The sequence below is a fragment of the Enterobacter sp. BNK-29 genome (assembly GCF_048684785.1).
Taxonomy (GTDB): Bacteria; Pseudomonadota; Gammaproteobacteria; order Enterobacterales; family Enterobacteriaceae; genus Enterobacter; species Enterobacter cloacae_M.
The window spans coordinates 55770-112229 of the sequence record NZ_JBLQTU010000004.1 but is presented as its reverse complement, the minus strand read 5'-3'; the positions used below and the strand labels follow the sequence as shown (position 1 = coordinate 112229).

The window sequence follows — 56460 nt, the reverse complement described above, 5'->3', positions numbered from 1 at the left end:
ACCAGTGTTGCTGCCAGTAGCGTTATCGCTGCGTATTTCTTCACATTTATTACCGTACAGGGAGATTATTCCCAATCATATTAGCAAATACAGTTGTTTACACGAAGCCTGCTAAAATTAATCTCTACACAGAGAAAAGGAGCTACAGATGAAACGGTTACCCTGGATTACCGCCCTGCTGTTAATGAGTGCCTCAACGGCCGCGCTGGCGGCACCGGATTCCTGCGAGCGCGTGAAAAGCGACATTCAGCAGAAAATTATCAACAACGGTGTGCCTGAATCAGGTTTTACGCTGAGCATTGTGCCGAACGATCAGGCTGACCAGGCGGGCACGCAGGTGGTAGGCCACTGCGCCAACGACACCTTTAAAATTTTGTACACCCGCTCAGGCAACGGGGCTGCTGAAGCGCAGTAATTTACCCTCAATCCCCTTTGATTTGATGAGGATTAAGATCTAATACCCCCAAATCAGTAACACTCACCCCATCATTAGCCCGGTTATCATTTCGGGAAAAATAATATGTAATTATAATGATGGGGTGAGCCATGTCCGATACTGAACATCACGGCGGGATTAGCCGTCGAACTCTCGTGAAATCCACGGCAATAGGTTCTCTGGCGCTGGCCGCCGGCGGGATCTCGCTTCCTTTTGGTTTAAAAAGCGCCGCCGCGGCGGTGAAGAACGCCGTCCAGCCTGTTGAAGATAAAGTGGTGTGGGGCGCCTGCTCGGTCAACTGCGGCAGCCGCTGCGCGCTGCGTCTGCACGTCCGCGACGACGAAGTGTACTGGGTCGAAACGGATAACACTGGCGAGGATATTTACGGTAACCATCAGGTGCGCGCCTGCCTGCGCGGACGTTCTATTCGCCGTCGGATCAATCACCCTGACCGTCTCAACTACCCGATGAAACGCGTGGGCAAACGCGGTGAAGGCAAGTTCGAGCGCATCACATGGGATGAAGCGCTGGACGCCATCACCGCCAGCCTTAAAAACGTGGTCAGCAAATACGGCAACGAAGCGGTGTATATTAACTACTCCTCCGGGATTGTCGGCGGCAATATCACCCGCTCCTCCCCTTACGCTTCGCTGGTGGCGCGCCTGATGAACTGCTACGGCGGTTTCCTGAGCCACTACGGCACCTACAGCACGGCGCAAATCGCCTGCGCCATGCCCTACACCTACGGCAGCAACGACGGCAACAGCACCTCGGATATTGAAAACACCAGGCTGGTGGTGATGTTCGGCAATAACCCGGCGGAAACCCGCATGAGCGGCGGCGGGATTACCTATTATCTGGAGCAGGCCCGCGAGCGCTCTAACGCGCGAATGATCGTTATCGACCCGCGCTATACCGATACGGCAGCCGGACGCGAAGATGAATGGATCCCGATCCGTCCGGGTACCGATGCCGCGCTGGTGGCGGGCATCGCGTGGGTATTGATCGACGAAAACCTGGTCGACCAGACTTTTCTCGATAAATACTGCGTTGGCTACGACGAAAAAACGCTGCCGGAAGGCGCGCCCGCTAACGGCCACTACAAAGCGTACATTCTCGGCCAGGGCGATGACCGCACGGCGAAAACGCCGGAGTGGGCCTCACGCATCACCGGCATTCCCGCGGATCGCATCATCAAGCTGGCCCGGGAAATCGGCTCCGCGAAACCGGCCTATATCTGCCAGGGCTGGGGACCACAGCGCCAGGCGAACGGCGAGCTGACGTCTCGCGCCATCGCCATGCTGCCGATCCTTACCGGAAACGTGGGCATCAAAGGCGGTAACAGCGGCGCGCGAGAGTCGACCTACACCATCACCATTGAACGTATGCCGATACCGGATAATCCGATCAAAACGCAAATATCCTGCTTCAGCTGGACGGACGCCATCGCCCGCGGACCGGAGATGACCGCCCTTCGCGACGGCGTGCGTGGGAAAGATAAGCTGGACGTGCCGATTAAGTTCATCTGGAACTACGCGGGCAATACCATCATCAACCAGCACTCCGATATCAATAAAACCCACGATATTCTGCAGGATGAAAGCAAGTGCGAAATGATTGTCGTCATCGACAATTTCATGACCTCGTCAGCGAAGTATGCCGATATCGTGCTGCCGGACCTGATGACCGTCGAGCAGGAAGACATCATTCCTAACGATTATGCGGGCAACATGGGCTACCTGATTTTCCTCCAGCCCGTGACCGCGCCGAAGTTCGAGCGTAAGCCGATCTACTGGATCATGAGCGAAGTGGCGAAACGCCTCGGGCCGGATATCCATCAGAAATTCACCGAAGGACGCACGCAGGAACAGTGGCTGCAGTTCCTGTACGCCAAAATGCTCGCAAAAGATCCTCAGCTTCCGTCCTATGACGAGCTGAAAAAAATGGGCATTTATAAGCGTAAAGATCCGAACGGACACTTCGTGGCCTATAAAAAATTCCGCGAGAACCCGGAAGCCAATCCACTGAAAACGCCATCGGGCAAGATTGAAATTTACTCCAGCAAGCTGGCGGAGATTGCGGCCACCTGGGAGCTGGCAAAAGATGAGACCATCAGCCCTCTGCCCGTCTACGCGTCGACCTTTGACGGCTGGGACGCCCCCGAGCGCGCGCAGTTCCCGCTGCAGCTGTTTGGCTTCCACTTCAAAGCCCGTACCCACTCGAGCTACGGTAACGTCGACGTGCTGAAAGCGGCCTGTCGCCAGGAGGTGTGGCTTAATCCTGTCGATGCTGAAAAACGCGGCATCAAGAACGGCGATACGGTGCGTGTCTTTAATAGCCGCGGCGAGGTGCGAATTGAAGCGAAAGTGACTCCGCGCATCATGCCCGGCGTCAGCGCCATGGGCCAGGGAGCGTGGCACGATGCCAATATGAGTGGCGATCGTATCGACCACGGCTCCTGCATCAACACGCTGACGACCCATCGTCCTTCTCCGCTGGCAAAAGGCAACCCGCAGCACACCAATCTGGTGCAGATTGAGAAAGTGTAGAGGGTGAAACGCGAGACCCTGGTTTATTCTGTGGTCAGTATTATCGGTTAACACAGTCGCGCGGGCGTCATCCGCGCGAGCAAGGAAGGTTTAATGAAAGACGTCTCACATCGTGAATCGTTCGCGTTCAGCGCCCGGGTGCTGGGCGCGCTGTTTTATTTCGCTCCCGACAGCGAGCAGGCCGCGCCGCTGGTGAAAGCGCTCACCGCTGGCGAATGGGTTCAGGACTGGCCCCTGCCTGCGGAAACGCTGCAGCCCGTTGCCGATACGTTTGCCTCATCTTCCGATGAGCCGCTGGCGGACGCCTGGCAACGGCTGTTTATTGGTCCGTATGCCCTGCCCGCTCCGCCGTGGGGTTCCGTCTGGCTGGACCGTGAATCCGTATTGTTTGGCGACTCAACCCTCGCACTGCGCCAGTGGATGCGTGAGAACAATATCGCGTTTGAGATGCAGCAGAACGAGCCGGAAGATCATTTTGGTACTTTGCTGCTGCTGGCGGCGTGGCTGGCCGAAAATGGCCGCGAAGCGGAGTGCGATCAGCTTCTGGCGTGGCACCTGCTGCCGTGGAGCACCCGCTTCCTGTCGGTGTTTGTCGAAAACGCCGGGCATCCGTTTTATACCGCGCTGGGCAGGCTAGCGCAGCTGACGCTCGCGGACTGGCGAGCCGGGCTGCTTATTCCTGTTACGGAAAAGACGCTGTATCGCTAAGGGTGTGGCTTGCTCGCGGTTGTCGGGCAAGCCTTTAGCTTATACCTCTCCACCTGATTCACTCGCACTCTCCTTGCTTTGAATGAACCGAAGTGCCAGATAGAGGTCTGGCGCCAGAATCATGTCATCGTCATTCATTGTTGGCCGGCTATCTTTAAACCAGCGCGTTAATTCCGTTTTTCTGCCCGCAAGGATTAACGTAATCTGTCGACCTTTCAGATCGCGCTTTAACTCATTTATGGTTGCCAGAACGCTGATGTCTGAATAGGTGAAGCAAGCAACGGCATCAATGACCACCCATTTAGGCTGTACTGCTGCACCATCAACCAGGTTCAATACACGACGTTTAAAATAAGCCACGTTAAAATAGGTCAACGGTGAGTTAAATCGATACATCAGCACGCCCGGGACCATTTTAATATCGGTTGTATTACCTAATGAGTGAATCATGCCATCGTCGTCAGTTCCCAGTAAGTGCTCAGAGGGGCGAAACACCGTACGCAGGAACTGTAACAGGCCAAGCAACACCGCAAGGCCGATCCCCTGGATAACGCCGATAATTAACACACAGCCAAACGTGAAAAAGGCCAGGCGAAATGCCTGTTTATTTCTTCGCCTCAGATTCCACAACCCGCGCAGATCAATTAATGACCAGGATGCGTACATCAAAACAATACCTAATGCAGATACCGGAATAAATTGTAATGGCTGAGTGAAAAACACCACTACGATACCGATGAGCAAGGCTGCGACGATGGAAACAAACTGACTTTTCCCACCCACTGAATCATTAACCGCGGTCCGGGAATCGGCTCCACTGATAGCAAACCCCTGAGATAACCCTGACATAATGTTCGCAATACCCAGCGCCCGGAACTCTGCATCCGCATTGATTTCATAGCCATTTTTCGCGGCGAAACTTCGGGCGGTCAGCATCAGGCTGACAAAACTGACCAACGCCAGGTTCAGCGCCGGGATCACTAAATCACGCATCGGACCGGGCTGGAACGCGCCCCAGTTAACGACGGGTAAACCAGGCTGGAAGCCTTCCCCCCCAATAGTGGCAATACCATACTGTTGTGCAGATGTCGCCCATACCAGTAACGTTGTCATCACAATGGCAATCAACGGTGCTGGCCAGTGGCTGCGATACGTTTTGATCGCCATTAAAATAATTAACGTTAAAAGCGATATCCCAACGGTTAATAAATGGCTTTCTAAAAGACGGCCTGGCAAGGCCATTATTTTCTCAATAACCTGCGCTTCGTCGAGTTTTATCCCCAACACCTTGCCTAATTGCCCGACAATAATCGTCACGGCAACGCCATTAAGCAAACCCGTAAGGATGGGATGTGAAAGCAGATCGGCAAGTGCGCCCAGGCGGAATTTACTGGCAAGCAGACACCACCCGCCCATCATCAACGTCATGATAATGGTCAGCTGCCAGTGCAGTTCGGGATTACCTGCAGAAAGAGGAAACACGACGGCCGCAATCACCGCGCAGGTCGTGGCATCAGGGCCCACAATAAGCTGACGTGAAGAACCAAAGAGTGCATATGCTATCATCGGTAAAACGCAGGAATAGAGCCCCACTATTGCCCCAACACCCGCTAACTCAGCATAAGCAATAGCCACGGGTAGCGCGACAGCCGCAACGGATAACCCGGCTTTAACATCATTTTTTAGCCAGCTTTTATCGTAGGCTAACAAAGTTTGTAAACCTGGCATGTAGTTTAACAATTGTTTTCCGAACACGTTGTTCTCCGGATAGGAATATTAGCCACGTCATGCTGGCACACTTCTCAGTGAGGTTCTGGCTTTCAAATGCTCCGGATTAAGGCCGCCACTATTCAGAATCTAATAATAGTTCAACTATTTATTATTCTGACTGGTGTTAAACATAGTTCAAAAACGACCGCTTGTGACTATTCTTCGTCTGGGAACGTATCGGCATCAGGAGAATAATGCTGACAAACGCATGCCAGCTTATGCCCGTCAGGATCGCGCAGATAGGCAACATAAAAATCGGGGCCGTACGCGGTTCGTGTCCCTGGCATGCCTTCACTCTTTCCTCCCGCAAGAAGGCCTGCTGCATGGAAACGTCTGACAATCTCCGCGTTAGCTGCACGGAATGCGAACATGGTCCCGTTTCCCGCCGTTGCGGGTTGTCGGTCAAAGGGAGGACAAATACAGAAGCTAAACCCCTCATCTGGATTATTTTCATCTCCCCACATTGCCCAGTCCTTGGTCCAGGCAGGCAAGCGTGAATAGCCAAGCACTTTAAAAATCGCGTCATAAAACGCCGTGGCGCGCTGAAAATCATTTGTACCTATAGTGATATAAGTCAGCATCTTGTCACATCCTCTTTGCCTTATTCTGAACAGCGATTATACCTCAGAGGCTATGATTTTAGCGGCGGCAAAAAGGCTGATTTTCACTCTTGTAAGCTCGTGGGGTAAGAGTTCGCAGAACATGTTCTATCGTAATTTCAGCCCCCAACCCGTGACGTGAATATCTCTAGTTTTGGTATGTATGCTAAAATTTATCCAGCTGAAGACCGAAAACAGTCCTTATAATTTCAGTACGTTAGCCCAAGTGAGCGAATATGGATAATATTCCACATAAGCAGACAGTTCGGAAAAGATGGCCCACATGGCTGTGGTGCGGAGGTTTTTATCTTTTTACGTTGCATTGCTCTGCAGATGAAATAAATCTGTATTCAATAAATACCGGCTCATACGTTTATCATCTGACGCATAATCGAGGACAATACACGGAGAACTTTGAAAATAAGTTCATATCCGTGGAGAGGAAATTCTCGGATACGTCGAAATACAGTCTTGTGCTAGGGACAATGAAAAACAGCTTTAATGACAGATGCCTGGCAGCCGGCGTAAGAAGAGACTGGGCTGGATGGGATAACGGTTGGGTTTTTAAAGGAATCTATGGATATGTAGGTGAATTTTTCTTTGATACTTTCGATGATTGTGGTGACCATGGTTCATACCATGATTTTAAAAAAGCAACGGGTATAGGATTTTCGCCCTATATATATCATGGGTTCCAGTATAATTTTACGTCTTATTTTGGAATGGATGTGGGTATTATCATACCTTCCGTGTTTGTCATTACGGCACAATGGAGCTTTAAATAAATCCGTCAACCACGTGTGCAGTGCTGTAACTGTCTGCAAAGGGAACCGCCCCGCCATCTCAACCGGAGCGGCTTTAATTACCGCAAGTGCGTGCTCAAAACGTTAAGCCACCGCAGCCAACATCAAAAACTGTACGTCACCTTCAAACTCCCCGTGGGCGATGTTTTGCGTTGCACAATGGGACTATCACCCGCATCCCCCGTCAGCTGCGTAACGCCCGCTGAGGCAAGGACGCTCCAGCGCGAGGTGAGTCTGTGGGTCCAGTCCAGATTCATCGAGTAGCTATAAATCCCGGCCCCGGCGTCATGTCGGGCAAAGCCCGATGCGCTCGACTGGGCGGCGCTGACCCCGTAGTAGGTCTGCATATACTTGCCTGATCCCCAGCTGCCGGTCAGCGCCAGCGTCACCTCATTTTTTGGTGAGGTGTAGAACGGGCTGGAAATACCGAAATGAACCGCTTCACCGTTGTCTCTTTCTGAAACCGGTACCTCTGCCTGCATCTGCAGGTGAAGCCAGTCGGTCACCCTGTACTCCAGCCCGGGCACAACGATTGCCGAGCCTTTTATTTCGCCCATTCCTCGCAGCTCGTCGCTGCCGGAACTGATCGAATCGCTGCTCACGTCTTTATCTTTACGCCCAACTCGATAGCTCAGCGCGGCGCTGTAATCAAGATTGCCAAAGTTGTTGCCGTAACCGATCCCTCGCGTGGTGCCGATAAAGAAGCCGTTTGCCATGGCGTAATCCACCACCTGAGCCGCACTCACGCGGGTTTTATCGGAACCCGAGTAGCGCGGCGCGACGTCCACGCCGCCCCCCAGCGTTAAGACGTTACCCTGACTCTGTTCTGCCGCCAGTGCAGGCGTGGCCAGTAACGCCAGAACGAAGCCCGGCACGAGGTTTTTCAGGCTGCGGCCCGGAAGTAAATGAGGGAACGTATGACGAAGTTCGATGTTTCTCATTAAAGAAGCCCTTTTGGATTCAAATGACGACGATGCATGCGGTTAACCGCCAGAACGCCCATTTTGAATACCGACCCTAAGGTTCTTATGAGCCGAACATGAAGAAACACTGAAGCGCGAGCAGGCGCTGTAAACCGGGCAGGTTTCCTGATACCGTTTTTTTCTTAAGATGTTCTTCATTCACGGTTGATACAGTTGCCAGTGTGAAAATTTTACTAATCGAAGACGACCTGGATCTCGGCAACGGCGTACGTATCGCCCTCTCGGATCAAGGATTTGACGTCATATGGGTACGCCGCAAAGAGGATGCGCTGCATCAGCTGGACGTCTGCGTGCCGGAACTTATTTTGCTCGACCTGGGGCTTCCCGACGGCGATGGCATGAGCCTGATGGCGCGTTTGCGTCAGCAGCTCAAGGGGATCCCGGTCATCATCCTGACGGCGCGAGGCACGCTGCAGGACCGGCTTTGCGGGCTGGATGCCGGTGCAGACGACTATCTCGTCAAGCCTTTTATTCTCGCCGAGCTGCTGGCGCGAGTGAGAGCCCTGGCGCGGCGCAGCTACGGTTTCGAGAATGAAGCGATAGAAATTCGAGGCTTATCGCTTCATGTTCCGACGCGCCGCGTGACGGTGAGCGCGCGCCACGTAGACCTGACGGCGAGTGAATATGCGCTGCTGGAAACGCTGATGCTGCGCGCCGACCGCGTGATTACGCGACGGTTTCTGGAAGAACGGATATTCGGCAACAAAGAGAACCTCAGCAATGCGCTCGACGTGCATATGGGAAATTTGCGGCGAAAAATCGGCGACGGCTATGTGCGAACGGTGCGGGGCGTCGGGTATGTCATTGATACCGTTTCAGTCCAGAAGGTAACAGGGTAATGCAAAACGTCTGGTACCACCTGAGACGCCCAACGCTGGTACGGCGAATTATTATCGCCCAGTTGCTGCTGCTTACCCTGCTGTGGTGTCTATTTTTAACCTTTATTCTGTGGGAGGACCTGCGCAGTCCTCCCATCCTTACGGGCAGTAATACCTACGAAACCCTTTTTACCCTGGTCGAGCGGATGGACGAACACCCGCAGGATCGTACCGCGGTGTTGGAAGCCTTTAGCAAGGCGCTGCGTGAGGGCTATGGCGGCGGCGAAGATCCCGCGCTGTCAATCAACTTCATCGTGCGCAAAAATAACACGATTATTTTTTCATCGCCTGATGCACCAACGGGGGTAACCAACACCCGGTTTGGGGAAATGCAGCGTGTTCAGAGCGATGGTCGTACCTGGACCAGCCGAACCCTTAAATCCGCTCATTCCGACGTGGAGGTTACCCTTTTCACCCCGGCCGGCGGCTGGAACTTCTTTATCTACCTGAACTCGCGCGGCTACTACATCATGCCGCTGCTGGTCTGCTTCCCTTTTCTTCTTTTTCCCGCGTGGCTGTCAATCCGCATTGCGATGCGCCCCTGGAACAAGGTGGTCAATGAAATTACGCTACGCACGCCTGACGATCTCTCCCCTTTAAAAGCCGTTCCCGGACACAGGGAGCTTCGCCAGATGGTGGATGCGATCAATGACTTCCTTGCCAGGGTGCGTGAAAGCGCGGAAAGGGAACGGGTTTTCATTGCGGATGCCGCGCACGAGCTGCGTACGCCCCTCGCGGCGATGCGCATCAACGTGGAAGCGCTGCAGTCCTGGGTCATCAGCGAGAGCCAGCAGGAGCTGCTTGCGGGGGTGATTCGCAGCAACAGCCGGGCAGCGCGTCTCGTCAACCAGCTGCTTCTGATGATGCACAGCGAAGCGCGCATTGATACGGAAATGGAGACCGTGCCGCTGACGACGCTCATCCAGGAGCGAATGGCCGAGCTGGAACCGCTGGCGTCTGCGCGCAGAATTGAGCTGGAATTCTTCGCCGAGGATGACATCTGGATCCCCGGCGTCAGGGAACGCCTGGTGTCGCTTATTGATAACCTCATTGAGAACGCCGTGAAGTACAGTCCCGAGGGCGGGCGGATTCAGGTCGACGTCTGCACATCAGATGGCTTCGCGCGGCTTCGCGTTTCAGATGCAGGGCCCGGTATTCCGGTTGAACTGCGCGAGCGCGTGTTCGACCGGTTTTTCCGCGACCCCAATCAGGTCCAAAGCGGGAGCGGGCTGGGGCTTGCCATCGTCAAAGCGGTGGCGCAGCAACACAACAGCAGCGTAAACCTGAGTACTTCCGCTGAAGGTGGCCTGATGGTGACGGTTGACTTCCCGAACCGCACGTTTTGCTAAATCAGAACAGGGGGTTCGATCGCAAATGCCGCAGATTGCTTCAAAATAATTACCGTATTTGTTATATTGTTGTTTATTGCTTATTCACCTCTGCGGTGCCAAAAAGAACAAGATTCACCGCAACCCAGGACAGAGAAATGTTAGATTACCGCTTCCCGACAGCTTTGCAGATGGTTCTCAGCGTAGCGATGGCGGAGCAATTGGGTGAACGTTCCACGAGTGCGATTCTGGCCTACGGCCTGGAAGCGAACCCGAGCTTCATCCGCAAATTGATGGTTCCGCTGACGCGTGACGGCATTATCGTCTCAACGCTTGGCCGTAACGGCTCAATTCATCTTGGTCGCCCGCCGGAAGAGATCACCCTGCGCGACATCTACCTTTCGGTTATCGAAGATAAAAAGCTGTGGGCGTCGCGCCCTGACGTGCCGGCCCGCTGCGTGGTCAGCGCTAACGCCTGCTGGTACTTCAAATCGATATCCGAAGAAGCCGAGGAGGCTTCGTTAGCGGTACTGGCCCGCCATACCGTGGCAAGCGCCCTGGAAGCGGTCAAAAACGCCGACAGCAGCGGATGGGATCCGCTCCCCGACCTTATTGCCCAGTATCAAAAAACGTCGTAACGTTTTATCTGATGCGAAAAAAAACCGCCTTCACAGTGAAGGCGGTTTTTTTATTATTTGCAGCGTTCCTACGCGGGCAGAACGTCCCTTTCCTCTTTTTTCCCGCGCGTCACGAACTTACGCAGCGTCACGTAAAACACCGGCGTCAGGAACAGACCAAACAGCGTCACGCCCAGCATCCCGGAGAAGACCGTGATCCCGGTGACGCCGCGCACTTCTGCGCCCGCGCCGTGGCCGAGGATCAGCGGAATGGTCCCGGCAATAAAGGCGATGGAGGTCATCACAATCGGACGTAAACGCAGGCGGCACGCCTCCAGCGCGGCTTCCATAATGCCTTTGCCCTGAATTTCCAGCTCGCGGGCAAACTCCACGATAAGAATCGCGTTTTTACACGCTAGCCCCATCAGAACCACCAGCCCCACCTGCACGAAGACGTTGTTATCGCCACCGGTCAGCCAGACGCCAAACAGCGCGGAGAGCATGGTCATCGGCACGATGAGGATCACCGCCAGCGGCAGCGTCCAGCTTTCATACAGCGCCGCCAGGACCAGGAACGCCAGCAGCACCGCGACCGGGAAGACGATCAGCGCCGTGTTGCCCTGCGTCGCCTGCTGGAAGCTCAGGTCCGTCCATTCAATGTTCATCCCGTTTGGCAGGATCTGCTTAGACATGGCGTCCAGCTGCGTCATCGCCTGCGCAGACGAAAGCACGCGCGGGTCGGCATCGCCAATTAGATCCGCCGCCGGGTAGCCGTTGTAGCGGATCACCGGATCCGGCCCGTAGGTGGTCGTGATTTTCACCATACTGCCAATCGGCACCATTTCGCCCTGGCTATTACGGGTGCGTAAATTGGCTATGTCTTCCACGCTGTCGCGGAACTGCCCGTCGGCCTGCGCCATCACGCGCCAGGTACGACCGAACTGGTTGAAGTCGTTCACGTACGACGAGCCCAGATAGGTTTGCAGCGTACCGAAAAGATCGGTCAGCAATACGCCCTGCGCTTTCGCCTTGTCACGGTCGACCTGCACGTCCAGCTGCGGAACGTTAGCCTGGTAGGTTGAGATCGGGAAGTGCATTCCCGGCGTCTGCATAATCGCGCCGGACATGGTGTTCACCGCGTTTTGCAGCGCGCCATACCCCAGACCGCCGCGATCCTGAATGTACAGGGAATAGCCCGACCCCTGACCCAGCCCTAAAATCGGCGGCGGCAGAATGGAGAAGCCAAAGCCTTCCTGAATTTGCGCGATTTTCGCGTTGATCTCCGCGTTAATTTCCGCCGCAGTATGTTTGCGCTGGTCGAACGGCTTCAGGCCAAAGAAGACCGTCCCGGTATTCGGCGTATTGGTGAACTGCAGCGCGTTCAGCCCCGGGAACGCGACCGCGTAGTCCACACCTTCGGTATTCATCCCGATTTCGCTCATTTTGCGGATAACCGCGTCGGTGCGCGCCAGCGACGAACCTTCCGGCATCTTCACGCCGCCAATCAGGTACAGCTTATCCTGCGTTGGGATAAACCCGCCGGGAACCGCTTTAAACATGACGCCAGCGGCACAGAGCAGCAGCAGATACACCACAAATACCGAGCCGCGTCGTCCCAGCGTTTTACCCACCAGCCCCTGATAGCCGTTCGAGCTACGGTGGAAAAAGCGGTTAAACGGACGGAAAATCCAGCCGAACAGACGATCGATAAGCCGGGTCGGGAAATCTTTCGGCGCACCGTGCGGTTTTAACAGCAGTGCCGCCAGCGCCGGAGAGAGCGTCAGCGAGTTAATGGCGGAGATGACCGTGGAAATCGCGATCGTCACCGCAAACTGCTTGTAGAACTGACCGGTAACGCCCGAGAGAAACGCCATCGGCACAAATACCGCGCACAGCACCAGCGCAATCGCGATAATCGGCCCGGACACTTCGCGCATCGCCTGATGCGCCGCCGCAAGCGGAGCAAGCCCCTCTTCTATGTTTCGCTCGACGTTTTCCACCACCACGATGGCGTCGTCCACCACGATGCCGATGGCCAGCACCAGCCCGAACAAGCTCAGGGTATTCAGCGAGAAGCCGAGCAGGTAGAGAATGCTGAAGGTACCCACCACCGAAACCGGCACCGCGATCAGCGGAATGATCGACGCGCGCCAGGTTTGCAGGAACAGGATCACCACCAGCACTACCAGCACCACCGCTTCCAGCAGCGTTTGCACCACCGCACGGATGGAGTCGCGCACGAAAACGGTCGGATCGTAAGGCGCAGCCCACTTCATATCTGCCGGGAAGCGCGTGGACAGTTCGTCCATTTTCGCGCGCACCGCGTTAGACAAATCAATGGCGTTCGCCCCTGGCGACTGGAAGATACCAATCCCGACCGCGTCTTTATTGTTCAGCTGGGAACGCAGCGCATAGCTGCCGGACCCCATTTCGATACGCGCCACGTCGCGCAGGCGGACGACCGTACCGTCCTGCGTCGTTTTCAGGACAATATTGCCAAACTCTTCTTCGGTATGCAGACGGCCCTGGGCGTTAATGGAGATCAGGAAATCGCTCTCTTTCGGCAGCGGCTCGGCGCCAAGCTGTCCGGCGGATACCTGAACGTTCTGCTCCTGCATCGCCGTCACCACGTCCGACGCGGTCAGCCCGCGGGCCGCCACCTTGTTGGGATCCAGCCAGACGCGCATCGCGTACTCGCCCGAGCCGAAAATCTGGATCTGGCCGACGCCCGGCAGGCGCGCCAGCTCGTCCTTCACCTTCAGCGTGGCGTAGTTACGCATATAAAGGGAGTCGTACTTACCGTTGGGCGAAAACAGATGCACCACCAGCGTCAGCGTCGGGGACTGTTTCTGGGTGGTAATCCCCAAACGCCGCACGTCTTCCGGCAGACGCGCTTCGGCCTGCGCGACGCGGTTTTGCACCTGCACCTGCGCCTGATCCGGGTCGGTTCCCGGACGGAAGGTGACGGTGGTCACCAGCACGCCGTCAGAGCCCGCGACGGACTTCATGTACATCATGTTCTCAACGCCGTTGATCGCCTCTTCCAGCGGCGTCGCCACCGTCTCGGCAATCACTTTCGGGTTGGCGCCCGGGTACTCCGCGCGCACCTGCACGCTTGGCGGCACGACGTCAGGATATTCGCTCACCGGCAGCAGCGGGATGGCGATTAACCCTGTGATAAAAATCAGAATCGACAGCACCGCGGCAAAAATCGGCCTGTCGATGAAAAAGCGGGAAAAGTCCATGGATGGATTCTCAGGTCAAGGGATCAGTTGAGGGCGCTGGTGGCGGTCATGGCAACGGTTTTCGCGTTAACCGGCATCCCCGGCATAAACACTTTTTGTAAACCCTCGACGATGACTTTATCGCCAGGGTTCAGCCCCTGCCGCACGATGCGTAAACCGTCTGCCAGACGGCCCGGCGTGATGTCGCGGCGCTGCGCTTTCCCCTCTTTATCGACGATATAAACGTACTTACGATCCTGATCGGTCAGCACCGCTTTGTCGTCGATAAGCGTGGCTTTGAACTCCGCGCTGCCCGGCAGGCGTACGCGGGCAAAAAGTCCCGGCGTGAACTGACGCTGCGCGTTATCCAGCAGCGCGCGCATACGGATGGTGCCGGTACTCGGCGTCAGCTGGTTATCCAGGAAATCCACTTTGCCCTGGTGGGGATATCCCTCCTCGCCCGTCAGGCCAATCTCAACCGGAAGCGCCGTATGATTGCTGGACGCCCCCTGCCCGCTGCGGGCAAGATTCTGGTAGTGAAGATAGGTCGACTCATCCACGTCAAAGTAGACGTAAACCGTTTTCTGCGAGACCAGCGTCGTAAGAACGCTGGCGGTGTCGCCCGCGGTCACCAGGTTGCCGCTGGTGATCAGCGCCCGGCTGGCGCGACCGTCGATAGGCGCGGTGACTTTGGTGAAGTCCAGGTTGAGCTGCGCCGCGTCCACTGCCGCCTGCGCGGCGCGAATATCGGCCTGGGCCTGAGTGGCGGCCGAACGACGCTGCTCCCACTCTTCCCGGGAGACAACGTTGGTATTGACCAGCTTATCGGTACGGTTAGCCTCGCTTTGCGCCAGGCTGGCCTGGGTTTTAGCTCTCGCCAGGTTCGCCTGCGCCTGTTCCAGCGCCGCGCGATAGGTTCGATCATCAATCGTGAACAGCACCTCGCCCTTCTTCACTTCCTGGCCGTCGGTGTAATTCACTTTATCAATGTAGCCGGAAACGCGCGGACGTAGCTGAACGCTCTCTACCGCCTCAATCCGACCGTTAAAGCTATCCCACTGGCTAATGGATTTCACCACCACGTCAGCAGCGCTGACGGCGGGCGCAGGCGGCGCGGCGTTTTGCGCGACGCTGTTGTCGCATCCGACGAGCAGCACGGAGAGCAACATGACCCCCAGCGCGTTCAGATGAAAGTTACCCCAGGTTTTTTGCAGGCTCATTATTTTTATTCCGGTAATTGTCGCCGCCGGGCAAGACGCAGCAGGAGGCACTGCGCCACTTCCTTTGTCCGGTGGCTGTCTCAAGGCCATTTGTGTCGTTCATCGCCACAAAACTGTAACAGTTGCGAATACACTATCGCGGCGATTGTAGGAAGGCGCTTAACTAAGTGCAAGAATAATTGTTGCACTTTATGTGCTATTTGAGCGGATGTGAAAAGACCCGTTTCGGTCAGGGATTTAAATGCAACAATAAAACTTGCAATTAATACAAAAACGCGCCACCTTTTAATGCAACAGACAAAGATACTTTTTGACAGGCAGCTTGGGAGTAACCAGATGAACACTGGCGCATTTATGCATGATTTACTCGACTGGATCGACAACAACCTGGATAGCCGTCTGGACATTGAGTCCGTCGCCAGGCGGTCCGGTTACTCAAAATGGCACCTCCAGCGGCTGTTCAAAGAGCATACCGGCTATCCCCTCGCCGGGTATATTCGCGCGCAAAAGCTGCAAAAATCGGTTGAGCGCTTAACCCGCAGCGATGAGCCTATTCTGAACGTGGCGATCGCGCTGGGCTTCGACTCCCAGCAGTCCTTCAACCGCAGCTTTAAGCGCCAGTATGGTCAGGCGCCTGGGGCGTGGCGGCGGAGTATGGCTGGCCCGGAAACTCAGCAGCTACGCTAGCAATGAAATTGTCACGGATGACATCCTCCCTGCTTGCGTCCCAGGCGATTCCCACCTTCCAGCTGATTGATTCGCCCGTGAGCGGAATAATCGCCAGCTCAGGCGGCGCGATATGCGTCACGCTGGTGGGCAAAATAGCCACACCGATACCCGCAACCACCATCGCGACGATAGTTTGGATATCATCAGTCAGCTGAGTCGATGAGATGAAAAGACCGTTGTCATGCAGGAAGCGGTCAATCTGCGCGTTTAAACCTCGTCCTCGCTCATCATAAAGCCGCAACAGAGGGCGTTTCGTGAGCCACTCTGCGGCAGACAGTGTCGGCGACGCGGCGGGCGCAACCAGGACCAGCCGGTCAGTAAATAGCGGCAGGTATTCAAGCGCTACGGGGGGAGGAACCCTGACAAAACCGACCTGTAGCTCATCATTTTGTAAACGCTCGTACTGCAGGAAGGAAGGCAGATCCGTCAGTGACATTTCTACTTCCGGATAGTCCCGACGAAAGTCAGCGATACAGCGTGGCGCCAGATAAAAGCTTGAGAGTCCGAACCCGACGGAAATATGCCCTTCAACCCCTTTCGATACCCGCTCAGCATGCTGCAGAAATTGCCGGGTCTGCCTGACCACTTTTTCTGCCTCTGGCAGCAAACGCCTGCCGCTGGCCGTCAGCATTGCGCCGTGACGACCTCGTGAAAAAAGAGACATATTCACCAGGGATTCGAGGTGATTAATCTGTTTGGTCAATGCCGGCTGCGAGATAAACAGCGCCCGCGCCGCATCGGCATAATTACCTTTTTCCGCCAGCATCAAAAACGCCTTTAGCAGCCGGGTGTTCATTTTCGCATTCCAGATGGTTATCAAATTAAGAAATGTTTTGATTATACAGTTATCGGTAATCGTTATGTAATTCAGTCTCGATGACAACCGGAGACGCATCATGAACGAACTGACATCCTTAAAGGCGGCAACCGTACAGTTTCAGCATCAGGCCAGTAACAAAAAATACAACCTACTGATAATGGAGAAATTTATTGAACAGGCGGCGCTTGAGCAGGTGAACATTCTCACTTTCCCTGAAATGTGCATCACCGGCTACTGGCATGTCCCTAAGCTCAACGCAGCGGAAGTGTCTGCGCTGGCAGAGCCGATTGCTGACAGCCCTTCCCTGACGCTCATTCGTTCCCTGGCGATAAAACATCATATGCTTATTGGCGCCGGGCTTATTGAACGCGCCGACGATGGTCGCCTCTACAATGCGTACGTTGCCTGTATGCCGGATGGCTCAATGCACACGCATCGTAAGCTCCATGCTTTTGAACATCCGGCCATCAGCAGCGGGGATAGCTTTACCGTTTTTGATACGCCGTGGGGCGTAAAGGTCGGGATCCTGATTTGCTGGGACAATAATTTGGTCGAAAATGTGCGCGCGACGGCGCTGCTGGGTGCCGATATTCTTCTCGCGCCGCATCAAACAGGCGGTACCGATTCCCGCAGCCCTCACGGGATGAAGCCTGTTCCGCTGGCGCTCTGGGAAGAGCGGGAAACGCGCAGGGAAGAAATTACGGCCGCATTCAAAGGACCAAGCGGCCGGGAATGGCTCATGCGCTGGCTGCCAGCCCGCGCGCATGACAATGGAGTATTTCTTCTCTTCAGCAACGGTGTCGGTGCGGATGACGACGAGGTGCGCACGGGCAATGCCATGATCCTCGACCCGTATGGAAGGATCGTGAATGAAACCTGGGCGGCAGAAGATGCGATGGTGAGCGCTGAGCTGGATTTGAGCCTGCTTGCTATGAGCACCGGACGCCGCTGGAACCACGGTCGTCGTCCTGATTTATACCAGATACTGACGCAGCCGCAGGGGTATGAACGTGATGCGATCAGCGCACGATTTTCGAATGTCGCCCCTTCTCGCTAGAAATGTGCTCACTTTTTAGCTGCAAGATAAACCGGGAACAGCTATACTGTACATAATTACAGTATGAGGTGCGCATAATGGCTGTTGAAACAAAATTTGTTGTCGTTAGAAAAGGTGAAGAGAAAATGACATTTGCCAGTAAGAAAGAGGCTGACGCTCACGACAAGCTGCTCGATATGGCAGACGCGTTCACCGACTGGCTGTTGCAAAGCGGAATGCAGATGGATGAAACGCAGGCTGAAAATCTTGGCCTGTATCTCGCCGAGCAGAAAGAAACAGTGCAGCATATTCTGCGTACCAGCAAGCTTCCCGATCTCAATGCTCCAGCTGCAACGGATAAAACAGAATCCGATGCGGCTGACACGAAAAAAATCAGGGCTGTGAAAGCGGCCTGATTGTCAGAAAATCATCACGATCCGAAAGCCGTAAGCAGATAACCGCTTACGGCTTTTTTAGCTGTCAGCAGGGATCCACAGCTGATTGATATTAACGATTTTATTGACCCGTAACGGTTGTTTGAGTATTCGTTCGTCCCGCATGCCTGACTCGAATGCTGCGCTGTAGGTTATAAACCACGCCATTTAATTAGCAGTTCCTGTATGTGTTCTTCCAGCCTGTGCCAATCGGTAAGTACAGCATGTAGGATTGGCGCAGCGGACAGGGTGCCAGCTTTAAACATCTCGCTTTCCCGGGTACATAATAATAGATGCCATAATGCTCCCTGTAATCATAGACACCATTTATTCTATTCAGAACGGTATTTTTTCTTTTTATTTTCTTTTTATTAAAGAAAAATCAACATCACTTTCAAGTTAGAGTTCAATCCTGTTACCAGGACAAAATATGAGTAATAACGTCTAAAAATCTCTATTCTGTCTGCGGATACATCAGGCTGGTTCATTCATGAACGCGGCTTTACAATAATAGCGCATAATTAAAAACGTTAACTCTGATGTAACAACCAGCACACAATCCTTTTAAGGACATACAAAAAAAGACTTTTCTTAACTTCACCAGTATCATATTTTAATATCCGCAAGAAACTCCGGATATTAATTTCACGGGGTTTATTCCAACTATTTGTTGTGGGATCAGGATTGAAAGTCACATTACGTAGATTAACTAGCTGCGATGCAATTGCCCTTAGCTGTAATATCTGTGAAATTGTTAATATTAACGACATCCGTTTTTTATATGAAGCGGCTAAAAAAGAATTATCATTAAGCGTGCGCAACCCGGAGGCTAAAGAGAACCTAATGCGCCTTATTATTGCAGGCACACATTCCCAGTATAAAGAGTCGATGCACAGGCTTCGCGTCAAGGCGATCCCGTTTGCGCCTCGGGAAAATAATACCCAACAGATTGCCGTCTCCACCAGTATCAAACTTATCAATCGTTCTGACGCGCTTAAAGATGCCGACTCAGAAAAACAGAGTGATAAGCTCAACTGGCATGTTACTGGAGAGCGGCTTGAAGGATCTTCTGATGAGGCCTACAGCGACGGAAAAACGGGGGTAATCGATACTGCCTCAGCCGTTGGCAGGCCGACGTTTCAGATGCATACACGCGCTTTGAGTATGGCTGATGGCGCCACACCCCGTAAAATCGGCCCTGTTATTACCATGTCATTGGCTTACCACTAAGGTAAGGCTCCGTACGTAAAACCGCTATTGGAAGGCGGTTTCATATTTGTTTCTTCCTCCCGAGGATGTCCAGATGAAGCTAGTCCTCCCAACCCAATATTCTGTTTAGAGCCTTATAAACCTCCAGAACGATTGTTCCGATACGTTCTGATTCGGAATTTTTATCATCTTTTTCAAAAAGTCTTCTATCATACATTAAGAATTATTATTTTTTGGTAACCAAAAGTATGAAACCTGAAACACATTTTAATGCACTGATCAAGGCAGTCTCTGACAGCAAGCGGATCCAGAGTGCTAAGCCACGTCAGCTCATTACGCTGGAGAAGCAAACTGAGCCAGTAACGTTTATCCTGCATGAGGGAGTCGTTGCGATATACAGAAGCAGCGATCGGCTTCTAATCAAATATATCAGAGCCCCGATGATTACGGGTATGAACGAATTAATTGACACCAACGACGGCATTTTTATAAAAGCCTACAAAAGCGTTAGCTATGAGATCCTACCTACAAAAGAGATGCTTGATATCATCAGTACGCAGGGTTTATGGAAAGATGCCTCATACTGTTATATGTATGCCGTCCGTCAATTGCTCCTCGCCCACTATTCATCCGTCGGGCTCTCAACCTATGAGCTGATACGACTGAATTTGATTTCCCTGATGAATGAAGATGAAGCGCTCAGCGATCATGTCAACGTCAGTGATTATATTCTGGAAAAAACCCGACTTTCACGAAGTCGTGTTATGAAAATACTGGGCGATTTACGTATCGGTGGTTATATAGAGATCGAGCGAGGTATCCTTAAAAAAATTAATAAATTGCCTGAAAAATATTAAACGCATTAACTGGTCATTAACGTAGGATCGTTATATCAGACTGCGAATACCAGGCGATAAATGACCTGACGGAAGAACAGCTGCCGCATCATTGCGGCGGCTGAAGCTTCTGTATCGCTTTGCGCAGTTCCAGATCATTTTTTACTCCCAGCTTTACCATAATCTTTCGTTTGTGGGTACTGATCGTTTTCTGACTTCGAAACATTTCGCGTGATAATTCAATCCCGGTTTTACCGCTTTTCAGGCCACTAAGTACTTTTCTTTCTGCATCGGTAAAAAACATACTGTCGGCTATATTATTCTTTTGCTCCTTGAGTCGCAGGAAGTGAGCACTGATATAACGTTGACTTTTCATACTGTGTTTTATCAGCTCACGCAGTTCCAGCAAACGTTCATCCACACAAAGCAGCGAACACCGGTATGACTTCATTAGCTGAAGCGCGAGCTTCTCCTGACACGCAGAAAGCATAACCAGCGAAGTTCCTTCACCTGGCCGGCAGAGACCTTCGTACTCCGCGGCGGTGATATCAGTAAGTGCGTCATATGCGGTGAAATCAAGCAAAGTAAGACGTGCATTATCATGCCGTATAATTTCATAATTCCATTCTGGATTTTGCTCACGAAAAGCCTTTAAGCTGCATAGAAACCCATTCAGTAGAGTCGGATGAACCACGCGAGAATAAATAGTAAAAGTAAACATAGTCCTCCAGATGTTCAGACTGAACAGATCTGATCCAAGCGGTTAAGCAGATCCAGCCAACTGGCTGACTTTTGTAGCCCCAGACGCAACCGAATGTTTTGTTTATGGGTGAAGACCGTTTTATATCCCATATGGCGCAGACTGGCTATTTCATAGGCATTCAGACCTCGGGCGCAGTCGATAAGAATATTTAGCTCTGAGTGTGTGAGCCTGTTTTTTTTATTCATGTTATTTATTAGCGCGGGGCGTAAAGGCAAATATCCCGATCTAAAACTGGTGGATTTCATGCGCTGAGCGAGTTCCTCTTCTAAGTAATTCTCGCAGAGCAGCGTCTGTACACCAAGCTCGTACATCAGTCTGGTAAGAAGAACATCCCGTTTTGCGACCCAGACGATAATTTCTTTTCCCAGCATTATTAGGTGTTGAATTAGCCGTAATAGCGCATATATTTCTTCACCGGCGCCACTGAGGCCTGCAGCGAATAGAGACGTTTGATCGGTAAAGGGGGTTACTTCCTCTATCAGAGCATCTGGTTCAATCACCAGCAGGGAACCGTTGGCGACCTGGATGCTGTTTTTTGCCACATTTCGAAATAGAGGTCGAGGCTCGTAAAGTATTATTTCTGTTATTTTTGGCTGAGGCATCGTATCAATTATAAATATAAATGAATATAGATAATATTAGAGAAAAAGGCTGTAATGTAGGAGTTGTTTTGTGTCCAATAAAGGATGTCAATTGCAGAAAGTTATTTTCCAGGGATTTCCTGCGCTTAATTTGCATTTTGCGAGGCGTATTCCAGAAAGACAACGCCGCCCTAAATTTTCAGCGTATCAATCACCGCTCTAAGCGCAGGCGACACGTTACGGTGCGGATAATAGAGATACAGTCCGTCCATGCGCAGGCTAAAGCGCTGCAACACCCGGATAAGCGTTCCGCGTTCCAGATCGTCAGCCACCAGCTCCACTGGAACATAGGCCACCCCAAGCCCCAGCCTGGCGGCTTCGGCTTCCATATAGCTGTCAGACAGCGCCCATTGCCCCTCTGGCCTATGGGTGATTTTTTTCCCGTCCTGCACCAGCTCCCACTGATAGTCACTACCGTCGGCAAACTGGTAGGCAATGCAGGGGTGCGTCACTAAATCCGCAGGTGTCTGCGGAAAACCGTAGCGTCTGAAGTGTTCCGGGGCAGCCACAGCGGCCATTTCCATATCAGGCGTGATACGCACTGCAATCATTCCCTGCCCCACTTCCGGCCCGAGTCTGACACCCGCATCGAACCGCTCGGCGATAATGTCGACGAAGCGGCTTTCATTCATCAGTTCCAGCCTGATGTCCGGGTAACGCTGTTTAAAAATGGCGAGCTTTGGCAGCAGACATTTGTCGATAGCGTGCTGGCTGGCATTAATACGTACCGTGCCGGACGGCGTCTGACGATAGTGTGCCAGGGTCGCCAGGCCCGTATCGAGCGTATCGAACGCGGACTCGGCTGTCTGATAAAGCTGTTCCCCCGCGTGGGTTAGCGACAGCTTACGCGTGGTGCGGACCAAAAGCTGAACGCCCAACCGCTCTTCCAGCTCGCGAACCGAGCGGCTGATCCCGGATTGCGCCAGCCCAAGCCGCTGCGCAGCCGCCGTGAAGCTCCCCTCCCGTACCACCTGCATGAACAGGTAAAGCTCATTATAGTTTTCCCGTTTCGCCATCATGCTCACCAATCTATAACAATATGATATGAATCCTAGCAGCTTTCGGCCTCTAATCAGCACTATTTCTGCTAACTATAATGACCGCAACACAACAACCCAGGGTCCATATTCATGAAAACATTCGCCCAAAAACTGTCTGTTGCGATGCTGCTATGTGCATCATTAAGTGGAGTGACAACAATGAGCTATGCAGAAACCACCAACCCAAACGCGCCTGTTTCGATGGTGAGCACATGGGATAAAACCTTCGCCGAAAGTGACAAAGTCGATCACCGCAAGGTGTCCTTCCAGAACCGGTACGGGATCACCCTGGTGGGCGATCTGTATCTTCCTAAAAACCACGGCGACCGCAAGCTGGCGGCGATTGCGGTCAGCGGGCCGTTTGGCGCGGTCAAAGAGCAGTCCAGCGGTCTGTATGCGCAGACCCTGGCGGAAAATGGGTTTGTGACCCTGGCGTTCGATCCGTCCTATACGGGCGAAAGCGGCGGCCAGCCGCGCAACGTCGCCTCTCCGGATATCAACACTGAAGACTTTAGCGCGGCGGTGGATTTCCTGGGATTGCAGAAAGAGGTTGATCGTAACCGCATTGGTATTCTCGGCATCTGCGGCTGGGGCGGTATGGCGCTGAATGCGGCCTCCATGGACACCCGCGTGAAAGCGGTCGCCACCAGCGTGATGTACGACATGAGCCGGGCGATGGGTCACGGCGTGGGCGACGGGAAAGATCGCTACTCAACGTCTGACCGCCGTGCCGTTCTGCAGTATCTGAACGAACAGCGCTGGAAAGATGCTGAGAACGGAACCTTCGCGCACGGCGGCCATGACATTTATGTCGATGAGAACGGCAAGGTGACGGCGGCTGAACGTATTCTGCCAGAGGCATTACCAGCAGACCCGCACCCGGTGCTGAAAGAGTTCTATGAGTACTACCGCATGCCGCGCGGCTTCCACGCGCGCTCCGTCAACTCCACCGGCGCGTGGACCGCAACCACGCCGTTATCCTTTATGAATATGCCGCTGCTGAGCTACGCCGGGGAAATTACTATCCCGACGCTTATCGTAACCGGCGAAAAGGCACACTCCCGCTACTTTGCTGAAGATGCGTTTAAAGCGGTCGGCAGCAAGCAGAAGCAACTGGTGATTGTCCCGGGCGCAAACCATGTCGATCTCTACGACAACGTTGCCGGGAAAATCCCGTTCGTCCAGTTTGAACAGTTCTTCAAAACCAGCCTGAAATAAACCTCTCCGCCGCCCGTTTTCGCGGGCGGCGCTTTGTGAAAGATGACTATGTCCACTCTGAATCCTGCCTCCTCACAGAATGAGGAACGCGCGCACTGGGGCGGTATTTTTGCCATGACCCTGTGCGTATTTGTCCTGATTGCCTCGGAATTTATGCCCGTCAGCCTGCTCACGCCCCTTGCCAGAGATTTGGGCGTTACGGAGGGGCTCGCTGGCCAGGGGATCGCGATTTCCGGCGCGCTGGCGGTTCTGACCAGCCTCTTCCTTTCCCGGCTTGCCGGGAATATGAACCGCAAACACCTTCTGCTGGGCATGACGCTCCTGATGGCGCTCTCGGGGATGATTATCGCTTTCGCCCCAAGTTATCTGGTTTATATGACAGGCCGCGCGCTGATCGGTATCGCCATCGGCGGGTTCTGGTCCATGTCTGCCGCCACGGCCATTCGCCTTGTTCCACAGCATCAGGTATCTCGCGCGCTGGCGATATTCAACGGGGGGAACGCGCTGGCGACGGTAGTCGCCGCCCCGCTCGGAAGCTATCTCGGCGCCACCATTGGCTGGCGCGGCGCCTTCCTGTGCCTGGTTCCCGTGGCGATAGTGGCGTTCCTCTGGCAACGTTTTAGCCTGCCCGATATGAACGACAATAAAAATACGGCGTCACGCGCATCCGCCTTTCGGCTATTCCGCCAGCCGGTGGTTTCCATCGGTCTGCTGGCCTGTGGCCTGTTCTTTATGGGACAGTTTGCGCTGTTTACCTACGTGCGGCCGTTTCTCGAAACCGTCACATGCGTCACCCCCTCCGGCTTATCGCTGATTTTACTCACCATCGGCGTCGCGGGCTTTGTTGGCACACTGCTCGTTGCTCTGGCCCTGAACGCCGCGTTTTACCTGACGTTAATCGCCATTCCCCTGCTGATGGCCGTTATTGCAGGCGTGTTGATACTGACCGGCCACAGCGTGTGGATCGTTGCCCTGCTGTTAGGCTTCTGGGGGATGCTGGCAACGGCGGCGCCAACGGGATGGTGGACATGGATTGCACGAACGCTGCCGGAAGATGCTGAAGCCGGCGGCGGATTAATGGTCGCCGTAATCCAGCTTTCAATTGCGCTGGGTTCAACGGCCGGTGGCATAGTATTCGACCATAGCGGCTGGCAGAGCACGTTTGCAATGAGCGGCATATTGCTCCTGGGCGCGGTTGTGTTGACGCTTCTGCTTTCGCGTCTTCACAAATCACTCGCAGGATAATTTGTTGACGCTTTTCTCAACCGCTGGTGTATTGTTTTTAAACGATTCATCACTCTGAAGAGAAGCGGCGACATGATTAACATCCTCGGCAAAACCACCTCCATCAACGTGCGGAAAGTGCTCTGGACCTGCGAAGAGGCGGGCCTTGCGTATCAACAGGAAGATTACGGCAGCGGTTTTGCGTCAACGGAAACGGATGCCTTCCGCGCGCTGAACCCCAACGCCATGGTGCCGGTGCTGATCGATGACGATTTCGTGCTGTGGGAGTCCAACGCCATCTGCCGTTACCTGGCGCGCAAGGCCGGGCGTCACGACCTGCTGCCCGCAGAACCCCAAGCCTGCGCCAACGTCGAGCGCTGGATGGACTGGCAGGCAACCGAATTTAACAACGCCTGGCGCTATGCCTTCCCGGCGCTGGGGCGTAAAAACCCGGACTTTAACGACCCTGAACGCATTGCGGCGGGAATAAAAGAGTGGAACCACTGCATCACCATTCTGGAAAACCAGCTGCTTCGCACCGGCGCCTTTGCGGCAGGCGAGACGTTTACCCTTGCGGACGTGGTGCTTGGGCTGTCGGTGAATCGCTGGAAGATGACGCCGTTTGATAAGCCCGACGTGCCGGCGATTGAGGCCTGGTTTGAACGTCTTAACCAGCGCCCGGCGTTTTTGCGTCACGGCAATAACGGCATGATGTGAAGTATTCACGCCCCATGTTGAGCAAGGATATTTTATTTAATTACTTAACCCTGAAAGTCGCCAGAGGGAATAATAATTAAGCCATATCCTGGACAGCCCGTTGCACCGCTTTGCTAGCCTGACTATTCAGGCAAAGCTCAACCTGGAGGTATTCTTGCTGATTAGACTCAAGAAAGAACGAACGCATAAGGAGGATCGCCGGCTTGCTCTCTGGCTGGCGACCTCGGCAGGTTTGCTGAATGCCATCGCCCTCGGGGCATTTGGTTTTTTCCCCTCACACATGACCGGCAACACCTCACAGTTATCCAGCGAAGTCTCCTCCACCGATCTCAGCGATATCATTTTCTTCGGCTCGATTATTCTCTCCTTTGTCGCAGGCGCCATTATTGCGCGCACGATCGTGATATGGGGCATTATCCATAACGTCAGGCTGATTTTTTGCCAGATCCTGTTTGTCGAGGGAATATTGCTGACCGGCGTCTCCTTCTATGAGATGTATTTTCACGCCCTCACCAGCAACCGCGTGATTATTCTTTTTCTGTGCGGACTAATGGGTATTCATAACTCCACCTCCACGCAGCTTTCCGGCGGACGGGTGAGATCGACGCACATTACCGGCACGCTGACGGACGCGGGGATATCCCTGGCCTCCGTACTGGTGGCGATGCTGCGCAGGGATTACTCCAAAGATACGGCGGCGCAAAAAAGTCAGCTTAAAACCCACTTAACCACCCTTTTCTCCTTCATTACGGGCGGTATCGCGGGGCTGCTGCTGTTCAGATGGATCGGGTTTAACGCCATGCTGGCGCTCGGGTTGATGCTCGCCGTGGTCGCTATCGTTTCAATTATCACCGTCTCGACGCGGGTTCGACGGGTTCGTGCCTCTCTCTGAAGTGAATGTCCGATATTCGGCGTATGAGCCCTTTAGATGTGACACTGTCACATATAAAAATTCGCTTTAAGACTATTCTGCCTTCCCCTCAATCAGCCCTTACGCCATAAGGCTTAAACCGAGGTTGTCCCTGTTTTCATAGGGTTACTGATTTTCCCCCTTCGCTGGAACCCTTCCCAAACGCTTGCTATAGGTGAAATACCCCTGCCGAAACATGGCATAACAACAGGCAACCGGTGGTTGCTATAACGCATGCGCACAGGGAGACACACCGCAATGCACCCATTACTCAAACGTTCGCTGCTGTTTGTCGGCGCCATTATCGTGGTCCTCGCCCTCCTCGTCTGGGGTATCGGGATGGAGACAATTAAGGCGCGCCAGGTTGACCTGGTTTATCTCGGGCAACAGCACATGATTCTGGTTTTCTCATCGATGTTTTTTGCCCTGCTGGTGGGTATTCCAGCCGGTATTCTGCTGAGCCGCCCGGCCGCGCGGGGTATCGCCGAATATGTGATGCAAATCTTCAACGTCGGCAACACGCTCCCACCGCTGGCCGTTCTGGCGCTGGCGATGGTGGTGATTGGCATCGGCGATACGCCCGCCATCATCGCCCTGTTCCTCGCCTCGCTGCTGCCGATCGTGCGTAACACCTACGCCGGGCTGTGCTCGGTCCCGCCGTCACTGCTGGAAGCGGCAAACGGCATCGGGATGACCAAATGGCAGCGTCTGCGTCAGGTTGAGCTGCCAGCCGCCTGCCCGGTCATGCTCTCGGGGATCCGCATCGCCACCGCCATTAACGTCGGTACCGCACCGCTGGCGTTCCTGATTGGCGCCAGCAGCTACGGCGAGCTGATTTTCCCCGGTATCTACCTGAACGATTTCCCGACCCTGATCCTCGGCGCGGCGGCCACCGCCCTGTTCGCCCTGATCCTCGATACCCTGCTGGCGGCGCTGGGTCGCGCGATGAGTCCCCATCTCGCTCGATAACAATAACAAGGAGCTTTTATGAGACTGTTCTCCGGCCTGACGGCGCTGTGTGCCGCGGCGCTGTTCACCAGCCAGGCGATGGCGGCCCCGCTGATTCTGGCGACCAAGAGCTTTACCGAGCAGCATATACTCTCGGCGATGACCGTGCAGTACCTGCAGAAAAAAGGTTTCCAGGTCCAGCCGCAAACCAACATTGCCACGGTGATCTCCCGCAACGCGATGATCAACAAGCAGATTGATATGACCTGGGAGTACACCGGCACGTCGCTGATCATCTTTAACCACATCAACAAGCGCATGTCGCCGCAGGAGTCTTATGAGACGGTGAAACGCCTGGACGCGAAGCACGGTCTGGTGTGGCTCAAGCCCGCCGACATGAACAACACCTACGCTTTCGCCATGCAGCGCAAGCGCGCCGAGGCGGAACACATCAACACCATGTCGGAGATGGTGGCGAAGATTGAGCAGATCCGTAAAACCAACCCGGACAAAAACTGGCTGCTTGGCCTGGACCTGGAATTTGCCGGACGCAGCGACGGCATGAAGCCGCTTCAGGCGGCCTACAGGATGGATCTGGACCGCCCGCAAATCCGACAGATGGACCCCGGTCTGGTCTATAACGCGGTGCGCGACGGCTTCGTTGACGCCGGTCTGATTTACACCACCGACGGGCGCGTGAAAGGCTTCGACCTCAAGGTGCTGGAAGATGATAAAGGCTTCTTCCCGAGCTACGCGGTGACGCCGGTGGTGCGTAAGGACACGCTGGAGGCCAACCCCGGCCTGGAAGAGGCGCTCAACACCCTCTCAGCGCAGCTCAACAACGACGTTATCACCGAGCTGAACAAGAAGGTGGATATCGACCATCAGTCACCGCAGCAGGTCGCCCGCGATTTCCTGCGTAGCAAACAGCTGCTGTAGGAGGCGCTATGGAGACGATTCACTACATTCTGGACAACCGGGATTACCTCTTAACCCTCACCCTTCAGCACCTGTGGCTGGTGGCGCTGGCCGTAGGTTTAGCCATCATCATCGGCGTACCGCTGGGCATTCTGATTGTCCGCTACAGGTGGCTGGCAACGCCGGTGCTGGGGATAGCCACCATCGTGCTGACCATTCCGTCCATCGCCCTGTTTGGGCTGATGATCCCGCTGTTTTCGCTGATCGGTCAGGGAATTGGCGCCCTGCCCGCGATTACGGCGGTGTTTCTCTACTCGCTGCTGCCGATTGTGCGTAACACCCATACAGCGCTCGACAGCCTGCCGCCGGGCCTGCGCGAAGCCGGACGCGGCATCGGCATGACCTTCTGGCAGCGGCTGCGCTGGGTCGAGATCCCGATGGCGCTGCCGGTGATTTTCGGCGGGATCCGCACCGCCGTGGTGATGAATATCGGCGTGATGGCGATTGCCGCCGTGATCGGCGCGGGTGGTCTGGGCCTGCTGCTGCTCAACGGCATCGGCGGAAGCGATATTCGCATGTTGATTGCGGGCGCGCTGATGATTTGTCTTTTAGCGATTGTGCTCGACTGGCTGCTGCATCGTCTGCAGGTGGTTCTGACTCCAAAGGGGATTCGATAATGATAAAACTGGAAAACCTCACCAAACAATTTTCACAGAAGCACGGCCAGACCTTTAAGGCCGTCGACAACGTTAACCTGACCGTACCCGAAGGGGAAATGTGCGTCCTGCTCGGCCCGTCCGGCTGCGGGAAGACCACCACCCTGAAGATGATTAACCGCCTCATTACCCCAAGCAGCGGGACAATCCTGATCAACGGCGAAGACACCAGCGGGATGGACACCGTCACCCTGCGCCGCAACATCGGCTACGTCATCCAGCAGATTGGCCTGTTCCCGAACATGACCATCGAAGAGAACATCACCGTCGTGCCGCGCATGCTGGGCTGGGATAAAGCGCGCTGTAAAACCCGCGCCGAAGAGCTGATGGATATGGTGGCGATGGATCCGCATAAGTTCCTCAACCGCTACCCGCGCGAGATGTCCGGGGGCCAGCAGCAGCGTATTGGCGTGATCCGCGCCCTGGCGGCGGATCCTCCGGTACTGCTGATGGATGAACCCTTTGGCGCGGTGGACCCGATCAACCGCGAGGTGATCCAGAACCAGTTCCTGGAGATGCAGCGCAAGCTGAAAAAAACCGTCATGCTGGTCAGCCACGATATCGACGAAGCCCTGAAGCTCGGCGACCGTATTGCGGTGTTCCGCCAGGGGAAAATCGTGCAGTGCGCCAGCCCGGACGAACTGCTGGCGAAACCGGCGAATGAGTTTGTCGGCTCGTTTGTCGGTCAGGACCGGACGCTGAAGCGCCTGCTGCTGGTATCGGCGGGCGACGTGACTGACCAGCAGCCGACCATTACGGTGCGAGGCTCTACTCCGCTTCCCGAAGCCTTTGCGACCATGGATGATAACGACATTCGTGCCGTTACGGTGGTCGACGAGCACGGTAAACCGCTGGGCTTTGTGAAGCGTCGCGAAGCGCGTAACGCGAGCGGTACCTGCGCCGACATCCTGCATCCGTTCCGCATGACCGGCAAAGCGGAAGACAACCTGCGCGTGGTGCTTTCACGTCTGTATGAGAGTAATACCAGCTGGATGCCGATCGTGGATGAGGACGGTCGTTACAACGGCGAGATTTCGCAGGACTATATTGCCGAGTACCTGAGCTCCGGACGCACGCGCCGGGCGCTGAATATTCATAGCGACAGCTAACCTTTCTGGCCGGGCATCGCCCGGCCTTTTCGCACGCAGACCTTTTGCTAACCCTGCGATTTCCCGCCACAATATCGTATCGTCCCCGTTCAATCGCGACCCATGCTACGTCTTCATACCTACCCTGACATCCGCGCGATGTTTCGCCGACTGCTGATTGCCACCGTCACCGGCGTGCTGGCCGCGCTCGCCGTTGCGGTATTCCGCCACAGCATGTACCTGCTGGAGTGGCTGCTTCTGAGCAACGACAGCGGCAGCCTGGTGAATGCCGCCGCGTCGCTCTCGCCCTGGCGGCGCGCATTGACGCCAGCGCTGGGCGGGCTGGCTGCCGGTCTGCTGCTCTGGGGATGGCAGCGTCTGACCGCGCAGCGGCCTCATGCCCCCACCGATTACATGGAAGCGCTGGAGACCGGAGACGGCCAGTTTGACTACGGCGCAAGCCTTGTGAAATCCCTTGCCTCGCTGCTGGTCGTGGCCAGCGGAAGCGCCATCGGGCGTGAAGGGGCGATGATCCTGCTTGCCGCCCTCGCCGCCTCCCTTTTCGCCCGGCGCTTTACGCCCAAATCCGAATGGAAATTATGGATAGCCTGCGGTGCCGCCGCCGGGATGGCCAGCGCCTATCACGCGCCCTTAGCCGGAAGCCTGTTCATCGCGGAAATTCTGTTTGGCACGCTGATGCTGGCCTCGCTCGGCCCCGTAGTGATTGCGGCGGTGATGGCGCTTCTCACGACGCAGCTCCTGGCACCGGGCGCGGGTACGCTCTACGCGGTCCATCTGAGCGGCCTCCTCACCGCGGCAGATTATGCTCTTCTCGTCGCGATGGGGCTGGTGGCGGGCCTTTGCGGACCGCTGCTGATGTGGCTGATGGACTTCAGCCACGGGCTTTTCCTGCGCCTCAAGCTTTCGCCGCCGTGGCAGCTGGCGCTGGGCGGTGCGATCGTCGGGCTGCTGTCTCTCCTGACGCCGAAGGTGTGGGGGAATGGCTACAGCGTGGTTCAGGCTTTTCTGCTCGCCCCACCGCTGCTGACGGTCATTGCCGGGGTGTTTGTCTGTAAACTGCTGGCGGTACTGGCGAGCAGCGGATCGGGCGCGCCCGGAGGGGTGTTTACACCTACGCTGTTTGTCGGGATGGCAACGGGGATGCTGTTTGCGCAGCTGTTCGCGCTGTGGCTACCGGGCTCTGAGACGGCGATTCTGCTGGGGCTGACGGGGATGGCAACGCTACTTGCCGCGACCACGCATGCGCCCATTATGTCGGCGTTGATGGTCTGTGAAATGACCGGGCAGTATTTTTTACTGCCCGGCCTGCTGGTCGCCTGCGTGGTGGCGTCCGTGCTGTCGCGGACGTTACGCCACGACTCGATCTACGGTCAACACGCCACCGAGGGCAGAGAGATCGATGTACTGCGCTAGCTCGCGCTGCTCGGCGCGGGGCAGATAAGGCAGTTCCCCCACCAGCGGTCCGGGCAGCTTTTTGCTCAGTACGTCGATGATCTCCGCGTAGTGCGCCAGGCCCGGGTTGATGCGGTTTGCTACCCAGCCAATCAGCGGCAGGCCGTCATTGGCGATCGCCTGGGCCGTCAGCAGCGCGTGGTTGATGCACCCTTCCTGGATACCCACCACCATCACCACCGGAAGCTGTTCCTGCACGACCCATTCGGACAGCGGGCGCAAATCATTCATCAGGCTGCGCCAGCCGCCCGTCCCTTCCACCACCACGTGGTCAACCTTCTCGCTCAGGTTCGCCAGACCGTCGGACAACAGGGGATAATTAATCAGGCCGCTGTGCGCTACGCTGCTCTCCTCTTCGCTTAACGCAATGGGATTGACCGCGTGATAAGGCAGTTCCAGTGACGAGACGCTTTGCAGCACCAGGGCGTCTTTATTACGCAATCCCTCTGGCGTCTCTTTACTGCCTTTTGCGACCGGTTTGTACCCTGCCACGCGTTTACCGCTTGCTGCCAGCGCCTGCAGCAATGCGCGGGATACGACGGTCTTGCCGACAGAGGTATCTGTACCAGTAACAAAGAAACGCTTAAGCATGACTCACTCCACCTCTTGGGTATGCTTCGAAAATATAAACCAGGTAAATAATTCAGTGGAGGAAGTCTACGGGATGCGTGCGCTACCCGGCTTGAGATAGCGCAATTTTTCTTACATCTGCGGAAAAGAGTTAACCCTGCAACAGGCGGATCAACAGCGAGCCGTTATACATGGCATCTTTGACCAGCGCCGCGCCGGCCATGGTTCCCTGGTTGGAAAATTGTGTGCTTTCTACCGCAATATTTTTGCTGTAGGCGGGAAGCGACTGCTGATGTATACAGGCCGAGATTGCCGGGAAGAGGATCTCCGCCGCCTGGCTCAGCGGTGAGCCGATGAGGATTTTTTGCGGATTGAAGAGATTCACCATAATGGCCAGAATGCGGCCAACGTTATTCCCCACGCCGGTAATAATGTCCTTCGCCAGCAGATCGCCCTGGCGCGCGGCGGCGCAGAGGGAATCCACCGTTAAGGGTTGTCCGTGCAGCGAGGAGCTCATGGACTGGCTAAGCCGAACCTGCGCCAGCTCCAGCACGCTTTCCATGCTGGCAATGGTCTCCAGACAGCCGTGGTTCCCGCAGTAGCAGCGCTTGCCGTACGGGTCGACCTGGGTGTGGCCAATTTCCACCAGACTACTGCTTCCGGCGTGGAGAAGACGTCCGTCGGTAATCACCCCCGCCCCAACGTTATGGTCGATGACCACCTGAATCACATCCCGCGCGCCGCGCGACGCGCCAAACAGCGCCTCCGCCATCGTCCAGGCGCTGATGTCATGCTGAATATAGACCGGCACGCCGGTATGATTTTTCAGCACCTCACCCAGCGGCATCTCTTTAACATCTTCGTAAAACGGCATGCGGTGAACAATACCATTTTCGGTATCAATAATTCCCGGCATGGTGATGGCAATCGCCGTTAAGCGTTCAAGCCGCTGCTGATGGCGGATAAAGAAGTGATCGATATGCGAGACAATCGCGTCGAGGAGCGGTTCCTCCGCGTTGAGCGGTAGTTCAAGCCGGTCTTCCACCACCAGCTTGCTGCTCAGGTCGCGCAGCGCAAGGAAGATCTCCCCCCGGCTGATGCGCAGTGACAGGTAGTGCCACGCTTCCGTTTCAACCACCAGCCCGACTGCCGGACGGCCACGGCTGCCCGGCTCCTGAATTTCCGTCTCCTGAACCAGGTGCGCTTCCAGCATCTCGCGGACAATCTTGGTGATACTGGCAGGTGCCAGTTGTGCCAGGCGCGAAAGATCGATACGCGAAACCGGACCAAGCTGATCAATCAGGCGATACACCGCGCCAGCGTTGGTCTGCTTAATCTGATCGATATGCCCTGGCTGACTATCAGCAACCACCTCGTACTCCCTTATTTTCGAGCTTCGAAATAAACTGTTTGCTATGGTGAAGCACTTCCATGGCCGTCGTCAAATATTTACTTAGCCATGTGATTTACCGCACATTTTTACCCTCTTTTCCGTGAAAATGCCGCCCGGCAGAGGCGCTAATTAGCTGCTGTTTGAAGCGCTGTGCGGCATGGCTCTGTTCACGGTGTTTTGACCACACCAGCCACATTTCGGAAACGGCATCCTCTTCGGCAATGGTCACCCAGCGCATTTCGCGCAGCTGCACCCGTTTAAAGGAAGCCGGAAGAATAGACACGCCAAGACCGGCCGCGACCAGGCCGATAATGGTCATCGCTTCCCCTACCTCCTGGGTGATGACCGGGGCAAGATCGTAGCGACGCATCAGCCCCAGGATATCGTCATACAGGCCCGTCCCGACCTGCGGGTCAAAAAAGACAAACGGCTCTTTTGCCAGCTCTGCCAGCGAAACGGCCGGACGCGACGCCAGCGGGTGATCGTGCGGGATCATCGCCATCAGCGGCTCGCGCAGGATCACCTCCCACGCCAGCGTGTCCGGCAGCTGGGTGTTACGCATCAGCCCCAGATCCAGCGAACCCTCATTCAGCGGCGCAATCTGCTCGCGGGTGTTGATTTCGCGCGTCTGAATGTGAACATCCGGAAAGTGGCGACGGAATGACGAAAGTGTCTCCGAGACGGCGCTGATAAAAGGCGCGGAAGAGGTAAACCCGATTCGTAACTCTCCGGCTTCTCCGAGATAGAGCCGTTCTGCACGGGCGGCGGCGTCATCGACCATGCTCAGAATTTGTCGGCTGTCGATCAGGAACTGCTTACCCGCCGCCGTCAGGCTCACGCTGCGGTTGGTGCGGGCCAGAAGGCGCGCCCCGACCTGCTGTTCCAGGATCTGAATCTGCTGGCTTAACGGTGGCTGAGAGATATTCAGCCGTGCCGCCGCGCGGCCAAAATGCAGCTCCTCGGCGACGGCGACAAAGTAGCGAAGATGACGCAGCTCGATATTCATATTTTTAAAGTATCATTTGAGATTATTAATATATTAGACAGAATATTTACATTTTCCTACCCTGAACATGTGGTCATACCCGTCACCAGAAATCACGGGGATGTTTAAGCAAGGAAACAGTGTGAGCCGTACAACGACTATTGATATCGATCCGGCAAGAGATATCGATGATTTACCCGCAGCACCGCAGCCGGTCCAGTTCATTAAACGTGGTACCCCCCAATTTATGCGCGTCACGCTGGCGCTCTTTTCCGCCGGTCTGGCCACTTTCGCCCTGCTCTATTGCGTTCAGCCGATCCTGCCCGTTCTCTCTCATGAGTTTGGCGTATCGCCTGCCAGCAGCAGCGTTTCACTCTCTATTTCTACCGGCATGCTGGCGATTGGGCTGCTCTTTACCGGGCCGCTGTCCGACGCCATTGGCCGTAAACAGGTGATGGTGACCGCGCTGATGCTGGCGTCGGTCTGTACGTTACTCTCGACCATGATGACCAGCTGGCACGGTATTCTGGTGATGCGCGCGCTGATTGGGCTCTCGCTCAGCGGCGTGGCGGCGGTCGGGATGACCTACCTCAGCGAGGAGATCCACCCGAGCTTTGTTGCTTTCTCTATGGGGCTTTACATCAGCGGGAACTCGATTGGCGGAATGAGCGGCCGCCTGCTGAGCGGGGTGTTTACGGACTTCTTTAACTGGCGTATTGCGCTAGCGGTAATCGGATGTTTTGCGCTGGCATCAGCCCTGATGTTCTGGAAAATCCTGCCAGAATCGCGCCATTTCCGCCCGACATCGCTGCGCCCGAAAACGCTGTTTATCAACTTCCGCCTGCACTGGCGCGACAAAGGTTTGCCGCGCCTGTTTCTGATGGGATTCCTGCTGATGGGCGCCTTCGTCACGCTGTTTAACTATATTGGCTACCGCCTGATGCTCTCCCCGTGGCATCTGAATCAGGCCGTTGTCGGTTTGCTTTCTGTGGCCTATCTCACCGGCACCTGGAGCTCGCCGAAAGCCGGGGCGATGACCGCACGCTATGGACGCGGGCCGGTACTGCTGGTATTCACGGGCGTGATGTTACTCGGCCTGCTGCTGACGCTATTATCCTCGCTGTGGTTCATCTTTGCCGGGATGCTGCTCTTCTCCGCCGGGTTCTTCGCCGCCCACTCGGTCGCCAGCAGCTGGATTGGCCCGCGCGCGCGTCGCGCCAAAGGACAGGCATCGTCGCTGTATCTGTTTAGCTATTACCTGGGTTCCAGCATCGCCGGGACCCTCGGCGGCGTGTTCTGGCATAACTACGGCTGGAACGGCGTGGGCGGGTTTATCGCGCTGATGCTGTGCGCGGCGCTGCTGGTGGGCACCAGTTTGCATAAACGTCTGCATTAACATTCCAGCGCCTTCGTGTTTAAATCAAGCCGATGCTAATTTTTGTCATCGGCTGATTCAGACACGAGGACTTCATGAAAAACAATAACTACCAACAACTCACCCGCACCTTCCAGCGTCTCTCCCGCTTCTCTCACCTCTCCTCCATCGCCAGCTGGGACATGTTCACCATGATGCCGCCGGGCGGCAGCGCCGCGCGCGGTGAGGCGCTGGCGGAGATGAGCGTCCTGCAACACCAGATCCTGACCGATAAAAAAGTCGGCGACCTGTTAGCGGCGGCGGCAGGTGAAGATCTGAATGATGTCGAACAGGCCAATCTGCGCGAAATGACGCGCCACTACCAGCAGGCTACCCTGCTGCCGGAATCGCTGGTGGAAGCGAAATCCCTGGCAGGCAGCAAGTGTGAACACGCCTGGCGTACTCAGCGCCCCGCCAACGACTGGCAGGGTTTTTCCGCCAACCTGAAAGAGGTGGTCAAACTCAGCCGCGAAGAGGCTCGCCTGCGGGCCGAAGCCAAAGGCTGTACGCCGTACGACGCGCTGCTGGACATTTTTGAACCCGACATGACCAGCGCGCGTCTGGACGTTCTGTTCGGCGATATGAAGTCCTGGCTCCCGGACCTGCTGGCAAACGTGGTCGAAAAACAGGCTCAACGGTCGTTTATTCCTCCGCAAGGCCCCTTCCCGACGGCCACACAGCGTGAGCTGGGCCTGGAAGCCATGAAGATGCTCGGCTTCGATTTTAACGGCGGTCGCCTGGACGTGAGCGCGCACCCGTTCTGCGGCGGCGTCCCGGAGGACGTGCGCATCACCACGCGCTATGACGAAGATGAGCTGCTCAGCGCGCTGTTTGGCGTGATCCACGAAACCGGACACGCCCGCTACGAACAAAACCTGCCGCGCGCGTGGGCAGGACAGCCGATTGCCCTGGCGCGCTCAACCGCGATCCATGAGTCACAGAGCCTGTTCTTTGAAATGCAGCTGGGACGCAGTGAAGCCTTCCTCAGGCATCTTCTCCCTGCGGTACACGCCCGCTTTGGCAGCCAGGCGGCGTTTAGCGAAGAGAACTTTATTGCCTGGAACCAGCGCGTGAAACCTGGCTATATCCGCGTAGATGCGGACGAAGTGAGCTACCCGGCACACGTGGTGCTGCGCTATGAGATTGAGCGCGCGCTGATCAACGGCGAGATAGAGGTGGACGATATTCCCGCCCTGTGGGATGAGAAAATGCAGGCCTGGCTCGGATTATCCACCAAAGACAACTACCGCAACGGCTGTATGCAGGATATCCACTGGACCGACGGCGGTTTTGGTTACTTCCCGTCATACACGCTTGGCGCCATGTACGCCGCGCAGCTGTTCCATGCCGCCAGAACCGCACTGCCGGGTCTGCAGGCCTCCATCGCTGAAGGCGATTTTTCCGCACTCTTTGAGTGGCTGCGTCAGAACATCTGGCAGCACGGCAGCCGCTTCAGCACGTCGCAATTAATCACCCAGGCGACGGGCGAAGATCTGAATATCCGTTACTTCCGCGAACATCTGACCTCCCGTTATCTTTAATTCCTCTGCCGGAGCCTGCTCCGGCACTCTTCTCACCCTATTCAATAAGAATATGATTTAGCACATGTTGTCATGATTGCGTCGGGTGTATGAATGCGTGTCCTTCCGACACAATTAGACTGCCATCAGGTCAGGATTAAAAAAATAAAGGGATGAATGATGAAAGGCATAATGAAAACGATGTTAGCCATTCTGTGTGCGACCAGTTTAAGTACTTTCGCAGCCACGGATAATACCCCGCAAGACGCGTTCAACGATATTACCCGCTCTCTTGCAGACCTCCAGCCCATCACGTTTCAGGCTCCTGCAGAAAAATATAAGCTGCTGGTGTTTATTGATAATCAGTGCATTTACTGCAGCAACGTAGTGAAAAACGTTAAGCAATATACGGATGCCGGTTTGACGATGTCGTTTCTGACCGTTGCGCCCAACGCCATTCGCGACTCGGTAATTGAAGATATGGGGCGCGTCTGGTGTTCAACCGATAAGGTCAAAAGCCTGCAACAAGCCATGGCGGGATTTTTACCGGATAACGACACCACCACAGCCTGCTCCGATCTGATCGCGCAGCAATCTGCCCTGGCAGAACGTTTGGGCATTAGCATCACCCCGGTAATGGTGGTGATCGAGCCTGAATCACGGACGATTATAGGCAGTCAGTCTCCGGCGGCTATTCTGGCCACACTGAACAAATAACAGAGGCCCGTACGAGCAGCGGCGTTTGGCCTGTTCGTACACTTTCCTCCCCTCTGTACATTCCGTTACACGCCGATACCAATCACTCACGGAAACCTCGAATTTACAGGGATATAGTTATTTCAACGGCCCCGCAGTGGGGTTAAATGAAAAACCAAATTCGAGGGTATGAGAATGAATAAAGTATTAGCTCTGGTTGTTGCCGCTGCTATGGGTCTGTCTTCTGCTGCATTTGCTGCTGACACTACCGCAACTGCTGCACCGGCTGCCGCGCCTGCTGCAACCACCACCGCTGCGCCAGCAAAAGCGGTTCACCATAAGAAACATCACAAAGCTGCAGCGAAAAAAGAAGCCGCTGCACCAGCAACCGCAGCACCAACCGAGCAGAAAGCTCAGGCTGCCAAAAAGCACCACAAAAAAGCCGCAAAACCAGCTGTAGAGCAGAAAGCGCAGGCTGCTAAAAAGCACCACAAAAAAGCAACCAAACCGGCTGCAGAACAGAAAGCGCAGGCCGCTAAAAAGCACCACAAAAAAGCAACCAAACCAGCTGTAGAACAGAAAGCTCAGGCTGCTAAAAAGCATCACAAAAAAGCAGTAAAACACGAAGCTGCTAAACCAGCTGCACAGCCAGCTGCGTAAGAGTACAAGCTTAACCGTGCCCTTCGGGGCACGTTGGTAAACCGGCGCTGAACCGGAACAGGTTCCGCGCCGTTTTTTTATTTCCGGAGGGCGTATGCTGCGACGCTATCGGTTTGAGCTGATTCTGATCCTGCTTATTTTATGCGCGCTCATCGCCAGCCATTTTTATCTTTCCTGATTGTAGCACGCTGATTTTACTCCCACTTTAGCGCTGTCCCGTCTATAGTATTTTCATAGGGTTCACTTTTAATAATCATAATTACCCCCACCAGAGTGTGATATGCGTAAATCTGTTGTGTTGTTACTGGGAACGTTTGGTCTTTTTTCTGGATTCTCACATGCGGATGATGGCGGTGATGACACCATTAGCGCGAAAGAGCTAAAGACGCTTTTTTTCGGTCATGACGATCGTACGCGCGTCGCCGATCCCACCCAGGCCCCCTGGGATGCTATAGGTCAATTGGAAACCGCCAGCGGTAACTTATGTACTGCGACGCTGATCACCCCGCAGCTTGCCCTGACGGCAGGCCACTGCCTGTTAACGCCGCCAAACGGCAAGCCGGATAAAGCGGTTGCCTTGCGGTTTGTGTCGCAAAAAGGGGCCTGGCGCTATGAAATCCACGGCATTGAGGGAAGGGTTGATCCGTCTCTCGGCAAACGCCTGAAGCCGGATGGCGACGGCTGGATAGTCCCACCGGCGGCCGCCTCGTGGGATTTTGGCCTGATCATTTTACGCTACCCGCCTTCGGGCATTACGCCGCTGCCGTTATTTGACGGCGACAAGGCCGCCCTCACCGCCGCGCTGAAAGCCGCCGACCGAAAGGTGACGCAGTCAGGCTATCCTGTCGATCATCTGGATACGCTTTATACGCACACCGACTGTATTGTGACGGGCTGGGCGCAAACCAGCGTACTCTCGCATCAGTGCGATACGTTGCCGGGTGACAGTGGTTCACCGCTGATGCTGAAAACCGACAAGGGCTGGCAGTTGATTGGTGTCCAGAGCTCTGCCCCGGCGGCAAAAGACCGGTGGCGCGCCGACAACCGCGCCTTGTCCGTTACCGGTTTCCGCGACCAGCTGGAAGCGCTGGCTACACAGTAAGCCAGCGCGGAGGCCTGAAACTAAGGATCGCAACGTTATCAGGCGAGTTTTATCATGATCATGCCGGCAAGCAGCAAGATGAGCCCCATCCAGCCCTTGTTGTTTAAACGCTGGCCGAAGAGCACCCAGCCTGCGGCCAGCGTGGCGGCGATACCAAAACCGCCCCACAGCGCATAGGCCACCGACAGATCGATCCCTTTTACCGCCTGGGACAGTGCGCTGAACGCCCCCAGAACCGCGGCAATCGACATCAGGCCGTACAGTTTACGGCGAAAACCATCCGAGAATTTCAGCAGAACGTTCGCCAGGATCTCCAGCACGATGGCGAGCCCCAGCCAGGCCGCATGAACCCACTCAAACTGTTGCATGGTTCTGCTCCTTCTGCTGTTTGCCAGGTTTACGGGTACCGGATTTAATCAGCACAATACCCGCGACCAGCGTCGTTAATCCGGCGACCTTCATTGTTGTTAATGTTTCGTCAAATATCAGCACGCTGAACAGCGTAATCAACAAAATACCGATCCCTTCCCACAGTGCATACGCGACGCCAAGCGCAATTTTTTTCACCGCAAACGAGAGGAAAATATAAGAAAGCGAAATCATCACCAGCATCAAAATAAAACCGGTGTTGCCATCGCTGACGCTTGCCCATTTCATAGACAGCGTGCCGGTAATTTCAGCGACGATAGCCAGCGCTAATAGGATCCAGTAAAACATGTTTTTCTCCTGCTTGAGAATATAATCCATCGTGGCCCGCTGCGTGCAGCAAACCAAAAAAAAACGAATTGAAATCAGACAGCTAAGCGCGTTGCGCCAGCTCAGGCAGAAGAAATGACTATAGTGCGGTGCGCCAGTGTTGCTCACCAGAAAGCACGCAGAAAGAAGTGGAGTATACAGCAGTATTGTTTGAAGAGTACGTCCTGAACATATTGTCCATAAAATTACAATTATCCGCGTTGTTGCTTCTCGTCTTTGCGGATGAAAATTGTCCTCGGTAGTTAAACACACCAAATTTGTACCATAAGCCAGGATTTTACTCAAAGTCTTTGCAATTCTTTACCCATCCCGTTTGATTTTGGTTAGTTTATTGCAACGCCTTTCACCTTTATTATAAATATAAAGAAAAATTCGGAGTCACCATGGCTAAACCCATTATTACCCTGAACGGGTTAAAAATTGTCATCATGCTGGGCATGCTGGTGATCATACTGACGGGCGTTCGTTTTGCCGCCGACATTATTGTGCCCTTTATTCTGGCCCTGTTTATCGCGGTGATCCTTAACCCGCTGGTGCAGCGCATGACGCGCCTGCGCATCCCGCGCGTGCTGGCGATCACGCTGCTTATCAGCATCATCATTGTGGCGATGGTCTTGCTGGTGGCGTATCTGGGGACCTCGCTCAATGAGCTGGCGCGAACGCTGCCGAAATACCGTTCTTCGCTGGCGATACCGCTGCTGCAGCTGGAACCCTGGCTGCAGCGCGCGGGTATAGAAGTCTCGGTTGAGGAGCTCCTGAAATATATCGACCCCAACGCGGCCATGACGATCGTCACCAGCCTGCTGGCACAGCTTTCCAATGCCATGACCTCCATTTTCCTGCTGTTTTTAACGGTGGTGTTCATGCTGCTGGAGGTGCCGCAGCTGCCGGCAAAGCTGCAGCAGATGATGGTCCGTCCGGTTGAAGGCATGGGGGCGATTCAACGCGCGCTGGACAGCGTCTCCCGCTATCTGGTGCTGAAAACGGCGATTAGCCTCGTCACGGGCGGTGTCGTCTGGGCGATGCTTCTGGCGCTGGACGTTCGCTTTGCGTTTGTCTGGGGGTTACTGGCGTTTGCGCTTAACTACATTCCCAACATCGGCTCCGTGCTGGCGGCGATCCCCCCTATCCTTCAGGTGCTGGTTTTCAGCGGGCTTTATGACGCGCTGATCCTGCTGGCCGGCTATCTGGTCATCAACCTGGTGTTCGGTAACATTCTTGAGCCACGCATGATGGGGCGAGGGCTGGGACTCTCCACGCTGGTGGTCTTTTTGTCCCTGATTTTCTGGGGCTGGCTGCTCGGGCCCGTTGGGATGCTGCTCTCCGTCCCGCTGACCATTATCGTCAAGATTGGTCTGGAACAGACGGCGGGCGGGCAAACCATCGCCGTGCTGCTGAGCGATATGAGCCATAAATAGCGGTCAGTCCGCCATCGACAGGAGGGGCTTGCGGGTCCTTCCCCCTTCTCGATACGTACCGATCGCCCTCCGCCATTCCGCCAGCGGATACACCGTGACGTCGCTGTACCCGCTGGCGGGCAAATTAAGCCAGATGCGGTCAAACTCCGCGCGCCACGCCTCAGCGCTGAGCGCATCCAGACCGTTTCGGATATGGAACCACGCCACGCGCGGCGCGGGCCGTTGCTGTCTGAACGTTTGCCCGGAGAGCAGCCCGTAGCAGACAAACATGCCCTGCTCGGGCATCGCGCTGAGGATCGCTTCCGCCAGCGGCCCGCCGGTGGCATCGTAGACGACGTCAGCACGCGCGGCGACGGCGCCAATCCGCTGCGCGTCATGCTGCGCGACGGGAATGATACCCATCGCCTCCAGCCGTTCAGCGTGAACGGGGGAACGGTGGATCCCGTACACGGCTTCCGCTCCTGCCTGACGTGCCCACTGCCCCAGCAGAATGGCGCAATCCGACCCGGCAGCCGTCAGCAGCACCCGCTTTCCTTCAGGCGGATAGCGGGTAAGCATCATCTGCGCCGCCAGCGGGTTGATATAGGCCCGTGCGGCCAGACGTGCGTCAACAGCGTCCGGAACGGGGATAGCATACTCTGCCGGGCAATCAACATAGCGCTGCCAGGTGCCTTGACCGCGCAGCGGCAGGACGCGTTTACCCAGCAGATGCTCAAACGACGCGGGCGCGTCGGTGACAATGCCGACACCTTCATACCCCGCGACCGCCGGTAGCGGGGTTCTGTGGCGGTAGGCGCCGGTAATGGGAATAAGATCGGATGCGTTCACCGGAGAAAATAGCATTTGCACGCGAAGATGACCCGGCGCAAGCGCCCCCAGCGGCGCGGTTTCAGGTTGCAGAACGGTTTCTGGCTCACCAAAACGGCGATACCAGAGGGCCATATTTTCCATTACGATCTCACGGCTGATAGCGGAAAGACTACTCGCGCCAGCCCATTGCCGGTGCGACGTGTTTGAGAATAGACTCAATCACGTGCGCATTGTAATCCACACCCAGCTGGTTCGGCACGGTCAGTAATAACGTATCGGCTTCGGCAATCGCGTCGTCCTTTTTCAGCTGTTCAATCAGCTTGTCCGGCTCCGCCGCATAGCTTCGCCCGAAGATCGCGCGCGTTTTCTCATCAAGATAGCCCACGCTATCGCTGTCGTTGCGGCTGGCACCGAAATACATCCGGTCGCGGTCGTCCATCAGCGCAAAAATGCTGCGGCTGACCGACACCCGCGGCTGGCGAGTATGCCCTGCCTCTTTCCAGGCCTGACGGTATGCGCGGATCTGTTTTGCCTGCTGAATATGGAACGGCTCGCCGGTTTCATCGTCTTTCAGGGTTGAACTTTGCAGGTTCATTCCCAGCTTTGCGGCCCATACGGCCGTCGCATTGGAACCGGCGCCCCACCAGATACGCTCGCGCAGCCCTTCAGAATACGGCTCCAGGCGCAGCAGCCCCGGCGGATTCGGGAACATAGGCTGTGGGTTAGGTTTTGCAAACCCTTCACCGCGCAGCACCTCAAGCAGCACCTCGGTATGACGGCGCGCCATATCCGATTCGTCTTCTCCTTCCTGCGGGACATAGCCGAAATGGCGCCAGCCATCAATGACCTGCTCCGGCGAGCCGCGGCTGATGCCAAGCTGCAAACGACCGCCGGAAATCAGATCCGCCGCACCCGCATCCTCGGCCATGTACATCGGATTTTCATAGCGCATATCAATCACGCCGGTACCGATTTCGATGGTTTTCGTTTTTGCGCCTATTGCCGCCAGCAGAGGGAACGGCGAGCTAAGCTGTCGGGCAAAGTGGTGCACGCGGAAAAACGCGCCGTCTGCCCCCAGCTCTTCAGCCGCCACGGCTAAATCGATGGACTGCAGCAGCGTGTCTGCCGCCGAGCGCGTGCCGGACTGCGGAGAAGGCGTCCAGTGACCAAAGGATAAAAACCCGATCTTTTTCATAACAATTTGTCCTGAGAATGCTTTGCGTTGCACCTACTTTACGCATTACCGGGTGAGAATAAATGGCGTTTATTTAACGGAATGATTCAAATAAATTGATTGAATTTTTTTCAGGTCCGTCAGGTAAAAAACGGCTGGTTATCGGTTTGATTTAACGTTACTACTCTATGTCAGGATTTTTACACCGGACAGAAAATGAAGAGACGCTATGTTGTTGCGGATGTTTTTACTGACACCCCGTTTCAGGGTAACCCTGTCGCCGTCGTACTCGATGCGGAGGGTATGAGCAAAGCACAAATGCAGCAGGTCGCCGCTGAATTTGGCTACAGCGAAACCACGTTCGTTCTGCCGCCAGACAATCCCTCCAGTACGGCACGCGTGCGAATTTTTACGCCCTCGCGCGAGATCCCCTTCGCCGGGCACCCGAATGTTGGAACTGCGTACGTGCTGGCCCATCACGCCGCGATGAATCATCAGCCCCTGCCTGATACGCTGCACTTCGAGGAAATAGCCGGTCTGGTGCCCGTACGTCTGCTGCGTGACAACGATACCGTGACTGGCGCAGAACTCCTGGTGCCTGAAGCACTCTCCTGCCGCTCTGAAGTAAGCCCGGAAAGCGTGGCTGCCTGCTTATCCCTGAACGCAGAAGATATCCGTACCGCGGTACATATGCCTGTTGTCGCGTCGGTAGGTCTGCCCTTCCTGATAGCCGAGCTGGCTTCTCGCGAGGCGCTTCGTCGGTGCGTGCCGAATTTACAGGGTTTTCGCGCAACGTTACCGCTGGATGGCGCGGTTTCCCTCTATGCCTATACCCTGGATACGGATCCCGATGAACCTCACGATGTGCAGGCCCGCATGTTTACTCCTCGCATGACAGAAGATCCTGCAACAGGCAGCGCGACCGCCGCTGCAACGGCGCTGCTGGCGTTGCACCGCAATAAAACGACGCTTAATCTTAACGTCAGTCAGGGCGTTGATATGGGACGAGCAAGCGTGCTGTTCGCGGGATACGATGCCTCGTCAGGAAAGGCGGTGGTTCGCGTAGGGGGAAAATGTGTGATTACGCTTGAAGGCGCATTTTCACTCTAACGGAGCAATGGCGTTTACCTTTACGGCATCCGATGGGCTATATTGGCACACTATTTTTATCACAGGTAAAACCGGCAATGGCTTTGATCCCCAAAAACTACGCGCGGCTGGAAAGCGGCTATCGCGAAAAAGCATTAAAAATCTATCCCTGGGTCTGCGGACGCTGCTCGCGCGAGTTTGTCTATTCCAATCTGCGTGAACTCACGGTTCACCATATCGATCACGACCATACCAACAACCCGGAAGATGGCAGCAACTGGGAGCTGTTGTGCCTGTTTTGCCACGATCACGAACATTCGAAATACACCGAAGCGGATCAGTACGGCACCACCGTGGTCGCAGGGGAAGACGCGCAAAAAGACGTGGGCGTCGCCACGTTTAACCCGTTTGCCGATTTAAAAGCGATGATGGATAAGAAGAAATAATCTTTCACCGCCCATACCTGCCGTATGGGCGGCTCAGGAAAGGATAAAGGCCATGGACACCCTCCGCTGCTACTGGGATATGTTTTATACAGCCTACGGTTTACTTTTCACGAGAATACTTTGCCTCATACTTCTGGTCTGGCTGTGCCATGATTTTCTGCGCCGCCCAGGGAAAAACGCTGCTGATGCCGCTGGCCCGATCGCAGAAGCCGATGCCCGGGAGCGATATCAATGGCGTTTTCAGCTGTGGTCATTGCGAACGTTACAACTCCTCTGTCTGCTCTCACTTTTCTGGATGCTTATTAAGGGACTCTTTGCCTGACCCTTTCCCTCGTTAAAATGTCCAGGTGATAGCGGCGGTTGCAGCTCCCTCATTGCGCCGCATCACGATCGGGCTGTTATTCGCACGATCGCCCAGCCAGGTATAGTCCGCACTCAGCACCGTCCCCCAGTGGGCATCGAACTGATGGCTCCAGGTCAGGCTGGTGTCGACGCCATAGAATCCACCCGGCGCAGCATAGCGGCGATATCCGGTGCGGCGGCTCTGCTGCTCGCTTATCCCATACCAGGTGTTCAGATAACGGCTGTCGCCAAACAGGGCCGCAGACTGAAAGGCGACCGTGTCCTGGTTATTTTGTACGGGGATCAGCGTCACGGAGGCCTGATAGCTTCCCCCCTGGCTGTCCGTTAATGGCAGCGTCGCTTTGCCTTCCATACTCAGCCATGGCGCGGCCTGCCAGCCGACGGCAAGGCCGGTATTCAGGGTGGCATCAATGTCCCCCATCCCTTTCAGATTGTTTGCGCCCTCACGCCAGCCAGAATTTTTCTCAGCCCTTCCGAAGTCATAGCCCAGCGTGTGTTCGAAATACCAGCCGCTGTCGTTTTGCAGGTCATATCCCACCCCTTTTTGCGCATCAATAAAGAAAGCGCCTTTGCGTCCCTGCAGCACCGGAACCACCTGCCACACCTGCTTGTCTGAGCCTGAGTAACGCGGGGCATACTGCCCCCCAAGCCCGACGGTGAGGGAATCGGACGCGGCGCCATCATCCGCCTGCGAGCCGGAACTCACGGCCATCAGAAGCGGGAGGGACATATACAGGACTTTTTTTATCGCTATCATACTGCTCTCCATACGGACGCTGGCGCCTCCTGATACGGGGGCGGCCACACAACGTTGGCGCAGTATGATTTGGCTGAATCAATGAATCGTCGGGATAGTGTTAAGAAATGGTCAAGGTGAACGGATGTTGTCCAGAAGAGTGCTGATTATTGAAGATGACGCCGATGCGGCCGGCGTGCTCGAAGCCTATTTACGGCGGGAAAATTACGACGTGACCATTACCGGAGACGGTCATTCCGGGCTGGATATGGCGCAGCGGTGGAAGCCCGACCTCATTCTGCTGGACGTGATGCTGCCGGGGCTTAACGGCACCGAGGTGCTGGCTGGCCTGCGTCGTAAAAGCGATGTGCCGGTGATCATGGTCACGGCCATGGGGGATACCCCTGACCGCATTGGCGCCCTGCGATACGGTGCCGATGATTACGTTGTGAAGCCTTATCATCCGGGCGAAGTGGTGGCTCGGGTGCAGGCGGTGCTGCGGCGCAGCAGTAAAAAAGAGACGGACGAAGCAATCCTTCGCTGGCAAACGCTGGAGGTAGACGTGGGCGCCATTGTGGCGAGCGTGGATAACGGCGGCGACGCGCCCGTGATGCTCGATCTTACGCCAACGGAATTCTCGCTTCTGGCAACGCTGCTGCGTTCTCCGGCGCACCCGTTCTCCCGCCAGTATTTACTGGAGCACTGTTTGCCGGAAAGCGAGGCGCTGGAGCGCGTGGTGGACACCCATATTTATAACCTGCGTAAAAAACTGGAAGCGGCGGGGATCTCCGGCGTGCTGATCAACGTTCGCGGCGTGGGCTACAGGTTCAGACAGCCATGATTAAAAATCAGCACTCCTCTCTGTGGCGCTGGATTTGCGCGCGCATATTAGCGCTGGCTATCGGCAGCGTGATCGTCATTGCCACCTGCATGTGGCTGCGCTATGCGGTTCAGAACTACTGGATAATGGGCAAAATGCCAGCGGCGGTCCGCCAGGAGTTTCTGACGCTCAGCCAGAACCCGCAGGCCAATCCGGCCCGCTTCCACTCGATTGTGGACACCTGGTGGGGCCTGAGCTATTCCACGCCGTCTATCGCCTCAGCCGACTGGGCCACGGTGGCCCTGCTGGTGCTGGTGATGATCCCGTTTATCGTGGTGATGGGGCTCAAACACGCCCGGCCGCTGGCGCTGCAGTTCAGCCGCCTTCGCGATGCGGCAAAGGATGTCGCCGACGGGCAGTTTGGCCGCCAGGCGGAACTGATCGAGGATGCGCCGGCTGAAATGGTCAGCTTTGCGACCGACTTTAACTCCATGACGGGACAACTCGCCCGCTATGAAAAAGAGCTCCGCGCCTCGCACGTCGCGATGGCGCACGAGCTGCGCTCGCCCCTGACGGCCGCCATCGGGCGTCTGCAGGGCATGTTAGACGGCGTGTTTGATGCCAGCCCGGCGCAGCTCGGCATGGTGATGAAACAGCTCCAGCACCTCAACCGCCTCACCGATGAGCTTCACCTTCTCTCGCTTGCCGACGCGGGTAACCTCGTGCTGGAGGACCAGCCGTTCTGTCTGGATGAGCTGATTCAGGAGCGGGCTGCCTGGATCATGCCCGAGGCTGACGCGCATCATTTTCGGATAACGCTTCGCAACCCGCGCACCAGCCCCTTCAGAGGCGATGCGTTCCGTCTTGGACAGGTCGTTACCATCCTCATGGAAAATGCGTTACGTTACGGGCGCGAGGGCGGCCACCTTGAGGTGGCGCTGCATTACGCCAGCGGTCATTACACCCTCGAATTTACCGATGACGGGCCGGGCGTCTCGCCCCAGTTCTTACCGGAAATGTTTAAACGCTTTAGCCGCGAGGAGCAGTCCCGCGCGCGGCATTCCGGCGGCAGCGGCCTCGGTTTGTCCATCGCCCGGGCGATTTGCGAGGCGCATGGGGGCGAGATTAGCGCGTCATTGCTGGAAACCGGCGGCCTCGCCGTGCGCATTTTATTGCCCTGGCACCCGTCCGGTAATGAAAATATCCACTCTTGATAAAGCCTTGACAGAACGTCGAATCTTTCTCGATGTAGCGCGCATTTAATAACGCCATTCCCTTTATGGAGCGGCGTTATGTCAGACGAATTTTTTCTCTCCCTCCGCCACTGCCTGCATCATTTGTACGGCGTGGCGCGCACCCTTTCCTGGCTGCACTTTCTTCCCCTGGCCCTGCTTGCGCTGGCGATTTTTCCGCTGACCGGCTGCGGTGATAAACACGAAAATAAGCCCAACCCGGCGCGAGCGGTACGCTACGTCGTCGTTGGCACCGCCCAGCCCCTTCCCGCGCTGGAAAGAACCGGTGAGATCCATGCCCACGATGAAACGCCCCTGAGCTTTCGGACCGGGGGCCGGATACTGACGCGCAGCGTTGATATTGGCGACCGGGTCACTGCCGGACAGCTGCTGGCCACGCTTGACAACACGACCGGGCAAAACCAGCTCGACGGCGCGGCGGCCGACTATGAAGGTGCCAAAGCCTCGGCGCAGGTCGCCGCGCTTAACGTCAGTCGAATGCAAAAGCTCATGCCAACGGGCGCGATAGCCCGCACGCAGCTCGACAGCGCCCGTGCGGACTGGCTTGTCGCCCGCGCTCGCTTAAAAAGCAGCGAGGCCGCGTGGCGAAATGCCCGCGAAAGCCTCGGCTGGACGCGCCTGATCGCGCCGCAGGCGGGCGTCATCACCGCCGTGAACGCTTCTGCGGGGCAGGTTGTCAGCGACGGTCAGTCCGTGCTGACGCTGGCAACGGGTGAAGCCCGCGACGTGGCGTTTGATATTGCCACTCCGGATGCGATCCCGCCTCTGGATAAGGCGGTTTTGCAGGTTTCACTCCTCAGCGACCCGTCGGTACAGGCGTCTGCCGCGCTGCGGGACATCACCCCGCAGGCCGATCCTCAGACCCGCACCTGGCGCGTCAGGGCCACCCTGCAAAACCCGCCGGCGGCCATGGCGCTGGGCGCCAGCGTTACCGTCACGTTGCCATCGTCTGCCCCGCGCGGCTACACCCTTCCCGCCTCGGCGCTGACCCGCATCGGCGACAAACCGGCCGTTTTTGTGATTACCCCGCAGTCGCGGGCGCAGCTGCGCGCGGTGGTGCCCGCGAGCTATACGGCCTCCTCCGTCATTATTGCCTCCGGCCTTGAGCCGGGCGACAGGGTGATTACGGCGGGCGTGAGCACATTACGATCCGGCGAGCCGGTGGTTGCCGGAGAGGTTCAGCCATGAACACAGGACCGGAAGCCAAATTTAACCTCTCCGCCTGGGCGCTGAAGAACCAGCAGATGGTCAGCTTTTTCATGCTGCTGGTGATTGCGATGGGCGTGTTCTGCTATGAGAAGCTGCCGCGTAACGAAGATCCGGCTTTCACCATTAAAACGGCCGTCGTCTCCGCGCAGTGGCCGGGAGCCTCCGTGGCGGATACCACACGTCTGCTGACCGATACGCTTGAAAAAAAGCTGCAGGAAACGCCCTGGCTGGACTATCTCGAAAGTGAAACCCGGGCCGGACGCACCGTTATCCACGTCAACCTCCGTGACGATACGCCCCCGCAACGCGTGCAGGATATCTGGTATCAGGTTCGCAAAAAAATGCAGGACATCGCGCCGTCCCTGCCTGAAGGGGTGCAGGGCCCTGCCGTGGACGACGAGTTTGACGATACGTTCGGCACAATTTACGCCTTTATTCCCGAAGGTTTCACCCTGCGGGAGGTACGGGATCGCGCAGAGACAATCCGGCGCGAGCTGATGTCCCTGCCGGATATAGGCAAAACCACCCTGCTGGGCGAACAGCAGGAGCAGTGGGTTCTCGCCTTTTCTCCCGCGCGCCTGGCCGGGATGGGGCTCGATATTCAGGAAGTTGCCGACGCCCTCCGGGCGCAAAACGCCGTTGTCCCGGCAGGAACGATGCGTACCGAAACAGAGAACATGGCGATAAAGGTCAGCGGGGCGCTCACGACCGAGGAGAGCTTACGCGCCGTCACGCTGCACGTGAACAATCGCTATATTCCGCTGACCGACATTGCCACCGTCACCCGGGAAATCGCCGAGCCACCGGCCCCGGCCTATCGGGTGAACGGCAAGCCGGCTATCGGGCTGGCGGTGTCGATGGCGCCAACGGGCAACATGCTGCGTTTCGGCGCTGCGCTGAATGCCAGAATGGCGGCCCTCAGCGCCGGGCTGCCGCACGGTATCGAGATGGTGAAAGTTGCCGATCAGTCAGCGGTGGTCAGTGACGCGGTAAGCGGGTTTATCCGGGTGCTTATCGAAGCCGTTGTTATCGTGCTGGCGGTTTCATTTGTCTCGCTGGGGTTACGGGCCGGACTGGTGGTGGCGACGGCCATTCCGCTGGTGCTCGCCATGACGTTTGCCGGCATGATGCTCGCAGGTATTGGCCTTCAGCGTATCTCGCTCGGGGCGCTGATCATTGCCCTGGGCCTGCTGGTGGATGACGCGATGATCGCCGTCGAAACGATGGTATCCCGGCTGGAAGCGGGGGATTCCCGTCGGCACGCGGCCACCCATGCGTTCAAAACGACGGCTTTCCCGATGCTCACCGGTACTCTGGTGATGATTGCCGGCTTTATTCCCGTTGGTTTTGCGGCCTCCAGCGCTGGTGAATACTGCTTTTCCCTGTTTGCGGTGGTGCTCATTGCCCTGCTCTGCTCCTGGGCCGTCGCGATCCTGTTTTCGCCGCTGACGGGCACGTGGCTGCTGCCGGAAAAAGTCAGACATCACGCGGCAGGCCCCGGTAGGATCGCGCGCGGGTACGGACGTCTTTTACGCCTGGCACTGCGCCACCGGCTCGCTACCGTGCTGCTCGCCCTTTCCGCGCTGGGGCTGTCAGCGTACGGCACGACGTTTATGCAGGGCGAGTTTTTCCCCGCCTCGGACCGGCCAGAGCTGCTGGTCAGCCTGACGCTTCCGGCCAACGCGTCGCAGCCGGAAACGCTAAGAGAGGTGGAAAAGCTGGAAAAGGCGCTGGCCGGCAACGGCAACATCGATCGCTATTCGACGTACGTCGGGTCGGGCGCCATCCGTTTTTACCTGCCGATGGACGTGCTGCTGGAAAATGAAAACATCGCCCAGATGGTCGTGGTGGCTAAGGATCTTGAGGCGCGGGATCGTCTGCATGCGCAGCTCAACAGGCTTCTGGCGACGCAGTTTAGCGACATCATCACGCGCGTGTCGCCCCTTGAGCTGGGGCCGCCCGTCGGCTGGCCCATCAAATACCGGGTGAGCGGGCCAGATTATCTGCAGGTTCGGGCGTTGGCGAACCGTCTCACGGACGCGATTGGCCGGTCTCCGTTCTCACGCGACGTTAACCAGACGGCCGGAGAGCCGGAGAGGGTCATCACCCTTAAGGTGAATCAGACGGCGGCCAGGGCGGCGGGAATATCGTCAGAAAGCCTCGCCCGCACGCTGAACACCGTCTGGTCCGGCAGCGTTGTTACCTCCATCAGGGATAACGACCGCCTTGTCGACGTGGTGCTGCGGGCCACGGACGATGCACGTCACAGCACCGCCACCCTCTCCTCGCTCACGATTCAGGGGAATGACGGTAAAAAAATTCCGCTCAGCGCCGTCGCTACGCCGGTCTGGGGCGTGGACGATCCGGTCATCTGGCGTCGCCAGCGCGTGCCCTTTATCACGGTGCAAACGGACCTTGCCCCGGGGCTGAAGGCTGAAGCGGTATCCGCGGCGCTGCGTCCGGCGGTCGACACGCTGCGCGCGAGCCTGCCCGCAGGTTACAGCATTGAAGAGGGCGGCGCGGTTGCCGAATCGGATAAGGGAAACAGCTCCGTCTTTACCGTTCTTCCGGTAACGCTGGTCCTCATGCTGTTGCTGCTGATGCTTCAGCTGCGGCGATATTCCCGGATGCTGCTGGCCCTCCTGATGGCCCCGTTTGGCCTGCCGGGGATCGTGCTGGCTATGCTGCCCGGCGGCACGCCGATGGGGTTTGTCGCGCTGCTGGGCGTCATCGCCCTGGCGGGGATGATCGTGCGCAACGCGGTGATACTGATTAGCGAAGTTGACAGCAATCTTGCTCAGGGGATGGCAAACGATGCCGCCATTATGGCGGCCGCGGAACACCGGGCCAGACCCATCTCTCTGACCGCCTGTGCCGCCATTCTGGGCATGATCCCGATCTCTCATCAGGTCTTCTGGGGGCCAATGGCCTATGCCATTATCGGCGGGCTGCTGGTCGCGACGCTGGTGACGCTGACCGTGTTACCCGCGTCGTTTAGCCTGCTGTTACAGTGGGGAGCTCAGCGCAACGCCGCAGAAGACGGACTGCGCTGAGGCTCCACCGTTTCCCGGCAGATTACGCGGCGGTCAGCGCAAAACGGTCTTTCAGGACATGGCGGATTTCATCCTCCGCCAGTTTCCGCGTTTCAGTGCCGTTCGCCGTGATGGTTTTCAGCACATCGCCCAGCAAAATCTGGCGTCCCTCCGGGCCGTGCTGCACCACCACCCGCTTCTGCACAAAGATGGCATCCGGGTGCGTGGAGTTAAGGTAGTTGGCCGGAACGAAATCAATCCATTCCTGAGGGGTGAGATCAAAGCCGTACTGCCGGGCCCACTCTCCCTCAACCTTCGCCTCAAGCAAATACTCACCCTCCGCGCTGCGGCTCAGTCGGAACGTGTCGAAATCCTGTGCGATTTCAACATCAAGCGTGTCCAGCGCCATCGGCGCACGAATACCGTAGCTGCCGAACCCGAGGTCGCAAAGCCACTGTCGGCTATCTACCTCAGCAACGATCGCCATGTGGGTTTTCGGCCGCCGCGCGGGGTAGAACATCGGGCGCGCCGCCACGAAGCGGTAAGGGATCCCTAACGCCTCCAGCGCCATGGCAAAAAGCCCGTTCACCTCGTAGCAGTAGCCGCCGCGCCCCTGCGTTAACACCTTATCGGCAATGTCGTCTGGCGCCAGCGAGACAACTTTGCCCGCCTGTACGTCCAGATTCTCAAAGGGAACGGAAAAGAGCTGATGGCGCATCAGCGCATGCAGGGTGTCCGTATCGGCACCCGCCGGTCCGGTATAGTTTATGCGTTTGAAATAGGTGGAAATGTTGAAGTTATCGCTTTGCATAATGCCTCCTTGTCCTGAACATGCCGGACACTATAGATGGCGCGCATCAATGGCTGTATAGTCAGTTTTATCGAAAATTAGCCTGAACAGTTACCCATGTCTGCCCCGTCCCAGTCCTCTCCTCACTATCGCCGTATTGCGGATATGCTGCGTCTTACCATTACGTCCGGCGCGCTGCGCGCCGGTGACAGGATGATCTCCGCGCGCAAACTGGCCGAACGCGAGCGCGTTAGCCTTCCGACGGCGCTGGAGGCCCTCCGCTGTCTTGAGGCTGAGGGGCTGATCGTTGCGCGTCCACGTTCAGGCTATTACATCCGCCAGACCAGCCTGCCACCGCGCGTAGAGCCCGCGCGCTCCACGCCGAGCCCGGTCCCCGTCACCATGTCCGCCGTGGCCCGGTCGCTGTTCAGCAGTGCAGAAGCCCGGCTGATCCCGCTGGGCGCCGCCCTGCCCGATCCCGCGTGGCTGCCGGGAGATGCCCTGCAGCGGGCGTTGCACTCTGCGGGCCGTCGTCTGGACGCGCATGGACAGAGCTACAGCCTGCCTCCGGGAAGGCGGGATTTGCGAAGCAAGATTGCCGCGCGCTCTGCCCAGTGGGGAGCCCGGTTCGGCGCGGACGATCTCATTATTACCGCAGGCGCGACGCAGGCGCTGCGCCTGGCCCTTCGGGCCGTGTGCCAGCCGGGTGACGTCGTGGCGATTGAGCAGCCAGCCTACTTTGGCACGCTCCTGCTGCTGGAGGATTTAGGCCTGAAGGCTTTAGCGATCCCCACCGACCCTGTGGAAGGCCTGCTGCTGGAACCGCTGGCGGACGCTATTCGCTGCCACCGCCCCGCGGCCGTTCTGGCCTCGCCCACCGTGCAAAATCCTTTGGGTGCCAGCATGCCCGTCGCGCGCAAGCAGAAACTGGTTGCCCTGCTTGAAGAGGCTGAAATTCCTTTAATTGAGGACGATGTTTACGGTGACCTGGTCGGCGAGGGGCAACGCCCTCCGGCCTGTAAGGCGTTCGACCAGAGCGGGAATGTGATTTACTGCAGTTCCCTGTCCAAAACGCTTGCGCCCGGATGGCGAATCGGCTGGATCGCCGCCGGACGCTACTCCCCGCAGGTCTTACAGGCCCGCATGGCCGGAGAATGGGCTGGCGCCCCGCTGCTGGAAGCGGCGACGAGCGACGTTCTGGCGAGCGGCGACTACGATCGCCATCTGCGGCGGCTGAAGCGCCGGATCGCAGAGGGCGTTCGCGCCGTCGTGGCGCAGGTCAAGGCGAGCTTTCCACCCGGTACGCGCGTTAACGTGCCCGCTGCCGGTTTCCTGCTGTGGGTTGAACTGCCTCAGCGGGTCAACGCGCTGGAGGTGCACCGTCGCGCGCTGGCGCTGGGTATTGGCGTCAGCCCTGGCCCCCTGTTTTCCCCTGCCGCGGAGTTAACGCACTTTCTGCGGCTGAACTGCGCAAACGAACCCACGCCCCGCCTGCTGAACGCCGTGGAGCAGATTGGCGCGCTGTGTCACGAGCTGGCCGCTTTCAAACCAGACTCTCCAGCCACTCGGTAAAGACCCGCACCTTGCGGGAGAGGTGGCGGTGTGGATAGAGCAGTGACAGCTTTCGGTCCGGCGAGCGATAGTCCGGCAGGACTTCAACCAGAAGACCGCGGTCTATGTAAGGCTGGAGAAAGAGATTCATCCCCTGCATTAACCCCAGCCCGGCAAGGCCTGCCGCGATGTAGGCCTCTGAGTTATCCACGACAAGCTTACCGGGCAGAGTAATCTCCGCGATGCCTTCTGGCGTGGTAAACGTCCACGGATGAATTTGTCTGCTTCGGTTATTAATCCAGTTGATGGCCTGATGTTTGTATAAATCATCCGGCGTTTCTGGCGTACCGTGTTTTGCCAGCCAGGCCGGGCTGGCGCAGGTCGTGATTTTGATGTTTCCGATTTTACGTGCGATATACTCGCCGTCGTCCAGCTCCCCCACCCGCAGCACGCAGTCCAGGCCATCCCGCAGCATATCCCGACGGCGGTCAGAGCTGCTCAGAATGATGTCGATCTCAGGATGCTGACGATAAAAATCAGGCAGATTGGGTATCACCCGCAGCGTGGCAAAAGAGACCGGCATATCCACACGCAGCTGGCCGTGTATTGCCCGGTCCGTACCAAACGACTCCAGCAATTCGTCCGCCTGCGCCAGCAGGGGTTTGCTCCGGCGATAAAACGCTTCCCCATCCGGGGTCAAGCTAATCCGACGCGTTGTGCGCTGCAGTAGCCGGGTGCCGCTGTGCTGCTCCAGAAGCTGTAACGCTTTGGTGACCGCCGGACGATGGACCTGCAGATTCTCCGCCGCCTGGCTAAGACTGCCTGACTCAACAATTTC

At 56.4% G+C, this 56460-nt stretch carries 56 protein-coding genes (2 of these 56 running past the window's edge); 35 read left to right on the top strand and 21 right to left on the bottom strand.

The features are described 5' to 3' along the window. Positions 1-44 carry the 5' portion of a YnfC family lipoprotein gene (locus ACMGGX_RS20175; RefSeq protein WP_256062757.1) on the bottom strand. 667 nt of this gene lie to the left of the window's left edge, so 44 of the gene's 711 nt are visible here — the first part of the coding sequence; its start codon is at positions 42-44; its stop codon lies beyond the left edge, outside the window. A 104-nt stretch (positions 45-148) separates the two neighbouring features. On the opposite strand from ACMGGX_RS20175, the gene ACMGGX_RS20170 reads away from it, so the two are divergent. From ACMGGX_RS20170 to dmsD, 3 genes are all read left to right on the top strand, one after another. Next, positions 149-415, top strand: a complete 267-nt coding sequence (locus tag ACMGGX_RS20170) for a DUF1161 domain-containing protein (protein WP_023311546.1) — start codon at positions 149-151, stop codon at positions 413-415. A 131-nt stretch (positions 416-546) separates the two neighbouring features. Then, complete coding sequence (gene ynfE, locus ACMGGX_RS20165; RefSeq protein WP_420298848.1) at positions 547-2985, top strand: selenate/tellurate reductase subunit YnfE; 2439 nt, start codon at positions 547-549, stop codon at positions 2983-2985. 93 nt (positions 2986-3078) lie between these two features. Beyond that, the gene (gene dmsD, locus ACMGGX_RS20160) at positions 3079-3693 is read left to right on the top strand and encodes a Tat proofreading chaperone DmsD (protein ID WP_420298847.1); all 615 of its coding nucleotides are present in this window, start codon (positions 3079-3081) and stop codon (positions 3691-3693) included. Positions 3694-3732: 39 nt separating this feature from the next. On the opposite strand, the gene ACMGGX_RS20155 is transcribed toward dmsD, so the two are convergent. Both ACMGGX_RS20155 and ACMGGX_RS20150 read right to left on the bottom strand, forming a co-directional pair. Then, positions 3733-5448, bottom strand: a complete 1716-nt coding sequence (locus tag ACMGGX_RS20155; RefSeq protein WP_420298846.1) for a SulP family inorganic anion transporter — start codon at positions 5446-5448, stop codon at positions 3733-3735. 170 nt (positions 5449-5618) lie between these two features. Continuing rightward, positions 5619-6044 carry a VOC family protein gene (locus ACMGGX_RS20150; RefSeq protein WP_420298845.1) on the bottom strand — a complete coding sequence of 142 codons (426 nt, stop codon included), beginning with the start codon at positions 6042-6044 and terminating at the stop codon, positions 5619-5621. Positions 6045-6298: 254 nt separating this feature from the next. Between ACMGGX_RS20150 and ACMGGX_RS20145 the strand changes: the two genes are divergently transcribed. After that, positions 6299-6847: a hypothetical protein gene (locus ACMGGX_RS20145; protein ID WP_348561044.1), complete on the top strand. Its 549-nt coding sequence runs from the start codon at positions 6299-6301 to the stop codon at positions 6845-6847. Positions 6848-6969: 122 nt separating this feature from the next. Here the strand turns inward: ACMGGX_RS20145 and ACMGGX_RS20140 are convergent, their stop codons facing one another. Then, the gene (locus ACMGGX_RS20140; protein WP_252046077.1) at positions 6970-7806 is read right to left on the bottom strand and encodes a MipA/OmpV family protein; all 837 of its coding nucleotides are present in this window, start codon (positions 7804-7806) and stop codon (positions 6970-6972) included. Between the two features lie 203 nt (positions 7807-8009). On the opposite strand from ACMGGX_RS20140, the gene ACMGGX_RS20135 reads away from it, so the two are divergent. The 3 genes from ACMGGX_RS20135 (at position 8010) to ACMGGX_RS20125 (ending at position 10692) form a co-directional block, all read left to right on the top strand. Continuing rightward, complete coding sequence (locus tag ACMGGX_RS20135) at positions 8010-8687, top strand: response regulator transcription factor (protein WP_048980503.1); 678 nt, start codon at positions 8010-8012, stop codon at positions 8685-8687. Then, on the top strand, positions 8687-10075 hold the full coding sequence (locus ACMGGX_RS20130; RefSeq protein WP_420298844.1) for a sensor histidine kinase: 1389 nt from the start codon (positions 8687-8689) through the stop codon (positions 10073-10075). Before ACMGGX_RS20135 ends, ACMGGX_RS20130 begins: the two co-directional genes overlap by 1 nt. Positions 10076-10212: 137 nt before the next feature. Next, complete coding sequence (locus tag ACMGGX_RS20125; protein ID WP_029739386.1) at positions 10213-10692, top strand: RrF2 family transcriptional regulator; 480 nt, start codon at positions 10213-10215, stop codon at positions 10690-10692. A gap of 68 nt (positions 10693-10760) precedes the next feature. Here ACMGGX_RS20125 and oqxB read toward each other — a convergent pair whose 3' ends face one another. After that, positions 10761-13916 (bottom strand): multidrug efflux RND transporter permease subunit OqxB, encoded by a 3156-nt coding sequence (gene oqxB / locus ACMGGX_RS20120; RefSeq protein ID WP_023311530.1) that lies wholly within the window; start codon positions 13914-13916, stop codon positions 10761-10763. A gap of 23 nt (positions 13917-13939) precedes the next feature. Continuing rightward, on the bottom strand, positions 13940-15115 hold the full coding sequence (locus ACMGGX_RS20115) for an efflux RND transporter periplasmic adaptor subunit (protein WP_023335530.1): 1176 nt from the start codon (positions 15113-15115) through the stop codon (positions 13940-13942). 336 nt (positions 15116-15451) lie between these two features. Between ACMGGX_RS20115 and ACMGGX_RS20110 the strand changes: the two genes are divergently transcribed. Continuing rightward, positions 15452-15802 (top strand): helix-turn-helix domain-containing protein, encoded by a 351-nt coding sequence (locus tag ACMGGX_RS20110; protein WP_029739383.1) that lies wholly within the window; start codon positions 15452-15454, stop codon positions 15800-15802. Here the strand turns inward: ACMGGX_RS20110 and ACMGGX_RS20105 are convergent. Beyond that, the gene (locus tag ACMGGX_RS20105; RefSeq protein ID WP_420298843.1) at positions 15726-16640 is read right to left on the bottom strand and encodes a LysR family transcriptional regulator; all 915 of its coding nucleotides are present in this window, start codon (positions 16638-16640) and stop codon (positions 15726-15728) included. The genes ACMGGX_RS20110 and ACMGGX_RS20105 overlap by 77 nt on opposite strands. A gap of 100 nt (positions 16641-16740) precedes the next feature. Here ACMGGX_RS20105 and ACMGGX_RS20100 point away from each other — a divergent pair, with 100 nt between their 5' ends. From ACMGGX_RS20100 to ACMGGX_RS20085, 4 genes are all read left to right on the top strand, one after another. Next, positions 16741-17721, top strand: a complete 981-nt coding sequence (locus ACMGGX_RS20100) for a nitrilase family protein (RefSeq protein ID WP_420298842.1) — start codon at positions 16741-16743, stop codon at positions 17719-17721. A gap of 77 nt (positions 17722-17798) precedes the next feature. Continuing rightward, a complete protein-coding gene (locus tag ACMGGX_RS20095) occupies positions 17799-18116 on the top strand; it encodes a YebG family protein (protein ID WP_032657529.1) in 318 nt (105 codons plus the stop codon). A 702-nt stretch (positions 18117-18818) separates the two neighbouring features. Then, positions 18819-19364, top strand: coding sequence for a fimbria/pilus periplasmic chaperone (locus ACMGGX_RS20090; RefSeq protein ID WP_420298841.1), 546 nt, complete (start codon positions 18819-18821; stop codon positions 19362-19364). A gap of 227 nt (positions 19365-19591) precedes the next feature. Further along, entirely contained in the window at positions 19592-20200 is a 609-nt protein-coding gene (locus tag ACMGGX_RS20085) for a helix-turn-helix domain-containing protein (RefSeq protein ID WP_420298840.1), read from the top strand. A gap of 88 nt (positions 20201-20288) precedes the next feature. Here the strand turns inward: ACMGGX_RS20085 and ACMGGX_RS20080 are convergent, their stop codons facing one another. From ACMGGX_RS20080 to ACMGGX_RS20070, 3 genes are all read right to left on the bottom strand, one after another. Then, positions 20289-20900: a LuxR C-terminal-related transcriptional regulator gene (locus ACMGGX_RS20080; protein WP_420298839.1), complete on the bottom strand. Its 612-nt coding sequence runs from the start codon at positions 20898-20900 to the stop codon at positions 20289-20291. Positions 20901-20914: 14 nt separating this feature from the next. After that, on the bottom strand, positions 20915-21544 hold the full coding sequence (locus tag ACMGGX_RS20075) for a hypothetical protein (protein WP_348585484.1): 630 nt from the start codon (positions 21542-21544) through the stop codon (positions 20915-20917). Positions 21545-21714: 170 nt separating this feature from the next. Continuing rightward, on the bottom strand, positions 21715-22599 hold the full coding sequence (locus ACMGGX_RS20070; protein ID WP_223537870.1) for a LysR family transcriptional regulator: 885 nt from the start codon (positions 22597-22599) through the stop codon (positions 21715-21717). 114 nt (positions 22600-22713) lie between these two features. Between ACMGGX_RS20070 and ACMGGX_RS20065 the strand changes: the two genes are divergently transcribed. From ACMGGX_RS20065 to clcB, 9 genes are all read left to right on the top strand, one after another. After that, the gene (locus ACMGGX_RS20065; RefSeq protein WP_420298838.1) at positions 22714-23841 is read left to right on the top strand and encodes an alpha/beta hydrolase; all 1128 of its coding nucleotides are present in this window, start codon (positions 22714-22716) and stop codon (positions 23839-23841) included. 48 nt (positions 23842-23889) lie between these two features. Then, the gene (locus ACMGGX_RS20060; RefSeq protein WP_420298837.1) at positions 23890-25086 is read left to right on the top strand and encodes an MFS transporter; all 1197 of its coding nucleotides are present in this window, start codon (positions 23890-23892) and stop codon (positions 25084-25086) included. Between the two features lie 72 nt (positions 25087-25158). Next, entirely contained in the window at positions 25159-25782 is a 624-nt protein-coding gene (locus ACMGGX_RS20055) for a glutathione S-transferase family protein (protein WP_420298836.1), read from the top strand. A gap of 154 nt (positions 25783-25936) precedes the next feature. Then, entirely contained in the window at positions 25937-26674 is a 738-nt protein-coding gene (locus ACMGGX_RS20050) for a YoaK family protein (protein WP_063440249.1), read from the top strand. 276 nt (positions 26675-26950) lie between these two features. After that, on the top strand, positions 26951-27661 hold the full coding sequence (gene osmY / locus ACMGGX_RS20045; protein ID WP_420298835.1) for an osmoprotectant ABC transporter permease OsmY: 711 nt from the start codon (positions 26951-26953) through the stop codon (positions 27659-27661). 18 nt (positions 27662-27679) lie between these two features. After that, positions 27680-28579, top strand: a complete 900-nt coding sequence (gene osmX / locus ACMGGX_RS20040) for an osmoprotectant ABC transporter substrate-binding protein OsmX (protein ID WP_223534192.1) — start codon at positions 27680-27682, stop codon at positions 28577-28579. Positions 28580-28587: 8 nt separating this feature from the next. Then, complete coding sequence (gene osmW / locus ACMGGX_RS20035; protein WP_348561029.1) at positions 28588-29235, top strand: osmoprotectant ABC transporter permease OsmW; 648 nt, start codon at positions 28588-28590, stop codon at positions 29233-29235. Beyond that, positions 29235-30383 carry an osmoprotectant ABC transporter ATP-binding protein OsmV gene (osmV, locus tag ACMGGX_RS20030; RefSeq protein WP_126794196.1) on the top strand — a complete coding sequence of 383 codons (1149 nt, stop codon included), beginning with the start codon at positions 29235-29237 and terminating at the stop codon, positions 30381-30383. The genes osmW and osmV overlap by 1 nt, the downstream gene beginning before the upstream one ends. 102 nt (positions 30384-30485) lie before the next feature. Next, on the top strand, positions 30486-31796 hold the full coding sequence (gene clcB, locus ACMGGX_RS20025; protein WP_420298834.1) for a voltage-gated ClC-type chloride channel ClcB: 1311 nt from the start codon (positions 30486-30488) through the stop codon (positions 31794-31796). On the opposite strand, the gene bioD is transcribed toward clcB, so the two are convergent. The 3 genes from bioD to ACMGGX_RS20010 all read right to left on the bottom strand — a co-directional run bounded on the left by bioD (position 31731) and on the right by ACMGGX_RS20010 (position 34804). Further along, a complete protein-coding gene (bioD, locus tag ACMGGX_RS20020) occupies positions 31731-32426 on the bottom strand; it encodes a dethiobiotin synthase (protein ID WP_023311511.1) in 696 nt (231 codons plus the stop codon). The genes clcB and bioD overlap by 66 nt on opposite strands. A 130-nt stretch (positions 32427-32556) precedes the next feature. Continuing rightward, complete coding sequence (gene mlc / locus ACMGGX_RS20015; protein WP_181595000.1) at positions 32557-33777, bottom strand: sugar metabolism global transcriptional regulator Mlc; 1221 nt, start codon at positions 33775-33777, stop codon at positions 32557-32559. A gap of 94 nt (positions 33778-33871) precedes the next feature. After that, entirely contained in the window at positions 33872-34804 is a 933-nt protein-coding gene (locus ACMGGX_RS20010; protein ID WP_029739365.1) for a LysR family transcriptional regulator, read from the bottom strand. A gap of 121 nt (positions 34805-34925) precedes the next feature. On the opposite strand from ACMGGX_RS20010, the gene ACMGGX_RS20005 reads away from it, so the two are divergent. From ACMGGX_RS20005 to ACMGGX_RS19985, 5 genes are all read left to right on the top strand, one after another. Then, the gene (locus ACMGGX_RS20005) at positions 34926-36179 is read left to right on the top strand and encodes an MFS transporter (protein ID WP_420298833.1); all 1254 of its coding nucleotides are present in this window, start codon (positions 34926-34928) and stop codon (positions 36177-36179) included. A 74-nt stretch (positions 36180-36253) separates the two neighbouring features. Then, on the top strand, positions 36254-37738 hold the full coding sequence (locus ACMGGX_RS20000) for a carboxypeptidase M32 (RefSeq protein ID WP_048980475.1): 1485 nt from the start codon (positions 36254-36256) through the stop codon (positions 37736-37738). A gap of 171 nt (positions 37739-37909) precedes the next feature. Next, positions 37910-38434, top strand: coding sequence for a thioredoxin fold domain-containing protein (locus tag ACMGGX_RS19995; RefSeq protein WP_223534205.1), 525 nt, complete (start codon positions 37910-37912; stop codon positions 38432-38434). Positions 38435-38608: 174 nt separating this feature from the next. Continuing rightward, complete coding sequence (gene asr / locus ACMGGX_RS19990) at positions 38609-39073, top strand: acid resistance repetitive basic protein Asr (protein WP_420298832.1); 465 nt, start codon at positions 38609-38611, stop codon at positions 39071-39073. A gap of 280 nt (positions 39074-39353) precedes the next feature. Beyond that, entirely contained in the window at positions 39354-40175 is an 822-nt protein-coding gene (locus ACMGGX_RS19985; protein WP_325760028.1) for a serine protease, read from the top strand. A 38-nt stretch (positions 40176-40213) separates the two neighbouring features. Here ACMGGX_RS19985 and mdtI read toward each other — a convergent pair whose 3' ends face one another. The 3 genes from mdtI to ACMGGX_RS19970 all read right to left on the bottom strand — a co-directional run bounded on the left by mdtI (position 40214) and on the right by ACMGGX_RS19970 (position 41181). After that, positions 40214-40543 carry a multidrug/spermidine efflux SMR transporter subunit MdtI gene (mdtI, locus tag ACMGGX_RS19980; protein WP_024909144.1) on the bottom strand — a complete coding sequence of 110 codons (330 nt, stop codon included), beginning with the start codon at positions 40541-40543 and terminating at the stop codon, positions 40214-40216. Further along, the gene (mdtJ, locus tag ACMGGX_RS19975) at positions 40530-40892 is read right to left on the bottom strand and encodes a multidrug/spermidine efflux SMR transporter subunit MdtJ (protein WP_023311502.1); all 363 of its coding nucleotides are present in this window, start codon (positions 40890-40892) and stop codon (positions 40530-40532) included. The genes mdtI and mdtJ overlap by 14 nt, the downstream gene beginning before the upstream one ends. Positions 40893-41010: 118 nt before the next feature. Beyond that, a complete protein-coding gene (locus tag ACMGGX_RS19970) occupies positions 41011-41181 on the bottom strand; it encodes a hypothetical protein (RefSeq protein ID WP_420298831.1) in 171 nt (56 codons plus the stop codon). Between the two features lie 133 nt (positions 41182-41314). Between ACMGGX_RS19970 and ACMGGX_RS19965 the strand changes: the two genes are divergently transcribed. Further along, positions 41315-42349: an AI-2E family transporter gene (locus ACMGGX_RS19965; RefSeq protein WP_047742060.1), complete on the top strand. Its 1035-nt coding sequence runs from the start codon at positions 41315-41317 to the stop codon at positions 42347-42349. Between the two features lie 3 nt (positions 42350-42352). On the opposite strand, the gene ACMGGX_RS19960 is transcribed toward ACMGGX_RS19965, so the two are convergent. Further along, entirely contained in the window at positions 42353-43300 is a 948-nt protein-coding gene (locus ACMGGX_RS19960; protein WP_420298830.1) for a zinc-dependent alcohol dehydrogenase family protein, read from the bottom strand. Positions 43301-43328: 28 nt separating this feature from the next. Next, entirely contained in the window at positions 43329-44354 is a 1026-nt protein-coding gene (locus ACMGGX_RS19955; protein ID WP_181594993.1) for an LLM class flavin-dependent oxidoreductase, read from the bottom strand. Positions 44355-44549: 195 nt separating this feature from the next. Here ACMGGX_RS19955 and ACMGGX_RS19950 point away from each other — a divergent pair, with 195 nt between their 5' ends. The 3 genes from ACMGGX_RS19950 to ACMGGX_RS19940 all read left to right on the top strand — a co-directional run bounded on the left by ACMGGX_RS19950 (position 44550) and on the right by ACMGGX_RS19940 (position 46190). After that, a complete protein-coding gene (locus tag ACMGGX_RS19950) occupies positions 44550-45443 on the top strand; it encodes a PhzF family phenazine biosynthesis protein (RefSeq protein ID WP_420298829.1) in 894 nt (297 codons plus the stop codon). Positions 45444-45520: 77 nt separating this feature from the next. Then, positions 45521-45868 carry an HNH nuclease YajD gene (gene yajD / locus ACMGGX_RS19945; RefSeq protein WP_003857471.1) on the top strand — a complete coding sequence of 116 codons (348 nt, stop codon included), beginning with the start codon at positions 45521-45523 and terminating at the stop codon, positions 45866-45868. 52 nt (positions 45869-45920) lie between these two features. Next, on the top strand, positions 45921-46190 hold the full coding sequence (locus ACMGGX_RS19940) for a hypothetical protein (protein WP_194399078.1): 270 nt from the start codon (positions 45921-45923) through the stop codon (positions 46188-46190). 12 nt (positions 46191-46202) lie between these two features. Here the strand turns inward: ACMGGX_RS19940 and ACMGGX_RS19935 are convergent, their stop codons facing one another. Next, positions 46203-46988 (bottom strand): MipA/OmpV family protein, encoded by a 786-nt coding sequence (locus ACMGGX_RS19935; protein ID WP_420298828.1) that lies wholly within the window; start codon positions 46986-46988, stop codon positions 46203-46205. A gap of 124 nt (positions 46989-47112) precedes the next feature. Here ACMGGX_RS19935 and ACMGGX_RS19930 point away from each other — a divergent pair, with 124 nt between their 5' ends. The 4 genes from ACMGGX_RS19930 (at position 47113) to ACMGGX_RS19915 (ending at position 53302) form a co-directional block, all read left to right on the top strand. Then, positions 47113-47808, top strand: a complete 696-nt coding sequence (locus ACMGGX_RS19930) for a response regulator (RefSeq protein WP_126794234.1) — start codon at positions 47113-47115, stop codon at positions 47806-47808. Then, on the top strand, positions 47805-49001 hold the full coding sequence (locus ACMGGX_RS19925; protein ID WP_420298827.1) for a sensor histidine kinase: 1197 nt from the start codon (positions 47805-47807) through the stop codon (positions 48999-49001). Before ACMGGX_RS19930 ends, ACMGGX_RS19925 begins: the two co-directional genes overlap by 4 nt. A 78-nt stretch (positions 49002-49079) precedes the next feature. After that, complete coding sequence (locus ACMGGX_RS19920; RefSeq protein ID WP_420298826.1) at positions 49080-50228, top strand: efflux RND transporter periplasmic adaptor subunit; 1149 nt, start codon at positions 49080-49082, stop codon at positions 50226-50228. Continuing rightward, a complete protein-coding gene (locus ACMGGX_RS19915; RefSeq protein ID WP_420298825.1) occupies positions 50225-53302 on the top strand; it encodes an efflux RND transporter permease subunit in 3078 nt (1025 codons plus the stop codon). The genes ACMGGX_RS19920 and ACMGGX_RS19915 overlap by 4 nt, the downstream gene beginning before the upstream one ends. Positions 53303-53324: 22 nt before the next feature. Here ACMGGX_RS19915 and ACMGGX_RS19910 read toward each other — a convergent pair whose 3' ends face one another. Continuing rightward, complete coding sequence (locus ACMGGX_RS19910) at positions 53325-54092, bottom strand: arylamine N-acetyltransferase family protein (RefSeq protein ID WP_348561018.1); 768 nt, start codon at positions 54090-54092, stop codon at positions 53325-53327. Between the two features lie 96 nt (positions 54093-54188). On the opposite strand from ACMGGX_RS19910, the gene ACMGGX_RS19905 reads away from it, so the two are divergent. Beyond that, the gene (locus tag ACMGGX_RS19905; protein WP_420298824.1) at positions 54189-55643 is read left to right on the top strand and encodes a PLP-dependent aminotransferase family protein; all 1455 of its coding nucleotides are present in this window, start codon (positions 54189-54191) and stop codon (positions 55641-55643) included. Here the strand turns inward: ACMGGX_RS19905 and ACMGGX_RS19900 are convergent. Continuing rightward, positions 55615-56460 carry the 3' portion of a LysR family transcriptional regulator gene (locus ACMGGX_RS19900; RefSeq protein ID WP_420298823.1) on the bottom strand. The gene runs 39 nt beyond the window's last position, so only the last 846 of its 885 coding nucleotides appear in the window; its start codon lies off the right edge, out of view; the stop codon is at positions 55615-55617. The genes ACMGGX_RS19905 and ACMGGX_RS19900 overlap by 29 nt on opposite strands.

Excerpts from the sequence above, each read along its gene's own strand:
- ACMGGX_RS20065 (WP_420298838.1), top strand. The coding sequence starts at position 22,714 with ATGAAAACATTCGCCCAAAAACTGTCTGTTGCGATGCTGCTATGTGCA.
- ACMGGX_RS20085 (WP_420298840.1), top strand. The coding sequence starts at position 19,592 with ATGAAACCTGAAACACATTTTAATGCACTGATCAAGGCAGTCTCTGAC.
- asr (WP_420298832.1), top strand. The coding sequence starts at position 38,609 with ATGAATAAAGTATTAGCTCTGGTTGTTGCCGCTGCTATGGGTCTGTCT.
- ACMGGX_RS20070 (WP_223537870.1), bottom strand. The coding sequence starts at position 22,599 with ATGGCGAAACGGGAAAACTATAATGAGCTTTACCTGTTCATGCAGGTG.
- ACMGGX_RS20095 (WP_032657529.1), top strand. The coding sequence starts at position 17,799 with ATGGCTGTTGAAACAAAATTTGTTGTCGTTAGAAAAGGTGAAGAGAAA.
- osmV (WP_126794196.1), top strand. The coding sequence starts at position 29,235 with ATGATAAAACTGGAAAACCTCACCAAACAATTTTCACAGAAGCACGGC.
- bioD (WP_023311511.1), bottom strand. The coding sequence starts at position 32,426 with ATGCTTAAGCGTTTCTTTGTTACTGGTACAGATACCTCTGTCGGCAAG.
- ACMGGX_RS20125 (WP_029739386.1), top strand. The coding sequence starts at position 10,213 with ATGTTAGATTACCGCTTCCCGACAGCTTTGCAGATGGTTCTCAGCGTA.
- ACMGGX_RS19915 (WP_420298825.1), top strand. The coding sequence starts at position 50,225 with ATGAACACAGGACCGGAAGCCAAATTTAACCTCTCCGCCTGGGCGCTG.
- ACMGGX_RS19960 (WP_420298830.1), bottom strand. The coding sequence starts at position 43,300 with ATGGAAAATATGGCCCTCTGGTATCGCCGTTTTGGTGAGCCAGAAACC.
- osmX (WP_223534192.1), top strand. The coding sequence starts at position 27,680 with ATGAGACTGTTCTCCGGCCTGACGGCGCTGTGTGCCGCGGCGCTGTTC.
- ACMGGX_RS19995 (WP_223534205.1), top strand. The coding sequence starts at position 37,910 with ATGAAAACGATGTTAGCCATTCTGTGTGCGACCAGTTTAAGTACTTTC.
- ACMGGX_RS20080 (WP_420298839.1), bottom strand. The coding sequence starts at position 20,900 with ATGTTTACTTTTACTATTTATTCTCGCGTGGTTCATCCGACTCTACTG.
- ACMGGX_RS19925 (WP_420298827.1), top strand. The coding sequence starts at position 47,805 with ATGATTAAAAATCAGCACTCCTCTCTGTGGCGCTGGATTTGCGCGCGC.
- dmsD (WP_420298847.1), top strand. The coding sequence starts at position 3,079 with ATGAAAGACGTCTCACATCGTGAATCGTTCGCGTTCAGCGCCCGGGTG.
- ACMGGX_RS19920 (WP_420298826.1), top strand. The coding sequence starts at position 49,080 with ATGTCAGACGAATTTTTTCTCTCCCTCCGCCACTGCCTGCATCATTTG.
- ACMGGX_RS20000 (WP_048980475.1), top strand. The coding sequence starts at position 36,254 with ATGAAAAACAATAACTACCAACAACTCACCCGCACCTTCCAGCGTCTC.
- ACMGGX_RS20105 (WP_420298843.1), bottom strand. The coding sequence starts at position 16,640 with ATGAACACCCGGCTGCTAAAGGCGTTTTTGATGCTGGCGGAAAAAGGT.
- ACMGGX_RS20145 (WP_348561044.1), top strand. The coding sequence starts at position 6,299 with ATGGATAATATTCCACATAAGCAGACAGTTCGGAAAAGATGGCCCACA.
- ACMGGX_RS19940 (WP_194399078.1), top strand. The coding sequence starts at position 45,921 with ATGGACACCCTCCGCTGCTACTGGGATATGTTTTATACAGCCTACGGT.
- ACMGGX_RS19935 (WP_420298828.1), bottom strand. The coding sequence starts at position 46,988 with ATGATAGCGATAAAAAAAGTCCTGTATATGTCCCTCCCGCTTCTGATG.
- ACMGGX_RS20150 (WP_420298845.1), bottom strand. The coding sequence starts at position 6,044 with ATGCTGACTTATATCACTATAGGTACAAATGATTTTCAGCGCGCCACG.
- ACMGGX_RS20115 (WP_023335530.1), bottom strand. The coding sequence starts at position 15,115 with ATGAGCCTGCAAAAAACCTGGGGTAACTTTCATCTGAACGCGCTGGGG.
- oqxB (WP_023311530.1), bottom strand. The coding sequence starts at position 13,916 with ATGGACTTTTCCCGCTTTTTCATCGACAGGCCGATTTTTGCCGCGGTG.
- ACMGGX_RS19965 (WP_047742060.1), top strand. The coding sequence starts at position 41,315 with ATGGCTAAACCCATTATTACCCTGAACGGGTTAAAAATTGTCATCATG.
- ynfE (WP_420298848.1), top strand. The coding sequence starts at position 547 with ATGTCCGATACTGAACATCACGGCGGGATTAGCCGTCGAACTCTCGTG.
- ACMGGX_RS19930 (WP_126794234.1), top strand. The coding sequence starts at position 47,113 with ATGTTGTCCAGAAGAGTGCTGATTATTGAAGATGACGCCGATGCGGCC.
- ACMGGX_RS20010 (WP_029739365.1), bottom strand. The coding sequence starts at position 34,804 with ATGAATATCGAGCTGCGTCATCTTCGCTACTTTGTCGCCGTCGCCGAG.
- ACMGGX_RS19910 (WP_348561018.1), bottom strand. The coding sequence starts at position 54,092 with ATGCAAAGCGATAACTTCAACATTTCCACCTATTTCAAACGCATAAAC.
- ACMGGX_RS20100 (WP_420298842.1), top strand. The coding sequence starts at position 16,741 with ATGAACGAACTGACATCCTTAAAGGCGGCAACCGTACAGTTTCAGCAT.
- ACMGGX_RS20130 (WP_420298844.1), top strand. The coding sequence starts at position 8,687 with ATGCAAAACGTCTGGTACCACCTGAGACGCCCAACGCTGGTACGGCGA.
- ACMGGX_RS19905 (WP_420298824.1), top strand. The coding sequence starts at position 54,189 with ATGTCTGCCCCGTCCCAGTCCTCTCCTCACTATCGCCGTATTGCGGAT.
- ACMGGX_RS20075 (WP_348585484.1), bottom strand. The coding sequence starts at position 21,544 with ATGCCTCAGCCAAAAATAACAGAAATAATACTTTACGAGCCTCGACCT.
- ACMGGX_RS19955 (WP_181594993.1), bottom strand. The coding sequence starts at position 44,354 with ATGAAAAAGATCGGGTTTTTATCCTTTGGTCACTGGACGCCTTCTCCG.
- ACMGGX_RS19985 (WP_325760028.1), top strand. The coding sequence starts at position 39,354 with ATGCGTAAATCTGTTGTGTTGTTACTGGGAACGTTTGGTCTTTTTTCT.
- ACMGGX_RS20170 (WP_023311546.1), top strand. The coding sequence starts at position 149 with ATGAAACGGTTACCCTGGATTACCGCCCTGCTGTTAATGAGTGCCTCA.
- ACMGGX_RS19950 (WP_420298829.1), top strand. The coding sequence starts at position 44,550 with ATGAAGAGACGCTATGTTGTTGCGGATGTTTTTACTGACACCCCGTTT.
- ACMGGX_RS20140 (WP_252046077.1), bottom strand. The coding sequence starts at position 7,806 with ATGAGAAACATCGAACTTCGTCATACGTTCCCTCATTTACTTCCGGGC.
- mdtJ (WP_023311502.1), bottom strand. The coding sequence starts at position 40,892 with ATGTTTTACTGGATCCTATTAGCGCTGGCTATCGTCGCTGAAATTACC.
- yajD (WP_003857471.1), top strand. The coding sequence starts at position 45,521 with ATGGCTTTGATCCCCAAAAACTACGCGCGGCTGGAAAGCGGCTATCGC.
- osmY (WP_420298835.1), top strand. The coding sequence starts at position 26,951 with ATGCACCCATTACTCAAACGTTCGCTGCTGTTTGTCGGCGCCATTATC.
- ACMGGX_RS20060 (WP_420298837.1), top strand. The coding sequence starts at position 23,890 with ATGTCCACTCTGAATCCTGCCTCCTCACAGAATGAGGAACGCGCGCAC.
- ACMGGX_RS20055 (WP_420298836.1), top strand. The coding sequence starts at position 25,159 with ATGATTAACATCCTCGGCAAAACCACCTCCATCAACGTGCGGAAAGTG.
- clcB (WP_420298834.1), top strand. The coding sequence starts at position 30,486 with ATGCTACGTCTTCATACCTACCCTGACATCCGCGCGATGTTTCGCCGA.
- osmW (WP_348561029.1), top strand. The coding sequence starts at position 28,588 with ATGGAGACGATTCACTACATTCTGGACAACCGGGATTACCTCTTAACC.
- mdtI (WP_024909144.1), bottom strand. The coding sequence starts at position 40,543 with ATGCAACAGTTTGAGTGGGTTCATGCGGCCTGGCTGGGGCTCGCCATC.
- ACMGGX_RS20110 (WP_029739383.1), top strand. The coding sequence starts at position 15,452 with ATGAACACTGGCGCATTTATGCATGATTTACTCGACTGGATCGACAAC.